43 protein-coding genes and 1 pseudogene (2 of these 44 cut by a window edge) are annotated in these 57,671 nt (G+C 46.7%); 29 read left to right on the top strand and 15 right to left on the bottom strand.

What is annotated here, in order from left to right:
• The 5 genes and pseudogenes from E8M12_RS01345 to E8M12_RS01360 form a co-directional block, all read right to left on the bottom strand.
• On the bottom strand, positions 1-1,148 hold the 5' portion of the coding sequence (locus E8M12_RS01345; RefSeq protein ID WP_136734273.1) for a tryptophan halogenase family protein. Its footprint begins 412 nt before the window's first position; 1,148 of the gene's 1,560 nt are visible here — the first part of the coding sequence; its start codon is at positions 1,146-1,148; the stop codon falls past the left edge of the window.
• 92 nt (positions 1,149-1,240) lie between these two features.
• A complete protein-coding gene (locus E8M12_RS01350; RefSeq protein WP_246033977.1) occupies positions 1,241-2,476 on the bottom strand; it encodes an exo-beta-N-acetylmuramidase NamZ family protein in 1,236 nt (411 codons plus the stop codon).
• A gap of 1 nt (position 2,477) precedes the next feature.
• A complete protein-coding gene (gene murQ / locus E8M12_RS16425; RefSeq protein ID WP_438363447.1) occupies positions 2,478-3,452 on the bottom strand; it encodes an N-acetylmuramic acid 6-phosphate etherase in 975 nt (324 codons plus the stop codon).
• A gap of 144 nt (positions 3,453-3,596) precedes the next feature.
• Positions 3,597-4,343: pseudogene (locus tag E8M12_RS16430) on the bottom strand (glucosamine kinase nucleotide-binding domain-containing protein); the annotation flags it as partial.
• Positions 4,344-5,936 (bottom strand): sodium:solute symporter, encoded by a 1,593-nt coding sequence (locus E8M12_RS01360; RefSeq protein ID WP_136734274.1) that lies wholly within the window; start codon positions 5,934-5,936, stop codon positions 4,344-4,346.
• A gap of 138 nt (positions 5,937-6,074) precedes the next feature.
• On the opposite strand from E8M12_RS01360, the gene E8M12_RS01365 reads away from it, so the two are divergent.
• The 18 genes from E8M12_RS01365 (at position 6,075) to E8M12_RS01450 (ending at position 29,491) form a co-directional block, all read left to right on the top strand.
• Positions 6,075-8,030 carry a glycoside hydrolase family 3 protein gene (locus tag E8M12_RS01365; protein ID WP_306416205.1) on the top strand — a complete coding sequence of 652 codons (1,956 nt, stop codon included), beginning with the start codon at positions 6,075-6,077 and terminating at the stop codon, positions 8,028-8,030.
• The gene (locus tag E8M12_RS01370; RefSeq protein ID WP_246033978.1) at positions 8,023-9,225 is read left to right on the top strand and encodes an acyltransferase family protein; all 1,203 of its coding nucleotides are present in this window, start codon (positions 8,023-8,025) and stop codon (positions 9,223-9,225) included. Before E8M12_RS01365 ends, E8M12_RS01370 begins: the two co-directional genes overlap by 8 nt.
• 189 nt (positions 9,226-9,414) lie before the next feature.
• Entirely contained in the window at positions 9,415-10,800 is a 1,386-nt protein-coding gene (locus E8M12_RS01375; RefSeq protein ID WP_169303001.1) for a DUF4397 domain-containing protein, read from the top strand.
• A gap of 251 nt (positions 10,801-11,051) precedes the next feature.
• Complete coding sequence (locus E8M12_RS01380) at positions 11,052-11,612, top strand: LON peptidase substrate-binding domain-containing protein (protein WP_169303002.1); 561 nt, start codon at positions 11,052-11,054, stop codon at positions 11,610-11,612.
• Positions 11,613-11,693: 81 nt separating this feature from the next.
• Positions 11,694-12,338: a sigma-70 family RNA polymerase sigma factor gene (locus E8M12_RS01385; protein WP_136734277.1), complete on the top strand. Its 645-nt coding sequence runs from the start codon at positions 11,694-11,696 to the stop codon at positions 12,336-12,338.
• Entirely contained in the window at positions 12,331-12,999 is a 669-nt protein-coding gene (locus E8M12_RS01390; RefSeq protein WP_136734278.1) for a ChrR family anti-sigma-E factor, read from the top strand. Before E8M12_RS01385 ends, E8M12_RS01390 begins: the two co-directional genes overlap by 8 nt.
• 58 nt (positions 13,000-13,057) lie before the next feature.
• A complete protein-coding gene (locus E8M12_RS01395) occupies positions 13,058-14,017 on the top strand; it encodes a YbgA family protein (protein WP_136734279.1) in 960 nt (319 codons plus the stop codon).
• Positions 14,017-15,438, top strand: a complete 1,422-nt coding sequence (gene phrB, locus E8M12_RS01400) for a deoxyribodipyrimidine photo-lyase (protein ID WP_136734280.1) — start codon at positions 14,017-14,019, stop codon at positions 15,436-15,438. The genes E8M12_RS01395 and phrB overlap by 1 nt, the downstream gene beginning before the upstream one ends.
• Before the next feature lie 19 nt (positions 15,439-15,457).
• Positions 15,458-15,973, top strand: a complete 516-nt coding sequence (locus tag E8M12_RS01405; RefSeq protein ID WP_136734281.1) for a nuclear transport factor 2 family protein — start codon at positions 15,458-15,460, stop codon at positions 15,971-15,973.
• Positions 15,970-16,692: an SDR family NAD(P)-dependent oxidoreductase gene (locus E8M12_RS01410; RefSeq protein WP_136734282.1), complete on the top strand. Its 723-nt coding sequence runs from the start codon at positions 15,970-15,972 to the stop codon at positions 16,690-16,692. Before E8M12_RS01405 ends, E8M12_RS01410 begins: the two co-directional genes overlap by 4 nt.
• Positions 16,693-17,949: an NAD(P)/FAD-dependent oxidoreductase gene (locus E8M12_RS01415; protein ID WP_136734283.1), complete on the top strand. Its 1,257-nt coding sequence runs from the start codon at positions 16,693-16,695 to the stop codon at positions 17,947-17,949.
• On the top strand, positions 17,946-18,722 hold the full coding sequence (locus E8M12_RS01420) for a DUF1365 domain-containing protein (RefSeq protein WP_246033979.1): 777 nt from the start codon (positions 17,946-17,948) through the stop codon (positions 18,720-18,722). The genes E8M12_RS01415 and E8M12_RS01420 overlap by 4 nt, the downstream gene beginning before the upstream one ends.
• Positions 18,723-18,805: 83 nt before the next feature.
• Complete coding sequence (locus E8M12_RS01425; protein WP_211244964.1) at positions 18,806-20,026, top strand: SAM-dependent methyltransferase; 1,221 nt, start codon at positions 18,806-18,808, stop codon at positions 20,024-20,026.
• Between the two features lie 347 nt (positions 20,027-20,373).
• Positions 20,374-21,462 (top strand): glycine cleavage system aminomethyltransferase GcvT, encoded by a 1,089-nt coding sequence (gene gcvT / locus E8M12_RS01430; RefSeq protein WP_136734284.1) that lies wholly within the window; start codon positions 20,374-20,376, stop codon positions 21,460-21,462.
• A 111-nt stretch (positions 21,463-21,573) separates the two neighbouring features.
• Complete coding sequence (gcvH, locus tag E8M12_RS01435; RefSeq protein WP_136734285.1) at positions 21,574-21,963, top strand: glycine cleavage system protein GcvH; 390 nt, start codon at positions 21,574-21,576, stop codon at positions 21,961-21,963.
• A gap of 127 nt (positions 21,964-22,090) precedes the next feature.
• On the top strand, positions 22,091-24,985 hold the full coding sequence (gene gcvP / locus E8M12_RS01440; RefSeq protein WP_136734286.1) for an aminomethyl-transferring glycine dehydrogenase: 2,895 nt from the start codon (positions 22,091-22,093) through the stop codon (positions 24,983-24,985).
• 731 nt (positions 24,986-25,716) lie between these two features.
• On the top strand, positions 25,717-27,408 hold the full coding sequence (gene ggt, locus E8M12_RS01445) for a gamma-glutamyltransferase (protein WP_211244965.1): 1,692 nt from the start codon (positions 25,717-25,719) through the stop codon (positions 27,406-27,408).
• Between the two features lie 166 nt (positions 27,409-27,574).
• Complete coding sequence (locus E8M12_RS01450) at positions 27,575-29,491, top strand: alpha/beta hydrolase family protein (RefSeq protein ID WP_136734287.1); 1,917 nt, start codon at positions 27,575-27,577, stop codon at positions 29,489-29,491.
• 144 nt (positions 29,492-29,635) lie between these two features.
• On the opposite strand, the gene E8M12_RS01455 is transcribed toward E8M12_RS01450, so the two are convergent.
• Positions 29,636-31,987 (bottom strand): fatty acid cis/trans isomerase, encoded by a 2,352-nt coding sequence (locus tag E8M12_RS01455; RefSeq protein WP_136734288.1) that lies wholly within the window; start codon positions 31,985-31,987, stop codon positions 29,636-29,638.
• 195 nt (positions 31,988-32,182) lie between these two features.
• Complete coding sequence (locus E8M12_RS01460; RefSeq protein ID WP_169303003.1) at positions 32,183-33,751, bottom strand: leucyl aminopeptidase; 1,569 nt, start codon at positions 33,749-33,751, stop codon at positions 32,183-32,185.
• Positions 33,752-34,168: 417 nt separating this feature from the next.
• On the opposite strand from E8M12_RS01460, the gene E8M12_RS01465 reads away from it, so the two are divergent.
• Positions 34,169-34,624: a hypothetical protein gene (locus E8M12_RS01465; protein ID WP_136734290.1), complete on the top strand. Its 456-nt coding sequence runs from the start codon at positions 34,169-34,171 to the stop codon at positions 34,622-34,624.
• Between the two features lie 73 nt (positions 34,625-34,697).
• Here E8M12_RS01465 and E8M12_RS01470 read toward each other — a convergent pair whose 3' ends face one another.
• From E8M12_RS01470 to maoP, 3 genes are all read right to left on the bottom strand, one after another.
• Positions 34,698-36,689 (bottom strand): flavohemoglobin expression-modulating QEGLA motif protein, encoded by a 1,992-nt coding sequence (locus E8M12_RS01470; RefSeq protein WP_136734291.1) that lies wholly within the window; start codon positions 36,687-36,689, stop codon positions 34,698-34,700.
• Positions 36,673-37,719, bottom strand: a complete 1,047-nt coding sequence (gene gshB, locus E8M12_RS01475; RefSeq protein WP_136734292.1) for a glutathione synthase — start codon at positions 37,717-37,719, stop codon at positions 36,673-36,675. The genes E8M12_RS01470 and gshB overlap by 17 nt, the downstream gene beginning before the upstream one ends.
• A gap of 252 nt (positions 37,720-37,971) precedes the next feature.
• Entirely contained in the window at positions 37,972-38,316 is a 345-nt protein-coding gene (gene maoP / locus E8M12_RS01480) for a DUF413 domain-containing protein (RefSeq protein WP_169303004.1), read from the bottom strand.
• 202 nt (positions 38,317-38,518) lie between these two features.
• On the opposite strand from maoP, the gene E8M12_RS01485 reads away from it, so the two are divergent.
• The 3 genes from E8M12_RS01485 (at position 38,519) to E8M12_RS01495 (ending at position 41,998) form a co-directional block, all read left to right on the top strand.
• Positions 38,519-39,349 carry a LysR family transcriptional regulator gene (locus tag E8M12_RS01485; protein WP_136734294.1) on the top strand — a complete coding sequence of 277 codons (831 nt, stop codon included), beginning with the start codon at positions 38,519-38,521 and terminating at the stop codon, positions 39,347-39,349.
• A 242-nt stretch (positions 39,350-39,591) separates the two neighbouring features.
• Positions 39,592-40,425, top strand: coding sequence for a mechanosensitive ion channel family protein (locus E8M12_RS01490; protein WP_136734295.1), 834 nt, complete (start codon positions 39,592-39,594; stop codon positions 40,423-40,425).
• Between the two features lie 229 nt (positions 40,426-40,654).
• Entirely contained in the window at positions 40,655-41,998 is a 1,344-nt protein-coding gene (locus tag E8M12_RS01495) for a magnesium transporter (RefSeq protein WP_136734296.1), read from the top strand.
• Positions 41,999-42,028: 30 nt separating this feature from the next.
• Here E8M12_RS01495 and E8M12_RS01500 read toward each other — a convergent pair whose 3' ends face one another.
• Positions 42,029-42,526, bottom strand: a complete 498-nt coding sequence (locus E8M12_RS01500; protein WP_169303005.1) for a DUF2165 family protein — start codon at positions 42,524-42,526, stop codon at positions 42,029-42,031.
• A gap of 240 nt (positions 42,527-42,766) precedes the next feature.
• On the opposite strand from E8M12_RS01500, the gene E8M12_RS01505 reads away from it, so the two are divergent.
• Genes E8M12_RS01505 through E8M12_RS01515 form a run of 3 tightly spaced genes read left to right on the top strand, consistent with a single transcriptional unit; the run spans position 42,767 to position 45,920 of the window.
• Positions 42,767-44,188 carry a DASH family cryptochrome gene (locus tag E8M12_RS01505; RefSeq protein ID WP_136734298.1) on the top strand — a complete coding sequence of 474 codons (1,422 nt, stop codon included), beginning with the start codon at positions 42,767-42,769 and terminating at the stop codon, positions 44,186-44,188.
• Entirely contained in the window at positions 44,175-44,348 is a 174-nt protein-coding gene (locus E8M12_RS01510; protein WP_136734299.1) for a DUF2256 domain-containing protein, read from the top strand. The genes E8M12_RS01505 and E8M12_RS01510 overlap by 14 nt, the downstream gene beginning before the upstream one ends.
• Positions 44,349-45,920 carry a cryptochrome/photolyase family protein gene (locus E8M12_RS01515; protein WP_136734300.1) on the top strand — a complete coding sequence of 524 codons (1,572 nt, stop codon included), beginning with the start codon at positions 44,349-44,351 and terminating at the stop codon, positions 45,918-45,920.
• 20 nt (positions 45,921-45,940) lie between these two features.
• On the opposite strand, the gene iadA is transcribed toward E8M12_RS01515, so the two are convergent.
• From iadA to E8M12_RS01530, 3 genes are all read right to left on the bottom strand, one after another.
• The gene (gene iadA, locus E8M12_RS01520) at positions 45,941-47,080 is read right to left on the bottom strand and encodes a beta-aspartyl-peptidase (RefSeq protein WP_136734301.1); all 1,140 of its coding nucleotides are present in this window, start codon (positions 47,078-47,080) and stop codon (positions 45,941-45,943) included.
• Between the two features lie 53 nt (positions 47,081-47,133).
• Positions 47,134-48,606, bottom strand: a complete 1,473-nt coding sequence (yfcC, locus tag E8M12_RS01525; RefSeq protein ID WP_136734302.1) for a putative basic amino acid antiporter YfcC — start codon at positions 48,604-48,606, stop codon at positions 47,134-47,136.
• A 96-nt stretch (positions 48,607-48,702) separates the two neighbouring features.
• A complete protein-coding gene (locus E8M12_RS01530; protein WP_136734303.1) occupies positions 48,703-51,681 on the bottom strand; it encodes a TonB-dependent receptor domain-containing protein in 2,979 nt (992 codons plus the stop codon).
• 420 nt (positions 51,682-52,101) lie between these two features.
• On the opposite strand from E8M12_RS01530, the gene E8M12_RS01535 reads away from it, so the two are divergent.
• The 4 genes from E8M12_RS01535 to E8M12_RS01550 all read left to right on the top strand — a co-directional run bounded on the left by E8M12_RS01535 (position 52,102) and on the right by E8M12_RS01550 (position 57,482).
• Complete coding sequence (locus tag E8M12_RS01535; protein WP_136734304.1) at positions 52,102-53,916, top strand: cyanophycinase; 1,815 nt, start codon at positions 52,102-52,104, stop codon at positions 53,914-53,916.
• Positions 53,917-54,377: 461 nt separating this feature from the next.
• Entirely contained in the window at positions 54,378-55,733 is a 1,356-nt protein-coding gene (locus E8M12_RS01540) for a leucyl aminopeptidase family protein (RefSeq protein ID WP_136734305.1), read from the top strand.
• 289 nt (positions 55,734-56,022) lie between these two features.
• Positions 56,023-56,829, top strand: a complete 807-nt coding sequence (locus E8M12_RS01545; RefSeq protein ID WP_136734306.1) for an SDR family NAD(P)-dependent oxidoreductase — start codon at positions 56,023-56,025, stop codon at positions 56,827-56,829.
• Between the two features lie 116 nt (positions 56,830-56,945).
• The gene (locus tag E8M12_RS01550) at positions 56,946-57,482 is read left to right on the top strand and encodes a DUF6942 family protein (RefSeq protein WP_136734307.1); all 537 of its coding nucleotides are present in this window, start codon (positions 56,946-56,948) and stop codon (positions 57,480-57,482) included.
• Between the two features lie 148 nt (positions 57,483-57,630).
• On the opposite strand, the gene E8M12_RS01555 is transcribed toward E8M12_RS01550, so the two are convergent.
• Positions 57,631-57,671: the end of a hypothetical protein gene (locus E8M12_RS01555; RefSeq protein WP_136734308.1), read on the bottom strand. The gene runs 568 nt beyond the window's last position; 41 of the gene's 609 nt are visible here — the last part of the coding sequence; its start codon lies off the right edge, out of view; the stop codon is at positions 57,631-57,633.

The following is a 57,671-nucleotide window of genomic DNA, read 5'->3' on the forward strand; positions in this document are numbered from 1 at the left end:
TTGCGAACATAATCCATGCCACGCTGATTTTTGGGGAATTGTTCGGCCAACATAAAACAGGCCGCTTCGATCAGGAAAATTGCGCTGGCTTCGAGGGGTTCCATAAAGGCTGCAGATAAGCCGATGCCGATACAGTTTTTTTCCCAGAACGTTTGCCGATGACCAACCCGCATCTGCAGGTGCCGAGCCTCAAGCTCTGCTTCGCTATCATTAAGGTAGTCTCTTAATAACTGCTCAGCCTGCTCCGCCGATGAATACTTGCTGGAATATACATAACCAGTGCCGCGTCGGCTCTGTAAGCCTATATCCCAGATCCAACCGGCTTCCTGGGCAGTGCTGATAGTTTGCGAGGCGATAGGGCATTCAGGAGTCTTGTACGGTGCCTGAATGGTAACAGCACGATCGACAAACAACACATCATTAAGATCGATAAAGGGCACCTTAAGAGCTTCTCCGAGCAATAAAGATTTAAACCCGGAGCAATCAATAAACAGGTCAGCACCGAGATCGTCAGTCCTGTCCGTACTTAATGACCGGATGCTACCGTCATTATCTAAGTGGACGTCGGTAACGTTGGCACTAATGTAATTAACGCCCAGCTCTGTGGTGGCCACCGTTTTCAGAAGCTGGCTAAACTTACCGGCATCGAGGTGGTAGGCGTAGTTAAAGACGCCCTGGTATTGAGGCGTTACCATCATCTTCGGGGCTAAATGGTGCTGACATACCTGTTCCTGTAATGAGATAGCATTGGCATAGCTGGAAAAGCCGAGCGAGCCGTCGAGCCAATAGGGAACCGGGTTAAACTCCCAGGAAAAGCCAGGGCCATCAAACAGGTGATAGTAAAAGTTATCGGTGTTGCCTTGCGCAGGACGATGCCAGTTAACGAACTTTGACGCCTGTTTAAAGCTAACATCGCATTCGCGGATAAAACGAGATTCATCAACACCAATGCGTTGCAGGGTAGTTCGCATCGTTGGCCAGGTACCCTCTCCAACACCGATGATCGGGACGTCAGGAGATTCCACCAGGGTAATTGTAATGGTATCCGCGGCTTCTTGATTTAGTTGTCTGGCAAGGTAGCAGGCGGTCAACCAACCGGCGGTACCACCACCAACAATGGTAACTGAGTTTATGGCGTCTGAATTCATATTTGATTGTTATTATGATTGTTATTCAACGTTGATGAACCATGACATAAGCCCGGGTAAACATCAATCTGCAACCACTTCCAGGACAAACGCTAAGGATACAACAGGTACTTGGCACGCATCTGTTTGTAGGCGGTTAGCGATTCTTCCCAGCTAGCCCTTATCTGCTGTTCCGACTTTCCGGCGGCAATGGCCATTCGTAACTGATTGGTACCAGCGAGTTTGTCAAAAAACTCAGGCCGTTGGAAAAACTCGATGCCTTTGCCTTTAAAGGTGCTATGCCATTCAAGCAGGTAGCTGAGCTGTAGTCCATGAACATCGGATTGGCGCAAATCCTGACCCTGTAATTTCGTATCCTGAAGTTTCGGATACAGGGCTGCCCCTGGAGTCGACTTCGGGGTAAATGTAAATTTGCCGATATGAGCACCGCTGTCTTTTTCAAAGCCAATCACCTGAAATGGAAACGGCGTACCGCGGCCAATGCTAATCGGTGTAGCCTCGAAAAAACACAGCGATGGATAAAGTGCAACCGAACGACTGTTGGGAAGATTTGGACTGGGTTTGACCGGCAATGCATAGGGCATTTGATGATGGTAGCCTTGCATTTCTACCAGTTTCAGATCTAGTCGCTTATCGGTTTTCAGCCAGCCCTCGCCAACAATCATCTGCGCCAGTTCAGCGACCGTAAGTCCGTGCAATACCGGGATCGGGTGCAGGCCAACAAAGGAAGTAAACTCAGGTTCTAAAATAGGGCCGTCAATCCAGGCACCATTCGGGTTGGGACGATCAAATACCCAGAATTGCAGTTGGTTGTCGGCGGCCGCCTCCATCATGTAATGCATTGAGCTGATGTATGTGTAAAAACGCAGGCCGACGTCCTGGATGTCGAAAATCAACACATCCAGTTGTTGCAGAATGGCATCATCTGGACGTTTTTGACTGCCATAGATGGATACAATGTCGATACCAGTCTTGCTATCAACCGACGAGTCAACTTTGGCTCCGGCGTCATAATCGCCGCGAAAACCATGCTCTGGCGCAAAAATAAAGCGGATATCTATGTCATTGTCCAGTAAAAAGTCGACCAGGTGTTGGTTGTTCACTCGTGAGGTTTGGTTAACAATAACCCCAACGCGCTTATCGGCAAGCGCTGGCAGGTATTGGCCGATGCGCTCGGCTCCCAGCGTCAGAGGTTTGTTGGAAGAGGGTTCAGGTATCAAGCCTTCCCTGGCCTGAATACCTGATGTCGTCAACTGTAAGCAAATTGCCAGTAGCAAAATGCCATATATTCTTTTGGCCGTTGGTGCCATCAACGATACATTGCTCATATCAAAGTGGATCTTTGCCTGTCATCTGTTCATGCTGCTGAGCATGATATGCTTCCACTGCCCGGCGCAGAAATCCGTGCTGTTCTTTAAGAAGTTGCTTACCCTGCTCGGTATCCACTCCGGTCAATAAATGCAATATCGCCAATTTGGCTTTATAGCCGGATTTATTCAATGCCTCTAACGCGGTATCGCGATCACAATTGGTCGCCTGCATCACAATTCGGATGGCTCGTGCATACAGTTTTTCATTGCTGGCATTCACATCGACCATCAGGTTTTCATAACTCTTACCCGATCTGATCATACTCGCCGTCGTTAACATGTTAAGCACCAGTTTTTGGGCGGTGCCGGATTTTAGCCGGGTCGAGCCGGTCAATACTTCAGGGCCAACCACCGGACAAATGTTCACTTTTGCATGTCGTGATACTTCTGAACCTGGATTACAGGTCAGAGAAATCGTATTTGCGCCTATTGAGTTCGCATAATCCAGGCCACCAATAACATAGGGAGTGCGCCCACTGGCGGCAATACCAACCAGGACATCATCGGCGCAAAAATTAATTTCTTTCAGGTCATTAACCGCGCCCTGCGGGTTATCCTCGGCACCTTCAACCGCTTTATAAACAGCCTGGTTGCCACCGGCAATTAAACCAACGACCTGGTTGTGAGACACGCTAAAGGTGGGTGGACATTCAACCGCGTCAAGAATCCCGAGACGACCGCTGGTGCCAGCGCCTAAATAGATTAAACGACCGCCCCTGGCAAACGCGCGCACGATCAATTCCACCGCGTCACTGATAGGGCCGATACATCGTTGTACCGCAACTGGTACGTAAGCGTCCTCTTCGTTCAATCGTTCGAGGATTTCTCTCGATGTCATTAAATCAACTTGCATCGTATTCGGGTTGCGTTCTTCCGACACCATGCTATTCAATTGCGCCAGCAGCTGGCCTTGCTCATCACTGTCTTCTTCAATGCGCGTGGTATGAACGAGCGTGTTCTTCTGCGCTAGTTGGCGAGCGAGTAGACAGGCTCCATCAACAGAGCTTCCTTGTGCCAACTGACATTTTTGTTGATAGCGAACCTCAAGGTGGCTCAGCGTTGGCACCGACAATCCCCCCATTAATACCACTGGAACCGATTCATTTTTTAAGGTGAGATCCATTAATTGCTCAACATCGCGGGCATGGCGGCTGGCCAGCAATTTTGCTTTGTCACAGCTATCGGCTAGTTCAAATACGGTTGGCGCAAATGCTGCGTAATCTGCTGGTTTGGCGTTACGTAACCAATTTAAAATGTCATCCTGATTTCTACCAATCTGGCTTTGAATATAGGTAGCTAACGCGCTTTTCTGTTGACGCTGCTCATCGATTTCCTGAAGCAGTACCTTTACGGCGTGAAACCCCATTTTCGCGCCACTACCTTCATCGCCAATAGGAAAGCCCCAGCCACCGGCATAGGCTTCCTGGTTTTCTCCTTTTAACAAGGCACCGACAGAGCCTGTTCCCAGCGCGATTACTGCCACAGGCTTGCCTAAGTTAGCGCCGTATAACGAGGTTCTGGCGTCATTAAAAATCTCAAGGGCTGCAAACGGATAAGAAAGTCGATTGCGCAGTCTTTGTACCTGGGTGCGGTTGCCGGCTCCTGCCAGACCCATAACCACAGCAATGTCTTGTGGCTCAACATTTGCCCGTTGCAAAAGTCGGTCAATGAGTCCTAACAGGGCGATGCAGGCGCCTTCAAAATCGTTGGTCAATGAGCTCGAACCAGCACTGTCCTCAAAACACAGTCCGGTTTCCATTTGTTGCAAACGACCTATGGTTTTCGTACCACCACCGTCAATACCGAGAATGTATTTAACCGTCATTTACGGTTGAACCTCCATTTGTTTGACCTTCAGCGGGTCATGATTATTGTTGCCTGCGAAACACACCAAAAAGGATAGAAGGGCACCGATGCAAAGTTGCCAGGTGAATCCAAGGTTAAACTGCCATTGGTCAGGCAAAATATTGTCTATAACATAAGGTTGAAACACTAAGCTGACCAAAAAGCCGGTTATCAACGCCATCGGCACCGTGGTTGCGCTGCCACGATTGGTAAACACCGCGGTAAAATAAACGCCGAGCAGGCCGCTATATGAAAACACCATCACGCTCAGGGCAAAGGCCAGTAACGGCATATCTGAATATTGCTGCCAGTAATAACACAGTACCGCCATCGAACTTAACGCCATGGCTACCAGAGCCATGCCGACCTGACCGGCTTTAACAAAATGTTGGGCGGGTTTGTTTATCTGTCGTTTTTCAAGATAAGGACGATACATATCCTGCACCAACACAGATGCCATTGAATTTAAGCCTGAATTAAGTGTAGATAATGCAGCGGCAATCACACCTATGGTTACCAGGCCTTTAACGCCTGCAGGGATCTCATTGAGCACATAATACATGAATATCGTAATCTTCTCGCCGGAAAAGGTCTGATTGATGGTTTGTGCGGTTTCCCCCATTGCTAAGTCCGGACGTTGGTACAAGAGGTAAAGCAAAAGGCCGATGGCAATAAACAGGAACATCACCGGGATTACCATAATTACCGAATAAATCATTGCCAGGCTACCTTGTCTGGCGTCTTTACAGGTAAGCACACGTTGCGTCATGTCCTGATCCAGGCCAAATGCGGCGATATTCAATAGCACAAAACCGGTAAGTGCAGACCAGACGGTAAAAACACCGGATGAGGTAAAGTCAAGATTGAAATTAAACACCGTCAGTTTTGATTGCTCTCTGTCAGGTGGGTTTTGCAAGGCATCAAGGATCTGCGAAAAATCCGCCGGGATCGCCTGTAACAGGAAGTACAGAACTAATATTGCGGCGCTCACGTACACGCAACACTGAATGGCATCGGAATAGATTACCGTGCGGATGCCGCCAATGATTGAATACAACAGGCCAACAGTGGTTAACACCAACGTCGAGATGATGACATTTTCAGCACTGATATTGCCAAATAGGATCATTGAGACGGCGATCGCCGCCATATACAAACGCGCCCCGCTAGCAAATACCCGTCCAAACAGGTACATCATGCCTGCCTGCTTCTGCGCCCGTTTACCAAACCGCTGGGACAGAAGCTCGTATACGGTGGTGACTTTATGCTGGTAGAATTTCGGGATCAGGAAGAATGCCACAAAAAATGCGGCGATAAAGGCACCCATATTTGTGGCCAGATAGGATAAGTCATTGCGGTAGCCCTGGTCAGGCCCACCCAGAAATGTCGCTGCCGATTGTGAGGTTGCCAGTACGGAAACGGCTACCAGGAACACCGGCATTTTATGACCGCCAAGGAAATATTCGTCGGTATTGGCGGATTTTTGTCGATTGAAGTACCAACCTGTTGATATCATCACCAACACGTATACGGTAAATACCAGCCAATCGGCAGTGGCGAACTGTGTCGTCATCGTTATACCCGTTACAAAAATCTCTGGAAGAGAATATATAATTCCTGATAAATTAAAAAAATAATAATAAATTATTTTTTAAGAGTCTATCGCTAAGTGTTAAAAATTAAAAAAAATTGCATAGAGGGGAAGCATTTCATGAATAAGCCGGTTTATTCCTGGATAAAAATAGTCGCTGGCAGCCTGATATTTTTGCTATCACTGACGGCATGCGAAAGTGCGAAAAATGATACCTATAGTAAATTAACTGGCAACCTCCGGGTGGCACTAGCGCAAAAGATTATGCTGGATTTACGTTATTACTGCCAGAGCGAGCAGTTGATTAACGTTAACGGAAAACAGGTTTGTCGCACCCCGCTTACTCAGTTACCGCCGGAATTGGCGGCTATGATTCAGGATTCGAACATTGGTGGCATAATCCTGTTTGCGGAAAACCTGGAGTCGATCGAGCAGGTAGTAACCCTGAATTACGATATGCAACAGGCGGCCAGAGCTTCCTATTCAGGGCTGGATTTATTCATTTCTATCGACCAGGAAGGCGGTCGGGTAGCGCGTTTACCACGCGAGCAGGTAACGTCGTTTAGTGGCAATATGGCGATCGGTGCCACCCAGGCGAAGTCCGGCAATTATTTTGCCGAACAAACCGGCAGAATTATAGGAGTCGAACTCGCGGCATTAGGCTTTAATCTGAATCATGCACCCAATGTCGATGTCAATGTCAATGCAGATAACCCGGTGATTAATGTCCGATCATTTGGCGAACAGGCAGAGCAGGTGGCAGAACTTGGAAGTGCACAACTTAATGCCATGCAACAGCAGGGCGTGATCGGCACGTTAAAACATTTTCCTGGTCATGGTGACACCAATGTCGACTCTCATACCGGACTTCCCCGGGTTGACCACCATCTAGAACAAATCGTTAATGTCGATCTGCTGCCTTTTCAGCGGGCCATCGATCAGGGGCTGGCAAAAATGATCATGACCGCTCATATCCAATATCCGCAGCTGGACGATTCCACCTTCAATGCCAGTGACGGCAGCACGATGATAAAACCCGCGACCATGTCGAAGCGAATTTTGACTGATTTGCTGCGCACGCAAATGGGGTTTAATGGGGTAGTGATCACTGATGCCCTTGATATGGCAGGGATTAGTCACTTCTTTAATCCTGTCGATGCGATTATAGAAACCTTTAATGCGGGTTCTGATATCGCCCTGATGCCATTTCGCATTCGCAAAGCAGAAGATATTGCAACACTATCCCAGGTGCTTGACCAGCTTGAACAGGCAGTGGCAGATGGCCGCTTATCGGAGCAGCAAGTGTATGACTCAGTGCAGCGAATCTTTACTTTAAAACAACAAATTCCTTCCCGCTTTAACAACAACACCCTGGCCGCTAATATTGCCTATGCAGACGGTGTGGTCGGCACCAATGCGCATCGTGACATTGAACGGCAACTGGCTGAGCAGTCTCTGGTGATGGTCAAAAATGAACAGGCAATACCGATTGCTGATAACAGTAAGGTGCACCTGTTAATGCCGGATTTGGGCAAATGCCGGGCATTGCAACAAGCCATCGACGCGACTAATCCACAGCTTAATATCAGTTGCAGTGATCTGCATCAGCTTGATTTTGCCAAAGCGCATCATCAGGTAATGCAGGCTGACGTAGTTGTCGCTGCCAGTATCACGCCGAACCAAAGCGCTGCAGAAATGGGGGGAGTCGAGGATCTGGAATTGATATTCGAAAAGCGCGAAAAACTGAGTAAAAAAGAACAGCAACAGCAGCTTATCCAGTTGCTGAGCCTGGCAAAAGCAAACAATAAAACCACCATCTTTGTCAGTCTGCGAGCGCCTTATGAAATGACGCGTTATCACCATGATAGTGATGCCCTGGTTGCGACGTTCTCATACAACGTTCACAGTGTCACCCAGTCCGACACAGATACGACCGTTACCGGCCCAGCTTACGTAGCGTTAGCTAAACTACTGACGGGAAAAATAACCGCGTCCGGACAATTACCGGTAACTATTGATGTTAATGATAGGGACCTGACTGAGAATAATAACGATAGCGATACGAGTAATGATTAAACTGTTTTCGGGTTACGCTCGCAATATTATCGAGCAACTACCTCCGGGCCGGTTATTGGCCCTTGATGTATTTCGTGGCATCACCATAGCGGCAATGATACTGGTCAATAACCCAGGAAGCTGGTCCTACGTATATGGGCCGATGGCGCACGCTCAATGGCACGGTTGGACGATTACCGATCTGATCTTTCCTTTTTTTATTTTTATTGCCGGTGTGTCGGTCGCCATTGTAATGAATCGGGAGCTGGCTAAGGGTACTGATAAGAAATATTTACTGAAACATGCGTTGATTCGAGCCAGCAAATTATTTGCGCTAGGCTTGTTTCTGGCGTTGTTTTATTACAATTTCACCGATCCTGAATTCAGCTGGTTGGATGCCAGGTTATTCTCTATCCGGGTAATGGGCGTTTTACAGCGTATTGGTCTGGTGTACTTTGCTACGGTAGTTATCGTCCTTTACTGGGGCAATATCGGGCGTGCTGTCTGGGCAGTTGCATTGCTATTAGGTTACTGGGCATTGCTGATGTTGGTCCCGTATAGCGATGCATCGGGCATTCAATACGTTGGCCTGCTTGAATTTGGTAACTCACTGCCGGCCTATGTGGATAATCTACTACTGACCGGTAAGCATTTGTATTATGCCAGTGCCGAACCTTTTGCTTTCGATCCAGAAGGAATAATTAGTACCGTACCAGCTATCAGCGGTTGTCTTGCGGGCGTATTCACCGGTAACCTGCTAACCAATAAGGATACCAGTTTAACCGCGAAAACTAAGAAAATGCTGGTCATTGGATTGGTCTGTGCCATCGCCGGCGAGCTGTGGGGGCTTGTGTTTCCGGTAAATAAGGCACTCTGGACCTCGAGTTTTGTGTTAATGACCACTGGTTGGGCTCTGATAATACTTGCAGCGCTTACCTGGCTTATCGATATTCGTGGCAAAAAATACTGGAGTGCGCCTTTTGTGGTGTGTGGTGCCAACGCCATTTTCTTCTTCATGTTCTCTGGCGTTGTTGCTCGTATCCTGTTAATGATTCCAGTCGCCGATACAACATTAAAAGGCTGGCTTTTTAGCCAGGTTTTTCAACCTGCCTTTGGTAACTTTAATGGCTCACTGATGTTTGCGATAAGTTTTATGTTTGCCTGTTATTGGGTTCTGGACTACCTGTATCGCCGCAAAATATTTTTCAAGGTGTAAGCAAATCTCGGCTCAGGTATGAATAAAAAATGATCTAAGCGATGTCAGTATTGATGAGGGCAGGCTGGTAGTGTAGGTAGAAAATGAACATTAAATCTGCTTGAAAATCATACAGAAATAAAAATGATCCTGATCATTTTGTCCGCCGTAAGGTTGAATGCGACTTCAAACTTTACAAGAGGAACAACAATGAAAAGGATCACTAAGATCATTTTACCAATAATCTTCGCTGGCGTCATTTCTGGTTGTAATGACGATGATGATGACGTCACCATTACCCCGATTGAACCACCTGCTCCACAATCAATGGTTCGGGTAATTCACGGCTCTCCGGATGCCCCTGCGGTTAACGTGCTCGCCGGCGGCACTGTTGTTGACGAATTGGCTGGAATCGATTTTGCCGTGGGTTCAGGCTTCCTGTCGCTTGATGCAGGCACCTATCCTATCGCCGTCGAGGCAATTCTTGCAGATGACAGCACGACCCAGGTACTCGATTTGGGCGATGTCGAATTGATGGCTGATACTGAATACACCGTGTTTGCACACGGCACAGTAACCAACATGGATTTAGCACCAGCAGTGATTTCCAATCCAGTTTCTGCAGTCGGCGATGGTAATATCCGTGTGCAGGTATTACACGGCTCTTCGATTGCACCTATGGTCGATTTACATATAACAGGGGCAGAAGATGATCTTGGCGAACCACTTGCGACACTTGCTTACGGTGATGTTACCGGTCAGGTTGAAGTGCCGGCAGGTGTTTACCGAGTGCGCCTTGTTGTTGCCGAAGGTGAGAGCATGGGTGCCGTTGCTTTTGATGCGGTGTTGCCTGAACTGTCAGCTGGTGCAGATTTGTTTGTGGCCGCTACGACCAATACTGGAGTACCAACCTCTCCGGTATTCCTGTTGGCAAATGACGGAACCGATACTCTGAAAATCATTGACGATCGCACTCAGGCCTGGGTTCGGGTTGTCCATGCAGCGGCAGATGTGCCAAATGTCGATATTTTAGTCGATGGCAACAAAATAAATGCACTAAGCAACGCACCATTTACCGGCGTGACCGGAAATGTTGCGGTCGATGCTGGTTCCTACATGGTGGATACCGTATTAACGTCGGACAATAGTGTCGTCGGAATTAGCGATCAACTGATGCTCGAAGCAGACATGAAATATACCGTCAATGCCGTTGGCACTCTCGATGCTAACGATGATGCTGCCCTGGAATACTATGTTCAGGTCGATGATGGACGCATGGTTGCGACCGAAGCTCAGGTACGATTAACCCATGCGCATCCTTCAGTGGGGAATGTTGACATATACGTAACCGCCGATGGTGATATCAGCAATGCGGAACCGGTTTGGATGGATGTACCTTATCAAGCCGACACCGGATTTGTATCACTACCTCCTGGTGATTATGTTGTCCAGGTAACCTTGACGGGTACCGATACCATTGCCATTGATACCGGCGTGATCACCCTGATGGGCGGTAAAGTCTACTCGGCTGCCGCTGTCGATAATCCTGCAGGCATGCCGGCGAATCTTATTTTGATGGATGCGTTTACGGAATAAACGGCGTTAGCTTTGTATTCAAGCCCCCAAAATGCTTGTTGTTTTGGGGGCTTTCTCTTGACTAAAGGTGTCGAAGGGTGACTAAAGGTGTCTAAGGGTGACGACTTTAGTCACTCTACCATAACCGTCCGGTGTTTTTCCGGACTGTCCTGTCCTGTGTTTATCCGGACCGTCACCATTTTAATTTTTTGTTGATCGCCTTCCCCCTGGGAAGCGTATAAATCACCATCAAAACAACAATGGATGTATTCATGAACTTAGCCATATTTCCATTACCAGTTTATTTACTCCCCGGTGGCATTACCAGGCTGCGCATCTTTGAACAACGATATCTGAAAATGGTCAAGGAAGCCGCGAGCGGCGACGGATTCGTGATCAGCCTGCATCGAGAAGGTAATGAATTCAATATCTCCGATTGGGGGAGTTGGGTGCACATTATTGATTTCCAGCACGGCGATGACGGCTTGTTATATATTGACGTCCAATGCCAGGATCTTGTTCGTATCGGTACGGTTGAGAGGGATCAGGATAAGCTGTTGCACGGTGATGTTCAGGTGTGTGAACACTGGCCTGTTCAGCAAGCTAATGATGACACGCAATTGCTTGGTGAGGAACTGAACAAGTTTTTCGACGCGAATCCAACGTATGCAAGTCTGTATCCGGATCCTGACTTTGGCTCGCCAGTCTGGGTATGTGGCCGTTGGCTTGAGTTAATCCCGATTAACTATGAGAAAAAGCGTTGTTTTATACATCCAGACAGTTTCAGCAAGGCGATTAATTTCCTGTCGACGGTGATCATAGAGAAGACTTGATAATTTATCTTGCGAATAATTGATCTTCGCGAACCATACGTCCGTAAGAACATGCATCCGGGTTAGAGCTTCGAGATACTCATGACGCAAGCAGGTACAATTTTATTGCAAAATCAAAAGTCTGGCTTACATAATAAGGTCATGACTAATGACAATAATCATCAGCAACTTGCCGCTTGGTTAGCCGATGTGGCCAACAATAGGGACAAAGCAGCCTTCACTGGGCTGTTTAGGTTTTTCGCGCCGAAAATTCAGCGGATTGCCCACCAGCAGTTCAGCAACGAATCGCAAGCTAGTGAAGTGGTGCAGGAAACCATGTCCAACGTATGGCGCAAAGCGCATTTGTACTCGCCTGAGAAAGGCGCTCCTACCACTTGGGTTTATACCATCATGCGAAACGTAAGTTTCGACATGTTGCGGAAAATGAAATCTAGGAAAGAGGATAACTTCAGTGAAGACATCTGGCCGTTAGTTGAGGCCGACAATGTTGAAACCGAAGTGTATCCGGATCATCTTCAGCAAAATCAAATCCTGGCGTATCTGGACAAGCTTCCGGAAAACCAGAAACAGGTTGTGAAAGGTTTTTACTTTCTGGAGATGTCTCAGGAACAACTTGCCAGGCACCTCAATTTGCCGTTAGGAACGGTGAAATCGAGACTACGTCTGGCATTGGGCAAATTAAAGCAGCAACTTACAGAACAAGACATGGGAGAGCGTGATGATTAAGCACCACCCCGAAACCAAACTTTTACAATCATTCTCTGCCGGTGAGCTTCCAGTCTCGTTATCTGCGGCAATCAGCATCCACGTGGAAATGTGTCCCGTTTGCCAACAACGCTGTGAAGAATTTACGGAACAAAAAGCAGAGCAATACTTTGAATCGGCACATGTTGACGACCTGGCTGAGCCTATTCAAATCGACAGCAATTTGCTGGCGATGATAGATAACATCACCGATGATCCGACTCAAGCGCATGTGGTCGAGCCTACACTCAATAGTGTTGCGGTTAAGGGAGATGAGTATCAGCTTCCAAGAGCTCTACGTTCAATGAGCGTTGGTCGCTTTGCCGGCATAGGCAAAGTCAGTCGGGCACGGATTGACCTCGATGAAGGGGAAATTCACACCAGTCTGTTGCAGATCCAACCCGGCGGTATGATCCCTGAGCATACGCACAAAGGTTTCGAACTTACCTTGTTGCTTGATGGTGAATTCAGTGATGATATGGGTACCTATTATCCTGGAGATTTCATCTGGCTTGATGGCCGCCACCAGCACAACCCCAAGACCGAGCAGGGCTGCCTGTGTCTGACGGTGGTTAGTGACGCGCTACATTTCACCCAGGGATTTGGCAAGTTACTGAACCCATTTGGATCGCTTCTATATTAATCGCTTGTGCCGGTTCGTTTTCGGGCCGGCTCACTTCTTCTGAAGCCTGGAGGATTGCATGAGTCATCAAGTCTTTGATACTGATATCAACATTGGCATCAGTGCCTGCCTGGTTGGGCAAAAGGTACGTTTCGATGCCAGCCACAAACGCTCCGCGTTTTGTGTTAACGAGTTCGGCAGGCACGTGAAGTTTGTTCCCTACTGCCCGGAAGTAGCAATAGGTCTACCGGTACCGCGTCCTACGGTCAGGCAAATTGATGTCGATGGCGTGATTCATGTTAGTCGCCCGGATGGAAGCATGGACGTCACCCAACAGTTGCGTGATTACGGGAGAAAGTTAGCCCCTAAGCTGCAAGCTATTAGTGGCTATATTTTCTGCGCCAAAAGCCCTAGCTGTGGCATGGAACGGGTCAAGGTTTACTCGCAAGATGGCAAAGGCTCGACGTCAGATGGCGTGGGCGTGTTCGCCCGAGAAATTATGGAGCGACATCCGCATCTTCCCTGTGAAGAGAATGGTCGCTTAAATGATGCCAAGCTACGGGAAAATTTCGTTGCCCGTGTTTTTGCTTACAAGCACTGGCAGACGCTTCAGGCGAAAGGGTTTTCTAAACACAACCTGATGACGTTTCATAGCCAGTATAAGTACTTGCTTATGTCCCACGATTTGATTCGCTATAAAGAAGCAGGGCGATTACTCGCCAATATGAATGGCGATATTGACCAGGTTGCTGAGCAATACCTGGCCCTATTGATGGCAGCGATGAAAAAAATGGCGACCCGAAAAGGACACGCCAACACCTTGCAGCATATTCAGGGCTATTTTTCTGAGCAATTGAACGCTGATGAAAAGCGTGAATTATGTCAGCACATCGAAGACTACCGAATTGGTTTGGTACCGCTGATGGTGCCGTTGACGATGATTAAGCATTATTTGATGGAGTTTCCGAAAGATTACCTGGCGCAGCAAGTGTATTTGCAGCCACACCCTGCATCACTGAAGTTGAGATATGGGTACTAATGCTGTACTGGGTTCGCAATGATTTACGGGTTCACGATAACCCCGCGTTAACCATGGCGTATCGACAGGGATGTCGGGACGCAATATTTCTGGGATGTAAAAAACAATGGAACCAGCACCACCTCAGCCCCATAAAGCAAGATTTCATCTACCGACATCTCATTGTGCTCGCAACCAAACTAGCGGACCTCGGGGTCCGCTTTCATTTTGTCGAAGTAGAGGATTTCTCTGGACAGCAGCATTGGTTAATGAACTGGCAGGATGAACGCCGACAACAGCAGCAAAGCGCAGAAGTTTTTGCCAACAACGAAGTAGAGCTTAATGAACAGCAAAGAGATCAGCATCTGATCGCCAGGGGCCTGACATTGTCGCTATTTGAAGCCGACGTGATTGTCCCGAAAGGCCAGGTAGTAACTGCTGCCGGTGAGATGTATCGGGTATTTACCCCGTTTAAACGCGCCTGGATTAAGGCGGTAATGCATCATAGCTTTGAGTGCCTGGCAAACCCTGAAGCTGATCAGGCGACGCAGAACAAGGTTGATAATCAGCAGGCCATTGAACAGTTACAGGCTTGCCGAAACAATTTAGATAAATCTTCCAGTGACTGGCCGGATGCTAAAATGGTGATGTCTGAGCAGCTCGGTGACTGGCTCGAAGATAACGTTCTTGACTATGGCAAACAGCGGGATTTTCCCGCCAAAGCGGCAACTTCAAAATTGTCTCCGTGCCTTAGCATCGGCGCCATCAGTCCGCGACTGTTAATGCGCTTGCTATTACAACGCCACCCTATGGTGATGGAGCAGCCAGAATCGTCGGCATTTTGCTGGCTCAATGAGTTGATTTGGCGAGAATTCTACCGGCACTTGCTGCACGCTTACCCGAACCTTATTAAAGGTGAGAATTTCAATCGTCAGTATGATGCCATTGCCTGGCGCAACGATCCGGAAGAGTTTTCCAGATGGTGCCAGGGAAAAACCGGATATCCCCTGGTTGACGCGGCGATGCGGCAACTCAACCAGACGGGGTGGATGCACAACCGACTGCGCATGGTGGTTGCCAGTTTCCTAACAAAGGATTTACTGATTGACTGGCGATGGGGGGAGCAATATTTTATGGAGCAGCTCATTGACGGAGATTTTGCTGCCAATAATGGCGGCTGGCAGTGGGCGGCGTCAACTGGTTGTGATGCGCAACCCTACTTCCGAATTTTTAATCCGATAACCCAGAGCCAGAAATTTGATCCCAATGGTGAATTTATCCGTAAATATGTTCCGGAACTGGCAGATATACCCGAACGGCATATTCATTTTCCGCATCAGTATCTTATTGATAAATCTTGTGAAAATTTATACGAATCGGCTATGGTAGATCATAAGCACGCCAGAGAAAGGACATTAGCCGCTTACAAAGCGTGCCGTTAACAATGATAGGCGAGGGCGTATGGAATCAACAGTGAATAAAGGTGAAGGACAGGTATTGTCATTGCCGGAACCTGATTCGGCTGCTGGCAAGTCTACGGGTGACGACCAGTATCCCTTGTGGCTGGCGACCTTTTTAGATGTTTATCAACGCCTGTCAACAGACAACCTCAACCTCCTGACTCAAGTCTATAGTGACGATGTTCGCTTTCAGGATCCCCTGCATGTCATTGAGGGGCAAAAGCAACTCATTGCCTATTTCGATTTACTTTATACAAACCTGAGCGAGTGTCGCTTTACTATCAGCGAGGTTTTCAGTGATGGGGCTCAAGCTGCCATTTATTGGCAGATGATATTTGTACATCCGAAACTGAATGGTGGCAAGGCAGTTCAGGTTGAAGGGCATTCCCGCTTGAAAGCTAAGGGTGATAGAGTGGGTTATCATCGCGATTACCTCGATGTCGGGGCGATGTTGTATGAACACATTCCGGTGCTCGGGCGCCTGGTTAAATTGATTAAAAGCCGAGCCGGACAATGAAACAGGTATTAATTACCGGAGCCACATCAGGGATTGGAGAGGCACTTGCTCTGCATTATGCAAACCAGGATTATGCCGTTATCGCCTGTGGCCGCAATCAAGCCCGATTAGAGGAACTTAGCCAGCGGCAGACACATATACAAACCCTGGCTTTCGATATTACCCTAGCAGAGCAGGTGGCTGAGGCGGCAGCTCAGGTGGATGCATTGGACATTGTTATTCTCAACGCCGGGGATTGTGAGTATATCGATGACGCTGGTAGTTTTGACGGTGCCCTATTCAAACGGGTGATAACCGTAAACCTGCTGGCGATGGGCGACCTGCTAGAACATTTTATCAAGAAACTGCGAACTGGCGGCCAGTTGGTGATAGTGAGTTCAAGTGTTACTTATTTGCCATTACCCCGGGCCGAGGCTTATGGCGCATCAAAAGCCGGTGTCGATTACCTTGCCAAAACGCTGGCCTTTGATTTAGCGCCCGAACAAATCGACGTTACCCTGGTGCAACCTGGGTTTATAAAAACACCACTTACTGACAAGAACGACTTTTCCATGCCGTTTTTACTCACCGCCGAGCAAGCGGCAGAGCGAATTTTTAAAGGCGTGCAAAAACGCCGAAAAATACTCGATTTTCCCAAACGTTTTACCTACCTGTTACGGCTTTTATCCTGGCTGCCGTTTAGCTGGTGGTGTTGGTTGTTAACAAGGAAGAAATCATAAATGAAAAAGAACATTGCCATTATCGGATCGGGCATTTCTGGATTAACCTGTGGTTATTTACTAAGTCAGAAACACCAGGTTACGGTGTTTGAAAAAAATGACTACATTGGCGGCCATACGGCAACCAAAGATGTCAATGTTGATGGCGAAGATTATATTGTCGATACCGGTTTTATCGTCTTTAACAACAAAACCTATCCGAATTTTTTAAAACTACTGTCGCAACTTGGCGTAAATAAACGAGAGACAGAAATGAGTTTCTCGGTCCATAACCGCCATACGCAAATGGAATATAATGGCCATAACCTGGATACCCTGTTTGCCCAGCGCCGCAATCTGTTAAAACCCAGCTTCTGGCGCTTGATTAAGGAAATCCTGCGGTTTAATAAACAATGCAAGAAGCTTTATGCGGATGGCGATATTCCCGTTGAGCAAACCCTGGGTGGTTTCTTAACGGAGCAGGGTTTTTCCGAGCATTTTTCCCAGCACTATATTCTGCCCATGGGGGCGGCGATTTGGTCCAGTTCCATCGAGCAGATGATGGACTTTCAACTGGACTTCTTTATACGCTTCTTCCATAACCATGGTTTATTGAATATTGCCGACCGGCCGCAGTGGTACGTTATTGAAAACGGTTCGCGTTCTTATATCGACCCGCTGATTGCTGATTTTAGGGAGAGTATTCACTTAAATACCGATATTACCGGGGTTTACCGCGAACACGAGCAGGTACGCATTACGTTCGCAGATGGCACTGAGCAGTACTTTGATGAAGTGGTGCTCGCTTGTCACTCGGACCAGGCCCTGGCCCTGCTTAAAGATGCCAGTGACGATGAATATCAGGTCCTCGGCGCCTTGCCATACAGCCAGAACCAGGTGGTGATGCATACCGATATATCTGTATTGCCGAAGCGCCGCAAAGCCTGGGCCAGCTGGAATTATATGCTCGATAATGACCGACAGCGCCCGGCCAGTGTCAGCTATAACATGAATATTCTTCAGCATATTAAAAGCGACCACACCTTTTGTGTCACCCTGAATCAAAGCGATGCGATTGATAACGCTAAATTGCTGGAACAATACGTCTATGAACACCCGATTTTTTCAACCTCGGGCATGCAGGCACAACAGCAACGACAGCTAATCTGTGGCCAGAATCGCACTCATTTTGCCGGCGCTTATTGGTACAACGGATTTCATGAAGATGGCGTTCGATCTGCCGTAGATGTGGGCGAGCGATTTGGTTGTCAGCTATGAACCAGGGGCAATTGCCAACCATGCCGGTAAATAGCGGTATATATGCCGGCGATGTCCGTCATCGACGCTTTGCGCCGGTGCGCCACAGTTTTAATTATCGGCTCTACATGTTGGTGATAGACCTTGATGAATGGCAAATGGGAATGTTGGAAAGTGCCTGGCTGGGTGAGGGTTGGTTTAAGCCGATTCGCATAAAACAACGAGATTATGTTAATGGTGAACCACAAGACCTAAAACAACGTATTCGAAACAAAGTGCAGGCGTTAGGGGGAACCTGGCCTGACGGCAAGGTGATAATGACTATCCAGGGGCGCTGTTTCGGATTGTATTTTAGTCCGGTCAATTTTTATTTTTGCTATGACCAGAACGACAGTGCCAGATACATGCTCGCAGAAGTTAGTAATACTCCCTGGAATGAACGCCATTATTATCTGGTGGATCTGGATGCGATTACGCCAACGCCTAAAGCATTCCATGTGTCACCCTTTATGGATTTGGATATGACCTATCACTGGAAAGTAAAAGCGCCAAAACTTGGCGCCAGTGATAGAGGCACCGATTCGCAGTTAATGGTTCACATTGAGAATCATCGCAGCGAAAAGTTGTTCGATGCCACTATGGCGTTGACCCGGCAACCATTGACGGCCAGTGCAATTTTTGCGGTGTGGCGTAGTTTGCCGATGATGACCATGAAAATATGTGCAGGGATTTACTGGCAGGCGTTGAAGCTCTGGCTAAAGAAAGTCCCGTTCGTTGCCCACCCGAATTCCTGATGGATTATTGAACGAAATCGTAATATTTTTAATTATAAGAGTAAGTTATTGTGAATTCCCTGGAACAAAATCTGGAGCAAAATGTGGAGCAGATTGCCGCCATTCAAAACCCGGAACAGTTATCTTTTTTTCAGCGCCGCTGTCGTCAATTAGTGCATGCGGTGTTGGGTAAAATCAACACGGGACATCTCGAATTGATAGAGGGCGCTACAACGTTCCGGTTTGGCTCGCCTGATAGTGATATTAAAGCTCAAATCATTGTCCATGATGTCAGCGTGTACACCAGCTTTGTAAAGGGCGGTAGCATCGGTGCCGCGGAAGCTTATATTGATAAGCGCTGGACATGCGATGACTTAACGGCATTAATTCGAATCTTTGCCCGGGCCCAGAATGTGACCGATGCAATGGAATCGAAAATGGCCTGGTTCGCCAAGGTCAAAAACGCTCTGTTCCATCGCCGCAACCGCAATACGGTATCTGGTTCCAAGCGCAATATTCTCGCTCACTACGATTTAGGTAACGAGCTCTATACCCGCTTTCTTGACCCTTCAATGATGTATTCGGCGGCCATTTATCCTCACGAGAATGCAACGCTGGCAGAAGCGCAACAACATAAGTTAGCGCGGATTTGTGATCAGCTTGAGTTAAATGAAAACGATCATGTCCTCGAAATTGGTACCGGCTGGGGCGGCCTGGCGATATTTGCTGCGCAACATTACGGCTGTCGGGTGACCACTACGACAATTTCGGACGAGCAATATAAATATGCGCAGCAGCGCGTTACTCAATTAGGCCTTGACGATAGAATTACCTTGTTGAAGAAAGACTATCGAGAACTGGATGGTGAATACGATAAGCTGGTTTCTGTTGAAATGATCGAAGCTGTTGGACACGAGTACTTTGAATCTTTCTTCAAACAATGCAATGCCAGATTGAAAACCGGCGGTAAAATGCTGATTCAGGCGATTACCATTGCTGATCAACGTTTTGAGTCATACAAAAACAATGTCGATTTTATTCAGCGCTATATCTTCCCGGGAGGGTGCCTGCCCTCAATAAATATTATGAGCGAGCAAATCGCCAGGAATACACATATGGTGATCGAATCGATTTCCGATATTGGGCTCGACTATGCGAAAACCCTGGCTCACTGGCGTGATGCGTTTTTCAAATCCTGGCCGGAGTTAAGCCAACTGGGTTATGACGAAACCTTTAAGCGCCTGTGGACCTATTACCTTTGTTATTGTGAAGGCGCATTTTTGGAACGATCCACTAGCACCGTGCATTTACTGGCGAGAAAATAACGGGACAGGCATTGCTTGATCGCGATGCCTTTATTTTTATCCTCGAAACAACAGCGACGTTCAAGATAGTATTCCATCAGACTTTTTAGGCAATCATTAAAGCCGGATCCTGCAAAGCTGTTGGTTTCATCCTCCCGACGTTAATATTACTCCTCTCATTCCGTATATAGTTTCGTTAATTTACCTTTATTCGAATAAAAATCGGTGTTATCTGTTAAGGTGGCTTTTAATTCAAATAGTGCGTATCTAGCAATTGATCCTTATACTTTGTGGGCGTATAATTTTTGCCAATTTTTTTAGTGGGCAAAATGTCCCTTCAGAGTTGATAAAACTAAAGCGGTCCCCTCATGACAAATAAAACGGTACTACACGCCAAACATCTTGAAGCTGGCGCGAAAATGGTTGATTTCCACGGTTGGGAAATGCCAATCAATTACGGTTCACAAATTGAAGAGCACCATGCGGTTCGCACCGATGCGGGTATGTTCGATGTATCTCATATGACTATCGTTGATATCCAGGGTGAAGATGCCAAGCCGTTTTTACGTCGTTTAGTGATTAACGATGTCGCTAAATTACAAGACGCTGGTAAAGCCCTTTATACAGGTATGTGTAACGAGCAAGGTGGTGTTATCGATGACCTTATCGTTTATTTCTATACAGATACTGAGTACCGCTTAGTGGTTAACTCCGCGACCCGTGAAAAAGATCTTGCCTGGATCAACAAGCAGGCAGCAGATTTTCAGGTAACGGTAACTGAACGTCCAGAGTTTGCGATGATAGCGGTCCAGGGGCCTCAGGCAAAAGCCAAAGTTGCCACCTTACTGGATGCCGAGCAAACCGCAGCGGTTGATGGCATGAAGCCGTTTTTCAGTGTCCAGGCTGGCGATTTATTTATTGCTACTACAGGTTATACCGGTGAAAACGGTTATGAAATTGCCTTGCCAGAAGCAAAGGCGGCCGATTTTTGGCAACAATTGTTAGATGCGGGTGTAAAACCGGCTGGCCTTGGTGCTCGTGATACCCTGCGTTTAGAAGCGGGTATGAATTTGTATGGCCTGGATATGGACGAAAGTGTATCGCCATTGGCCGCTAACATGGCCTGGACCATCAGCTGGGAGCCAGAAGATCGTAATTTCATCGGTCGTGAAGTTTTAGCTGAGCAACGCGCTGCGGGCGACCAGCCTAAACTTGTTGGCCTGGTATTAACCGAAAAAGGCGTACTGCGCTCAGGCCTGAAAGTCGTCACAGAGCATGGCGAAGGTACGATTACCTCAGGAACCTTCTCACCGACATTAGGTCACAGTATTGCCATGGCTCGCGTGCCTCGTGCGGTACAACCAGGTGACACCGTTCAGGTAGAGATGCGCAAGAAACTGGTCGATGTTGAAGTGATCAAGCCAAGTTTTGTGCGCAATGGTAAAAAAGTTTTCTAAACTAAACCTAACCGTATTAAACTTGAGCTGCGCAGTTGAGCATTAGCTGAGCACTGACGCAGGTCTTATAAGAAAACAGATTTAAATTCATATATTTTTAGGAACAAAAAAATGAGCAACATTCCTTCAGAATTAAAATATGCATCGTCCCACGAGTGGGTACGCAACGAAGGTGACGGTACTGTAACTGTTGGTATTACTGAGCACGCTCAAGAGCTTTTAGGCGACATGGTATTTGTTGAGTTGCCGGAAGTTGGCGACCAGGTTAGCACCGGTGACGACGTAGCTGTTGCCGAATCTGTTAAAGCCGCTTCAGATATCTACGCACCAGTAAGTGGTGAAATTGTCGAGGTAAATGAAGACCTTGAAGATAGCCCTGAGCTGGTTAACTCTGACGCATTTGGTGATGGCTGGATGTTCCGCATTAAGCTGGACGACGCCGGCGAGCTGGACGCGCTATTGGATGCGGAAGGCTATCAAAACGTTGTTGATGAAGAATAGTCAACCATATTAATAAGTTAAAGCCCTGAACGGTTAGTTCGGGGCTTGTTGTTTTTAGCGGCACCAGCTTTTCACTGATGGTTGATGCCGTAAGTATTTTTACACCTTTTTTCGGGACCTGTTGTTTATGTCTACCCTAACGTTGACACAATTAGAACAAACTCAAGATTTTATTCGCCGCCATATTGGCTCCGATGCTGAGCAAACCAAAGCCATGCTAAGCGATATCGGTGCAGAATCCGTAGATGCACTGATCGATGAAATCGTACCATCCAGCATCCGTCTGTCTGATTTACCCAATATCAACGAGAGTAAGACAGAAGTAAAAGCCCTTAGCGACTTAAAAGCACTGGCGAGTGAAAATAAGGTAAATACCTCGTACATTGGTTTGGGGTATTTCCCAACTCTTACGCCAAACGTTATTCTGCGTAATGTTCTGGAAAATCCAGGTTGGTATACCGCTTACACGCCGTATCAGCCGGAAATCGCCCAGGGTCGTCTGGAATCATTGCTTAACTATCAGCAAATGTGTATCGACTTAACCGGCCTGGAACTCGCCAGCGCGTCATTGCTCGACGAAGGTACGGCTGCGGCCGAAGCTATGGCTCTTGCTAAGCGTGTATCTAAGAATAAGAAATCAAACCTGTTCTTTATTGCCGATAACGTATATCCACAAACCATTGACGTTGTGCGCCAGCGTGCCGAGATGTTTGGTTTTGATATTGTAACTGGTGCAGCTGAAACGGCGGCGGATCACGACGTGTTTGGTGCACTATTACAATACCCTGGTGCGGAAGGTGAAATCACCGATATCAGCGCCATCATCGCTGATGTTCAGGCGAAAAAAGGTATCGTAGCTGTTGCTGCTGACATTATGAGCCTGGTTATGCTAAAAGCACCAGGTGAGTTAGGTGCCGATGCGGTGATCGGTTCATCGCAGCGTTTTGGTGTACCGATGGGTTACGGTGGTCCTCACGCCGCATTCTTTACCACTAAGGACAAATACAAACGTTCACTACCAGGTCGTATCATTGGCGTTTCCAAAGATACCCGTGGCAACAGCGCATTGCGTATGGCGATGCAGACTCGTGAACAGCACATCCGTCGTGAGAAAGCGAACTCGAATATCTGTACTGCTCAGGTATTACTGGCCAACATGGCGGCTTTCTATGCGGTTTATCACGGTCCTAAGGGCCTGAAAACCATTGCCAACCGTATCCACCGCTTTACCGATATCTTATGTTTAGGTACAGCAACAAAAGGCCTGACGGCAATTCACCAGAATTACTTCGATACCTTAACGTTTGCCACTGACAACAAAGACGAAATCGTGACTCGCGCCCTTGCTGCCGACGTTAACCTTCGTGTTGACCAGGACGGTAAAGTCGGTGTGTCATTGGATGAAACCACCACTCGCGCTGATATCCAGCAATTATTCGATATCTTACTGGGCGAAGGTCATGGCCTTGATGTGGCTGAGCTTGATGCGAAAATCGTTGCAAGTGGTCACTCGTCAATTCCAGCGGAATTAGTTCGTGAATCGGAAATTTTAACCCATCCGGTATTTAACTCGTATCACAGTGAAACTGAGATGCTACGTTATATCAAGAAACTGGAAAACAAAGACCTGGCATTGAACCATTCAATGATCTCTCTGGGTTCTTGTACGATGAAGCTGAATGCGACGGCACAGATGATCCCGGTTTCCTGGCCAGAATTTGCCAATATGCACCCATTTGCACCGCTTGATCAGGCCACAGGTTACACCAAGATGATCAACGAGCTGGGTGACTGGTTGGTTGAACTGACCGGGTACGACAATATCTCGATGCAACCAAACTCAGGTGCCCAGGGTGAATACGCAGGTCTAATCGCGATTCAGAAATATCATGAGAGTCGTGGTGATGCACACCGTAACGTGTGTCTTATCCCATCTTCTGCTCACGGTACCAACCCGGCTTCTGCGCAAATGGTTGGTATGAAAGTTGTGGTTGTCGATTGTGACAAGCAAGGTAACGTTGATTTGGTTGATTTGAAAACCAAAGCCGAAGAAATGGCCGACAGCTTATCCTGTATCATGATCACATACCCGTCTACGCACGGTGTATACGAAGAAACTATCAAAGAAATCTGTGATATCGTTCATGCGAACGGCGGTCAGGTATACCTTGACGGCGCGAACATGAACGCTCAGGTAGGTATTACCTCTCCAGGTTTCATCGGTGCTGACGTATCGCACCTTAACCTGCACAAAACCTTCGCCATTCCACACGGTGGTGGTGGCCCGGGTATGGGCCCAATCGGTGTGAAATCTCACTTAGCGCCGTTCTTACCAGGTCATGCGTTAGTTGATTTTGACAACGAACTGAAAGGTAATGGTGCGGTTTCTGCAGCGCCATTTGGTAGTGCTGGTATCCTGTGTATTTCTTACATGTACGTTGCATTACTGGGTAAGCAGGGCGTTACTGATTCTACTAAGTATGCCATCACTAATGCCAACTACCTGGCCCACAAACTGAGCCAGCATTACCCAATCCTTTATACCGGCAATAATGGCCGTGTGGCACACGAATGTATCGTTGACTTGCGTCCGTTAAAAGAAGCGTCTGGAATCACTGAAATGGATGTGGCTAAGCGTCTGATGGACTACGGTTTCCACGCTCCGACCATGTCATTCCCGGTAGCCGGTACGCTGATGATCGAACCGACAGAGTCTGAGTCTAAGGTTGAATTGGACAGATTTATCGAAGCCATGACCTGTATTCGCGATGAAATCCGTAAAGTAGAGCAGGGCGAGTGGACGCTGGAAGATAACCCGCTTCACAATGCGCCGCATACCTTAGCCGATATCACAGATGCCGGTTGGGATCGTGCATACACTATCGCGGAAGCGGTATTCCCGGTAGCAGCTGCGGCAGCCAACAAATTCTGGCCAACGGTAAACCGTATCGATGACGTATACGGCGACCGTAACCTGATTTGTTCATGTCCTGCTGTTGAGACGTATATTGACAGCGAATAATAATATTGTTATTCGCTAGCTGCAGGCTACAAGCTGTAAGCTGCAAGTCGTTTGAAACGAGCCATTGCTAACGCATGGCTCGTTTTTTTTTGCACATGGATGTGCTTATCCTCTCGCACCATGGATGGTAGCAAGAGAGGGTTTGCACATGGATGTATTTCGTCGGTAAATTGCCATCCCTGATTTACCGACATTCCATAAATCCCTTTATATTTCCTCTCGTACCATGGATGGTAGCAAGAGAGGGTTGCCTACACGGATGTAGGTACCCTGCATCACAAGGACGGAATGATGCATGGGTGCACAGGGATGTGCTTCGTCTGTAAATTACCATCCTTGATTTACCGACATTCCATAAATCCATTTATATCGCCGTGATATAACCATCCCTGATATCACGACATACCATAAATCCCTTTATTTATCCTCCCGAACCATGAATGAAAGACTCCTCGCGCACAGACTTCATAAATTTTACTAAGCTTGCCAGCTAACTGCTTCTATAAATTAGTAAAAATTCATGGTACAAGAGGTTAATAACCTCGGCGTTTTGCGAACTGAAATGTTCAATCAAAAATGATAACGCCGTTTCAAAGAAATTCCGGACTATCATGAGATCAACCATGAAAAAAAATCTTCTGCTTTTAATGAGCACCTTAATGATGTCAACGATTGCCAATAGTGCCGACAAAGATACGATTATTGATGATGTAACCGGCGAGCCGGTGCAAATGCGCGAAGACGGTCGTGGCGATAGGGTGGTCGGTGCGCCCTGGGCTACCCGTTCACCGGTTCTTGCGGTTAATGGCATGGCGGCAACGTCGCACCCATTAGCCTCGCAGGTCGCCATCGATATTCTTCAACAAGGTGGCACGGCGATGGATGCTGCGATTGCTGCCAATGCGGCGATTGGTTTGATGGAGCCAACAGGTAATGGTATTGGCGGCGATTTATTTGCCATTGTCTGGGAGCCGAAAACTAAAAAGCTGCATGGCTTAAATGGCTCAGGTCGTTCTGCTAAAGGCCAGACACTGGCGCAGTTAAAAGCAAAAATTGGGGATGTCTCGCAAATTCCTAACTGGGGTACACCGCCGGTTACCGTTCCGGGTACTGTTGATGCCTGGTTTGCCTTGCACGAAAAATTCGGCAAGCTGGAAATGGCCGATAATCTTGCGCCAGCGATTCAATATGCAAGAGACGGTTTCCCTGTCACCGAAGTTATCGCCTACTACATGGATATCTACCAAACGCGCTACGAAAAACTATTCAAACAAGGTGAAATTGAAGAGATAGCTAATTACCAGGCAACTTTCCTGATTGATGGTAAAGCACCAATGGAAGGGCAGGTATTTAGAAACCCGGATTTGGCGAATACCCTGGAAAAAATTGCTAAAGGTGGTCGCGATGCATTCTACAAAGGCGATATTGCCAAAACCATAGATAGCTATTTTAAACGCATCGGCGGGCCGCTTCGCTATGACGATTTTGCCAGTCATTCCAGCACCTGGATTGACCCGGTATCGGTAAATTATCGTGGCTATGAGGTCTGGGAACTACCACCGAATGGCCAGGGTATCGCCGCGTTACAAATGCTAACGGTATTGGAAAACTATGATCTAAAAAGCATGGGTCATAACAGTGCCGATTACTTACATGTGATGACCGAGGCGAAAAAGCTGGCGTTTGAAGATCGTGCCCGTTTTTATGTGGATCCGGATTATCAAAAGATTAATCTCGACTATTTATTGTCAGAAAAGTACGGTAAAGAGCGGGCAAAACTGATTGATATGAAACGTGCTGCCAAAGAAGTGGAACACGGCGATCCAAAGTTAATCGAAGGCGACACTATTTACCTTACCGTCGCCGATAAAGACGGCATGATGGTCAGCCTTATCCAGAGTAACTATCGTGGTATGGGGACAGGCTTGGTAGCCGATGGCCTTGGCTTTATTTTCCAAAACCGTGGCGCCCAGTATTCACTAACCGAAGGGCATCCGAATGTCTATGCCCCGGGTAAGCGACCTTTCCATACCATTATTCCAGCGTTTATCACCAAAGATAACCTACCATACATGAGCTTTGGTCTGATGGGGGGAGCAATGCAGCCACAGGGTCACGTGCAGATGGTGACTAATATTGTCGATTTTGCCATGAACGTGCAACAAGCCGGTGATGCGGCTCGTTTTCATCACAGAGGTTCAACTTCACCGACCTGGGAAGGGCGAATGAAAGACGGCGGGGTGTTAGAGCTGGAAAGTGGCGTTAAAGCAAACGTGGTTAAAGAACTACAACAACGCGGCCACAAAGTGCATATCACCAGTGGTCCATTTGGCGGCTACCAGGCAATTTTAAAAGACCCGAAATCCGGTGTATATCACGGCGCCAGTGAAATGCGTAAAGATGGCCAGGCGCAAGGATATTAGTCTGAACGGGTCATTTCTGTACCTATATAGATACGAGGATTGATACTGCAAAACGAGTCATTGCCCTGTGCGTTGACTCGTTTTTTGATTTTCATTAGCCTTTTCATTATCAATAGGTTTGGTTAATCTTTGAATAAGTTCAATTGTTTGTATTTAAAGGATTAATATGAAAAGTTTTTGGCTTGCTTTTGGAATGGCTTTATTGCTTTTCCCTACAATGGTTGAACCTTCCCCTCTAACCTACGAAGACTTTGCTCAACTCCCAGAGAAAAGTATGGTCGTAATATCTCCATCGGCTACAAAGGCAGCCTATCGGCATAATGATGGTCAACAGGACATGGTCGTCATTCTAAATATTGTAAAAGGTGAAGTCGTTGGCACTGTAGATATAACTGAATTGAATCCCTCCCAGATCATGTTTGTTGACGAAGAACGGTTAATTTTAATTGCTTCGGAAAATACAAGAATTCGAGGATTTCGAGGTCGCTATAATATGAGTCTGGCTTTTTCGTTAAACCTACAAAACGGCGACATTCATCAGTTGCTGAAACCCGGATTCGGTATTATTCGTGGAAATACCAATTTAGGTAATATTGTCGGAATCAGTCCGGATCGGCAGCACGTATATATGCCAGCCTGGGAGAGCAGCACTCGTTATAGTCTTTATAAGGTTTCTCTTACTAAATCCATTAAGCCTAAGCGTGTAAAGAGGGGGACTAAGGATATTTATGATTATTTTGTTAACGAAAAAGGGGAATTGATTGCTCGCGAGCGATTTGATAATCAGCGCAATTTACATCTACTTGAGTCGAAACAAAATGACGGTTGGAAAACGATATATAGGGAGCAAACGGAAATCCCAACCATAGGTTTTACGGGATTGACTCCTGATCAGCAGCACATAATGATGAATAAACATGATGAAGCGTCTGAGCGAAGAGCATATTTTAAAATATCTCTGGATGACGGAGCTGTCTCAGAGCCTTTATTTAGTAATGAAAGTAAAGATGTTGAGAGAGTCCTAACTGACATTAATCGTATCGCTTATGGCGTCCAGTATTCGGGTTTTCAGCCAAGCTATGAGTTCTTTGATGAACATCTAAATAGGCGATTTCGTGGTATAGCCAAAGTTTTACCTAATACTTCTGTTTACATTTCTGATCATACTCCGGATTGGTCAACCATAATCTTACAAACCAGTGGCGAGAATAATTCAGGTCAATATTTACGATATCAACGAGGTAAACTCGGATTATTGGCGACTGAACGCCCTAAAATTAGTTCAGATTTAGTAAATCCAATTAGAGAATTTGAGTTCAAGGCTCGTGATGGGTTAACGATTCCTACCTTACTCACATATCCCAGGGGAATGGAACCTCAAAAATTAGCTGCAATTATGTTACCTCACGGTGGACCGGAATCTTATGACAGGATTGGCTTCGATTGGATGGCGCAATATTTTGCAAGTCAGGGATATCTGGTCATTCAGCCACAATTCAGAGGCTCAACCGGTTTTGGCCTCCAGCACCGATTGAAAGGACGTGGTGAATGGGGGGGCAAAATGAATGAAGATTTAAGCGATGCGATTACGGAACTATCGAAACAGAAAATATTAGATCCAGACCGGGTGTGCATAGTCGGTGCGAGTTATGGTGGTTATGCTGCGATTGCTGCAGTGACGTTCACGCCTGATGTTTATAAATGCGCCGTTGCAATCAATGGAGTATTCGATTTAGAACGTATGCTAAATAAAGAAAAAAGGAAATACGGAGACGAACACTGGATTTCCGCCTATTGGGATAGGGTTATTACTAACGGAAAGTTAGAAGATGACTTTTTATACAATAAGTCACCGATTAACTTTGTTGATAAGGTCACAGCGCCGATCTTACTCTTACATGGTGAGCACGATACGGTGGTACCTCGGAACCAATCGGAATCGTTATACGACACGTTGGATGACGCCGGAAAACGGGTAAGCTTTTTTGAACTTGAGGAAGGAGATCATTATCTGACTAAGCTGAAAAACCGAACTATAGCGCTTGAGAAAATTGACCAATTTATCAAACAGAATCTCCAGTAAAGGGAAACATTCTCTGTCAGCATAAACTTGTATTGGTCTACAGTTCTAATTGACAGTAATTGGTCATCATCTCCTTTGAGCGTTAAAGAGTGTAACGAATAGCCTATCCAGCGAGGCAATCCTGATGATACTTTCGCTACGATCCTAGCGATTCTCCAGGCGGTTGTAATCAAAATAGCCAAATTTGATTGCCGCCCGTTGTTGATAGGTGTTATGCAGCTCATCACTAAACGACCAGAAATCGTCACTGGTGCGGCGTATCCCGAACTTATCCAATAGCTTTGCATAATCCGCTTCGTTGTTAAGCTGGCGTATTGAGGCGGTGAACTCAGAAATTTCATTGTGAGCTACCCGAAACAACGCATTGGGGTGTGAAGTCATCACCCCATGGGCCAGGATCATGGTATCTTCTTCAGGGCGGCGGCGACTTTTTTCCGCAAATATATGAGAGATATTGCTATAAGCATTATGGGACAACAAGCTGTAAATATAGGACTTATTATCGTTGCCCTGAATAAGGACCAGCGAGGCTTGCGGTAATATTGAAGCGGCAATGCCCGTGGTTTGATTCAATGCCTTTATCTCGGCTTCCGCTTGCTTAGCAAGTCCCGGATATACTAGGTGCGTCTCGCTTTGTGCCTTGTTAACATGGTCTTTGACCATGGCTAACAGCTCCGTCAGCGGGTCAGCGGTCTTATATTTAATATCAGTTTGTGGTGCAAAATTACTGCCTTTTTGGATGTATTTTTCCACCGGGCTAACTGAACCCCTATACCATTGCTCACGCACCTCGTTGCGACTGTTTTTGGGCAGCAACGACAGGAAGCTGGTTTCTCCTTCCATGCGCAAAAAGTCCATATACATACGACTATTCAATTGGTGACCAACATTGCCGTAAACGTCATAGCCGGCAACAAGCAGGTAATGGATGCGCTCAAATAATGGATAGGTGATGACCCAGGCGGTTTGTGGTTTTTCACCAACCAGCCCCTTAACGACACTGGCGGCATCAAAGTGACGAAAAATGGTCAGTGCCACATTGTCATTGTTATCATCACCATCCCAGAGTAAATCGAGGGTAACTGGCACCTGATCTTTAAAATGCTTCTTAATGTATTCAGCTTTGGCATCGAGATATTTTCGTTCTGCGCGGGCATAGGCCACCCAGTTCGTCGGCAAGGCATTGCTGTTTGCTTCCGCCGGCAGGGTGATCGTCGACCGGGCTTTTTCCATGAATACTTCATCATATTCTGGCAAGTCCAGGTCCGGATTGGCAAACACCACCCAAAAGTGATCATTGATTACATTCAACGCTATTTGTCCCCGGCATACGGCACCTTTGATGAACTGCATAATGCTGTACTGGGCTTCATCAATCATAAATCGGTAGCGAGCCTTGGTAGGCAAGGCAGCAAAGGTAATAAATGGATTCGATGCGTTTTCGGCTTCATATCCGGGAAGTTCATCCACCGGATAATCGGGCTGATAAAACCAGGTATGCCATTTTTGCTTTCGGGCTTTGGTCAGGGCAAATGGCATATGCAATTTATCAACCAACGTTTCCTGCAATGGCACCAGACGATAATAAACCCGGGAAACCTCCGGGTCATCAAAAGGGCGTCGGGTGGCGATGATCTTTATCGGTTCTCCCGGCGGTGTCGCCGAGCGATAGATGCGAAAAAACTGAGGTTGGGTATTGTTATTTTCCACTTCTGGAAAATAGAGATGGGCAAGAAACAGATGTTCATAAAGGTAACGATTTACTAACTGCGATTTATTAGAATCCTGATTAAAGTAGCGTTCCCATTGATTGATTTGTTGCTGAAGTGGTTTTGAAAGTGCAGGTTTTTGTTTAACTGGACTGCCGGCTGCCACCCAGTCAATAATCCGTTGCTGCTCAGATTGACTAATTGCTGGTAAGGCGTAAGGCATTCCCCACAGGGGATTCTTTTTCTGGTACTTTTCATGTTCATCGGCCGTTGGACATACCAGACTGCGATTCAGGCTCAGCTTGAAGCTGTCTGGCAATTGTTTGCTATCAGGCAATGGATGAGCGCGTTTTTGCTCAAGCATCTTTACCAGTAAACTATTTATTGAGTCCCTGTCGGGCTCTTGGCTGTTTTCATTTAACACCGGGTGGAAATCCATCTCCCGCCATTGTTTTACGGTCTGGGCATCTTCAAATAAACGGGTTGGCTCGGCGGCAAGGACGCGGGCGCCATCGTATACTGGAGCCTTATTAGCCCCCCTGGTAATGCCCTCATAACTGCCCAGCTTTAACTGGCACGGCGCGTCATAACAGCCATGACATACCACACAGCGTTTATCAAACACCGGTTGTATTTGCTTGTGAAAATTCACCACAGAAGCGCTTGATTCTGATGTTTCGTTGGCCATTGATTCTGTCACTTCGGTTGATTCTGGTCTTGATTGTGATTTCGCGGCGGGGGCGATAATCACCAGCGACAAAACCACAGCAGCCAATAAGCGCATCATTGTGTTATTCCTGTTATTAATAAAATTTTAAAATCATTACAGCACCACCTTAAGTGTAGACAAGCTTATTCAGGGAGAGGCAGCCAAGTTGGCGGGAATATGTCGCCTGCCGCCCATGTATCGGAACAAGCGTTAACGAAGAAGCAAAAACCGGCAGGGCTGAACGGTACTAGTTCAGCCCTGAAGTGACATAAGCTATTTTTCAAAGTGCTTTTTGATATAGCCATTCATCAGTTGCACCCCAAAGGAGGTTGAACCGGGTGAGGCTTTCATCGGTGTCGCTTTGCTATTCCAGCCAACACCGGCAATATCCAGGTGTACCCAGGGCGTGGACTCGCGCACAAAGGCGCCAATAAACGCAGCTCCGGCACTGGCGCCGGGTGCCGTCGGTCCGGAATTCATCACATCGGCCACTTCGTTTTCAATGGCTTTAAAGTGATTGTCGTTAAGTGGTAACGGCCAGACCTGATCACCGGTTTTCTTGCCCATCTCGACAAAGTCGTTGGTAAGCTCCTCATGCCTGGTAAATAAGGCGCCATAGTCTTTACCCAGTGCCCGGGCGGCAGACCCGGTTAGGGTTGCTAAATCGACGAGTAATGCCGGGTTATAGGTAACATCACCGTAATAAACAGCATCCGCTAACACAAGCCGACCTTCCGCATCGGTAGAACGGATCTGAATGGTTTTGCCGGACATCGAAGTCACCACATCGCCAGGACGCTGGGCATTGCCGCCCGGCATATTTTCCGCCAACGCCGCAATACCGATAGCATTCACCTTCGCGCCGCGCCCCGCCAATGCATAAATGCTGCCGATGGTACTCGCCGCGCCAGACATATCGAACTTCATGTTCCACATATTATCGGAACCTTTAATGCTGATGCCGCCGGTATCGAAGGTAATGCCTTTGCCAACCAGCATGACCGGCGCCTCACCTTTGTCACCTCCACGATATTCGACAATCATCATCCTTGGTGGGCGTTTACTACCCTGGCCAACCCCATAAATGGCACCCATGCCTTTTTTCAGCATATCTTTCTCATCGAATACGGTGATCTTGATATTGTCCATATCGTCAAATAGCTCTTGCCAGTAAGCGACAAAACTTTGCGGGTAAATGATATTCGCCGGTTCGTTGGATACATCACGGGTATACCAGACAGCATTGGCAACCGGGTCGAGTTCCGCCTGATAAAAATCTGAGGCGGCTTTAGCATCCGCAGTGACTATGGTTATTGACGGCTGATGCTTATGGCGTTTTGCATCGGTGTAATATTTATCAAAGTAATAACTGCCAAGTTTGGCACCATAGGCAATGTTGGCCGTGATATCTTTTGGGGTATCGAAGGCCATTGTTGGTGCGCTTTTAAACGCTTTAATTGCTGCCTGCACCGCATTGCCACCGATGTTTTGCCAGTCCAGTGTGGTGTTGCTGTTATCATTTTTACCCAAACCAACCAGCAGTATCTGATCATAGCCGGAACCTTTTGGCGCGGTAATAACCTGAGTGGTCATTTTTTTACCTTTAAATTTTGCAGCTTTAATCGCATAACTCAGACCAGTGTCACTGTTGTCGTTAATGACATCAGCAAAGCGACCACTTGTACTATTTTCATAAACGCCGAGTACCAGGTTTCCAGACGTTGGCAATTCGTCGGTAAAACTTATTTTTGTTGGTGGTTTTGATTTGTGCTCTGTCGCTTGAGCCACTGCTCCGCCGGTCGTGAGAGCCAATGCGAATATTAGGGACAACCAATACTTCATATCTGTTTCCTGCGTCATTCATTTGTGTCTGCTGTTGTTAGGTAAAGGTTATCAGATAGATTAAGACCTTGCGAAAAACTGGCTGACATACCTCATGCTCAGCCTGCTCGTGTCCGTAGAAATTTTCGGTTATGGATAAGGCTGGGACGCTGTGTATTTGGCCATCCAGGGGATAACTGCGGTGGTTTTCGTTCAGCCATCCAGGCCGCTTTGCTAGCTACCGGTTTGCCTTGTCAGTGGTTAATGGGGTTAAGCGCAACATCAGCTGTCGGTGAGCAAGGCTGAACTTTTCTTTTAGGTATGGAACCTGCTGGTTTTTATCGGTTTTTTAAAGGTTTTTCGGTTAGACAAATCGCCAATTTAAACTACGCTTTCTACTCGGGTAGCCAGTGTGGTTGCCTGATTTAGGAGATAGATATGAATACCAAATTACTTAGAAGTATGTTGTTCTGCGTGTTGAGTTTGTTTGCGTTTCAACAAGCACATGCCGCCGACGATGAGTGGCCGTTTAAGGAAGGTAATTACTGGGAAGTTACCGGCATTAAAGTTGCCGATGGGGCTGGCCTTAAATATGCCAATTGGCTGGCAAGCGAATGGCGAAAAAACCTGGAGTTTGCCTTATCCGAGGGGTGGCTTGAAAGCTATTATGTGATCAGTAATGTTCACGCCCGGGCGGACGAACCCGATCTTTATCTGGTGCGCATTTTTAAAAATATGGCGACCGCAGAAGAGAACGAGAAACGTCAGGAAAAATACATGGCCTGGGTCAAAAAAAGCATTGAAAAAATGCAGAGTGAAAGTGGTGACAGAGCGGAATATCGTACTATCATGAGCACGTCACTGTTGCAGGAACTGCACTTTAGGGATAAATAAGCGCCAGGAAACTTCGACTTAAGGAATGGGATAAAACAAGAAACGAACCAACTGGTTCGTTTCTTTTTATCAGTTACTTCAGCGAGTCAACGATAAAATCAAGCACCGGGTCACCACTAGGCTGATAACTTAAATCAAACAGTGGTTTGGGACGATTGATCATGCCGCGTTCCACCAACTCATTGATAACGTCAAAATCCATTAAACCGGTTTTACCTACCAACAGGTTGTCGATAGGGCCCTGTTTGGCCAGTGCCAGCACATCACGAAACCCCCGCAGATACAGGAAGTCTTTGGTAAATCCACCGCCACGATAGACCCTGGTTGTGAGGGTAAAGGCAAAGGACTTTTCCAGTTCGAACTCATTAAGCAGGGTATGATAGGTTTTCACAAAATCATCATGCTGGAGCATGTAATTGACCGCAATAACCCGCAGGGCGATGGTCTGTAAGCGTTTAATGGTCAGGCTGCCAGAGCAATACTCACTGAATAATGCAATACCCTCCTGGGTGTAGGTATTGCCGGCCAGGCCCAGGCCAAACACTTTTAAATCGTGCTGCTTGGCATTGATTGTGGTCAGCATATGAATACCTAATTCATGGTAGGCAAAAGCGTGTAATTCTTTTTTAGTGAAACGCGCATTTTTGTTGACCAATAGCAAGGCTTTTTCGTTATTTACCATAGCCTTGGCGACAATTTTTGCCGACTTCTCAACGCGACAATTTAATTGCCAGTCATTGGCCTGGTTACGAAAGTAATCAATGGCGGCATCCGCGTCGAACAACGATTCTTCGGCAGATACCGGCTCTGGATTGAGGTGCAGTAAAAACCGGGCATTGGCGATATCGGCCTGGCTTGGCTCGCCATAATATTTCAACGAGTTGTAGACAAACTCATCCGTGCCAATGGTCGTTAGTAAATCGATTTTACTGGCCAGGTTATCAATCACATGACGATAAAGCTGGGCGATACTGGCATCCAGGATGTCATCCACCGGCAGCTTATAAAGCTGTTCCCGAAACGTATAGGGGTTAATGTTCAGCTGTTTGTAGGTAAACGCAGGAGCATTGTAACTGCTGCGTTTTAAAAACTTGCTTCGCTCCGCCGCTAGGTTGACCGGGTTAATAAAGTTCAGGGTTTCGATATGCCGGCTCAGGGTAAACAACTGTTTATCCAGGCTAAGCACTTCAGGACTGATATTCGATGACAAGACATCAGCTCGGCGAACTCGCTTTTTCTTACCGTAACGGCGCATAAAAAATGTTGCGGTTTCGGTAATGGCGTCTTTAAAGCCGGCTTTAAGCTCTTCGAGCACCAACGGGTAGGGTTCACCACTGGTCTCATCCATGAATACTTTCTTCACTTCTGTTGGTAATACCAGGGTGTTATCGAAATGAGAATTGACATGGGTGATCAGGTATCCGCGTCCCTGAAACACCTCATCGGTTGCCGCACGTACATCGAGGTTCGGCAGTTCGATACGATTTAATTGTCGCTCAAAGTGATTAACGACCTTGCCCCAACGCTCAACATCGATTTGCCCCGAGCCGATGTTAAAGGTCGGCGTGTCCTTTTCAATACGTCGGTAATTGTAGGAGTGGATATCGAACACGATGGCATTATTGAACTCACTCTCTACCGCTGAAATCACTGCTTCGAGCACATTATAAAATGACTGATGCTTACTATGACTAATACTGCGTTGTTTTTGGCTTAATGGTTTTTGCCAGACCTGCTTGTTCCATGCAGTCTTGAAGTAGGTGGATAAGGTCTTCGCCCGGTTTAAATCGTATTCAAAGCGCGAGTCATTGCCAATTAACTGAATTGGAAACGAGGATATCAGCTCATCGGTAAACGGGTCTTCTTCGTAAAAACGTTCCTGTTTGCTGAGTAAAAAGCTTTTCTGTAACTCATCTCTGAGTCGATGCCCATTGTGTATCGCCGCACAGATGATCGGGGTGTACTCGTCAATCTTAACGATAAACGCACCGTCAGCTACGAGGGCGTGGAAACACTCTTTTTTATTAATGCGGGCTATGCATTCCTGCTCAGACAGCGTTAGCATCTTCGATCACCTGTCTGAATTCGTTTTTGCGACTCATAACCATATCCTTGGCGTGAACGACGCTTTCAACAAAATCGATAACTTCGGCCTGTAATTTGACCCGGTTGAGCTTGTTAATGCGAACAATACCACCCGGGCTTAACACATTGACCTCGATCAACTTACCACCAATAACATCAATACCAGTAAAATACAGGCCATCACGAACTAGCTTCGGACCGATGTATTTACACAGCTTTTTCTCCTGGGCGGTTAATTTGTGTTTCACCACCGTACCGCCCGCATGAACGTTGGCGCGCACATCATCGGATGCGGGAATGCGCTTCATCGCGCCAATAGGCTCGCCATTGAGCATCAGGATACGTACGTCACCTTCATGCGCACCTGCAACATAATCCTGAAGGATGACATAGTTACTGCCTTTGCCATGTTCATCACCGCCAATATAAAAGTCCAGCAGTGAGCGAAAGCTTTGCTGGGCGCTTTTTTCTAACACGATAACGCCGCGGCCACCATAACCATCAAGCGGTTTGAGAATCATTCGATCGGAATCGGATTCTTTAAATACCCGTTCCAGGTAATCACGGTTTTTGGAAACGTGGGTGGCTGGAATAAATTCGCTTGCGGTGTCCTGGAATGAAGCGGTGTAAACCTTGTTGTTGGCAATGCGAAGGCCATCAAGGTCATTCATAATAAAGGTGTCGCCACGCACTGAGTCGAGGAAATTCAAAGCCAGGGTATCTAATGGTGGGTTGGCTCGCATGATAATGGCATCAAAACCTGCTAATGGCAGTTGTACGCGCCTGAATTTAGCATTTTTATAGAAACTTGGGATCAGATCCGGGCATTTGGTTTTCTTCAGGAAGACATCGCAAAATGCGACGGCGACGCTGTCGCGAATCGTTAAGTTATTAACCGTTGACAAGGCGACGGTGTGGCCACGTTTAACGCATTCGTGAATTAATCGAAGGGTGGAATCGGACTCGGGATCGACTCGCTCCCAAGGGTACATGATAAAGCAAATTTTCATCGTTTTGGCCTAAAGTTAAAGCAGTATTGACGTCCCTTAAGTGTAGAGCCTGTTTTATCAGTCAGAGCGGCTTTTTCAACAGCGAAACTGAAAACCCAAACCGGATTTAGCGGTGAACAGGTTTAACAAAATTGTGGGACAAAAAATTTCGCAGGAGCATAATCAAAACAGATAATTTATGCTCCAAAAAAATTTTATCGTAACGACAAAAATTACAACTTTCCAGTGGCTTATCAGAACCTAACCGGAATATTAATCACTGAAGGCATCGGCATAATCCATAAAGTTTGACGATCGGCCGTTGGCTTTTGAGAATCCGTAACGAATTTTACTTTTTTCAACCGCCGCCAGATATTTCTTCCAGAGCCTGGCAGGATACAAGGTACCCTCATCAGCTTGTTGCATTTCGGCAACGAAAAGGGCTTCTTCCTCGTTCTCTGGCATTAATACACCCTGAGATAAACTCAATAGAGTGTGGCCGTATTCGAGTAACTCCTGTGACTCGCGACGATTGAAATAACCACTTCTGGATAGACCATGGGAAAATGCCTGATCGCCATAAAACGGGGCGCTTCCCTTGCGAATATTGGTAAGCATATTAATTTCCTCTAATTCTGGACAGTTGTTTACGAGCATGAATACAAACTCGCAGTGCACGTAACGGCACGCCCGTTTTGCCGATTATCGTGACTGACTGAAAATTTAGGAAATTATTTTCTAAATGAAAATCAAAAAATATTTGTCGTCAGGATAATATTTCTTTACCTTTGGAGCAGTTACCTAAGATTTGGTTTAAACCATGGATATTCGAGTATTTAAAACCTTTTTAGCGGTCGCCGAATATAAGCACTTTGGCCGTGCGGCGGAAACGCTCTATATTACTCAGGCCGCAGTCAGCGCCCGTATTAAACAGCTGGAAGAATACTACGGCACACAATTATTAATTCGTGATAAAAATAATTTGCGCCTGACCCCGGCCGGTGAGGCCCTGCTGTCGCACGCACATTTGTTGGTAAGCCAGGTAGAACAGTCAAAACTGAATGTCTCGATTGCCGATCAGCAAAAACTGGCATTCAACCTGGCCACTACACCAAACGTCTGGGACGCGTTTTTTCATTATCGCATTCATGATGCACTGGCTTTATTTAATCACCTGGTATTGGCAACCGAGATATCCGTACGTGAAGCGATTCAGCGCAAACTGGATGAGCGAACCCTTGACGTTGGCTTGTTAACCGATCCGATCAAAGATGATGATTTTACCAATGAGCTAATCGATCATTTTGACTTGGCGCTGGTGGGGAGTCGCAAGGAATTTAATAAGGACATTAACGATTACATTCTGGTGGATTGGGGAATTACATTTAATAAAGAACATGCGTTACATCATAAAGTGACACCAAGCTTTAAAACTTCGACCGCAGTCATTGCCCTGGAAGTGATTTTAACGCATGGTGGTTTCGCTTACCTGCCAACCTCCCTGGTCGCCAGCCTGCTTGAGGATGAAACCTTATATCTGATCGACTCGCCCGTGCAAATTAAGCGTCCGGTATACCTGGTTTATCGGAAAAACAATACCCAGCAGGCATTAATCAATGAATTTCGAAAATTATTCGCTAAGCTGCAGTAGAATGCGAGAGCATTGGCTCTCGGTTCCGCTATCCGGGTTACAGCGGGTGCTGAAAAATTTTTGTACTGGCCGTTAAAATTTTTAATTGGTCAGGTAAATCACAAAAGAGTATTCTTGGCGTAGGCGAGATAATCGCCGGAACTGGCTGATTAAATTCAGCTAATCACTGACTGCAGAGTTAGCTGAATTAACCGTTATACCAATACCATTATTCGTACAAATCCAACATTACGGAACCAATCATGTATCTGAAACTCATGATTACCGCTTTGGTGATCATCCTTTCCTTTTTACTGAAGCAGGTCATTATTCGCCTGTTAAAGTCAAAAGCCAGTAAAACTGGTGTCGATCATCGCCACACCCTGAACACCGTCAGAAACATCGTGAATTTGCTGGTAGTGATTGCGGTTTTTATTGTCTGGAGTGCGGAACTACAGAAGTTTGCTATTTCCATTGCTGCCTTTGTTGTCGCTATCGTGCTAGTAACCAAGGAAATCATCCAGTGTTTTATCGGTTTTATCTATATGCAGAGCACGGCCCCCTTCCGTATCGGTGACTGGATAAAAATTGGCGACTTTACCGGCGAGGTGTCAGAAACCGACTGGGCGAAAGTGATTTTGCTGGAGGTGGACATTAACACCTATGAATATACGGGAAAAAGCGTATTTATTCCCAATAACCAGTTTATGACGTTGCCGTTGAAAAACCTGAATTTTATGCGCCGTTATGTGAACCATACCTTTAGCATCGTGCGCGAGGCAAACCATATCAACCCATTTGTCCTTAAACAGCCTTTGCTGGATAAAGCGCTAAGCTATTGTCACCCTTTTAATGATGTCGCAGAAAGGTACAATGCGTTGATTGAAAACCGTCTCGAAGTAAAGATTTCGGGCCCCGCGCCGAGTGTGACGATAACCACTACCGAGCTTGGGAAAGTCAAAGTTACGTTTAGTGTATTTTGTCCGACTCATGAAGCCTTTGTTATTGAACAAAAGCTGACTAACGATATGCTCCAACTTTGGCACGATGTCTCACATGCCAACGACACCAATACAGTGGCAGGAAAAAGCGCCTAATTTCCTGAATGCTACGGTGAATCGAAGAAAATATAGATAAATCTGGCGGGAATTTTTTCTTTTTGCTTCGGATATTGTACGGTAAAGGAGACAATTCCCAGGATTATCGTCAGATTAAAGCCAAATTGGCGTCAAGCATAGAGTCGACGTATGTTTAGCTCCGGCGCCGGAGCGTTACGTGGTAACAGACACCAGGTCAACGCTCGTTATCAGCAAAGCGAATAAAAATATGAATGAAAACTCACTGGTAAATGTAAACATCAATCAGTTAATTGAAACCCTTGCGCAACCGGACTTTGCCTTACCGGACGAATATGGTTCGTTAAATGCATTGCAATGGGCAACCATTTTTGAAAGTCTGTTAAACAGCCAACGCCTGGCGTTGTGGCCACATATTCCATCGGAACTGAGCAGTTCGATACTCAGTGAGATGCGCGAAGATGCGCGTGGCCACTTCTTATCAGAACTACCGCAAGCCAATATTGAAGAGGCGGTATTTTCCGGAACCAATGCTGAAGTGGTGGAAATTCTTGATGCATTGCCACAAAAAACCGTAGTCCGGCTAGTTAATAAGCTTGCGCCAGGTACCCAGAGCCAGATCGAAACCTCGTTAAGCTACAGTGACGAACAGGTTGGGCGGTACGCCGATCAGGAGGTCTATACCATCGCGTCGACGGCATTGGTCAGGGACGTTCTCAGAGAGGTTAAGTCGGCGGAACATCTCCATGAAGGTAATTCTTATGTGGTCACTGACGCCTCAGCCAAATATCTGGGCGAAGTGAATATCAATGATCTGTTAAATGCATCGGCGAAGCAAAGCATTGCGGAACTCGTGCATCTGCCGGAGACGCAAATCGACGCCGAGCAATCCTTGCTTGATGCTTCCAACCTGGTGCGCGGCAGTCAGAAAGCGGCGCTACCCGTGGTCGATGGTCATGGACGCTTCATCGGTCAGTTTTCGATTCAGGATGCGTTGAGCGTATTCCAGGAATATTATGAAAGCCAGATGGCTCACCTTGGTCAGGTCAGTGATGAAGATTTATTTGCGCCGGTTGTATTGAGTGCCAAAAGGCGGGCAATCTGGTTAGGGATAAACCTGTTAACCGCATTTTTAGCGTCGTTTGTGATAGGCATCTTTGATGCGGTGTTAGTCGAGGTGGTCGCATTAGCGGTATTGATGCCAATCGTCGCCAGTATGGGCGGCATCACTGGCAGCCAGACCCTGACATTATCCATTCGTGGCCTGGCGACCGGACAACTGAATAGTGTTAACTATCAATATTTGCGGCGTAAGGAATTTCTGGTAGCAGCGCTCAATGGCGCGTTCTGGGCGGTGATGGTTGGGATACTTGCCTATTTTTGGTTTAGTGATGTTTTTGTTTCTGTGATTCTCGCCTCAGCGCTGCTCATCAACATGTTAGTCGCATCCCTGTCGGGAATGGCAGTGCCGAAAGTATTAGATAAACTCGGCGTCGATCCGGCGATAGCTGGTTCGGTAATACTGACCACAATTACCGATGTGGTTGGTTTTTTCGTATTCCTGGGCTCGGCGACCATTATTTTTTTACGCTGAGTGAAAAACCGTTTGCTAGCAAATGCATTATTAATCGGCTGTAGGGTCTGGCTGGCTGATCCAGAATAAGGTTATGGCGCAGGAAACGAAAAATTGAAAGGCACCATTCATGGAATTGGTGCCGATTTCGGTTTGCCACATTTGAAAGAATGCGGAGCCAATGACGCCAAACAGACCAAACCAGACTAACACTCCCAGGCCGGCACCGATCTGTGCCCACTTTTTCGCTTGATTAAAAGTATTTCCACCCCTGGCGACAAACATATCCCAGCTACCTTTTAGCAGTAAAATTGCGGTGGCAAATTCAAGAGTGAAAATAATCCCTACTGCGAGCCAGGCGAACAACGGGTCAGCAGTTTTGAAAAACAGGGTATTCGGGTACGCCTGGTGATCCGCACCGCTTAACACATAAATGAGTGCCTGGTGGGCGGCATCCAGGTTGGCGATATTTTGCAATACATAGAAAAGCGCCATAAACCCGCAAATCAGTGCAAACATGATTTTAAGCAATCGAATATGAGATTGCATAGGCAATCCTCCAACTTGCATTGCGATAACAACCGCATTTTTATCTTTTCATCTAACAAGCAAGCATCGAGCCAGAAAATATATGTCGATTTTTCATAAGCTTGTGGTGGGTTTTTGCTGCTTTGTTGATGTGCTGTCAGAAAATCTGACACCGTTAAAAACAGATATCTGCCCTGGTAATAAACTGTCGGCGTTAGCGATGCGTATAATCGCTGTGTTTTCTCGGTTATAAGACGAAATATGACAACGACGCTGTATTGGTTCACCCATGACTTGCGACTGGCTGACAATCGCTTGCTTCAGCAAAGCCTGGCAAAGAGCCAGAAAATTGCGTTTGTGTACATTGTCGACCCGACCTGGTTTAAGCCCAGCAATTACCATCACATGTCGATGGGGCCGAAGCGTTGGCAGTTTATTGCCGATTCGTTACAGGATTTAAACCGGCAACTGAGAGCCCTGGGGCATCGATTAACGATCATTAAAGGCAGGCCTGGAAGTGTAATAGATTCGCTGTTTTCGGCCCTGGAATTTGATTGGTTAGCAGTGGCCCAGCAGGTTGGCGTGTATGAGCAGCAGCAATTGAAAAGCATTCAACAGTTGGTCCCAAAAATCCAGCTGTTAAGTGACTGGTTACATACATTGTATAGCCCTTATCAGCTCGAATCACTGAACGCCCGGGATGTTAACACGCTGCAAAGTTTCAGTCGTTTTCGTCGAAAAGTCGAAAAATTGCCGTTATCACCAATCGAGGTTTGCAACGCACCTTTAACGTCGGTCGATGATATGGATATTTGCAACGCAGATATTGATGGTATCGTGATAGAGCCGGACTCCGACCTGAGCGAGCGCTGGTATTCGGGTGAGCCGCAGGAGCGACAAAACAGGGCTGCAGCTACGTTAAAAACTCAGGTTACTGTAATGAAAGGCGGAGAAAACGCTGCCATCAAGCATCTTCACGATTACTTTAAAAGTGGATCTGCATCGACTTACAAAGAAACCCGAAATGCCCTTGATGGTGAATATAACACAACAGGGTTTAGTCCTTACCTGGCCTCGGGTAACGTTTCTCCGCGCCAGGTTTATCAGCACCTCAAAAGCTACGAAAACCAGTTTGGCGAGAATGAATCTACCTACTGGATTTATTTCGAACTGCTGTGGCGCGAATACTTTCAGTGGCTAGCACTAAGTATTGGTCCAAGGTTGTTTTCTTTTCGCGGGTTAGCTAAGCAGGCGCCACTAACCACTTTTTTTCCAGAGCGGTTCAGTAAGTGGTGTCGGGGGAATACTCCGTTTCCTATCGTCAACGCCTGCATGCGTCAGCTCAATGCCACGGGTTTAATGTCCAATCGAGGTCGGCAACTGGTCGCCAGTTGCCTGGTGAATGAGCTGGGTCTCGACTGGCGCTACGGTGCCGCGTATTTTCAGCAGCAACTAATCGATTACGATGTTGCCAGTAACTGGGGCAACTGGCAGTACATCGCTGGTGTTGGTGTCGATCCAAGGGGCGGTCGGCACTTTAATTTACTAAAACAAACGCAACTGTTTGACCCAAATTCTGAATTTATCGAAAAATGGCAGGGGCAGGGTGATGATGTCCCGCTTGATTCCGCAGATATTAGCGACTGGCCCGTTAACCCGGAGACTGAAGATGCAAAGAACTGACAGGCCATCCAAACTTTGTCTGGTGTGTCAGCGACCTTTCACCTGGCGTAAAAAATGGCAGCGCGACTGGACGCAGGTTAAATACTGCTCAAAACGATGTGCCGGAATGCGAAACCTGCGCGCCGTTAATGCGCAATTATCGAAAGATGAAAATACCTAGATGAAATCGGACTACAAAAGATTGCGACTGATATTGGGAGACCAGTTAAATGCAGGTCATTCCTGGTATCAGCAAAAAGACAGCGACACCCTGTATATCATCGCCGAGTTGCATCAGGAAACCACTTATGTATGTCACCATGTGCAGAAGGTTTGTGCGTTTTTTGCCGCAATGCAACAATTTTCCTCGGCGTTAACAGAATCTGGCTTCGATGTCATTCATCTGACCCTGGATGATACCGAAGGTTTTAACGACTTGCCGGAACTCCTCAGGCACTATATCGATAAATATCAAGTCCAGGAGTTTCACTATCAACTCGCTGATGAATATCGCCTTCGTCGGCAATTAACCGACTTTGCAAACACCCTGTCGATTGTCACTAAGGCGTACACCAGTGAACACTTCTTTATCGATGACGCGCAATTGTCGCAGCACTTTGAATCGGGTAAACGTCACCAAATGGAAGCCTTTTATCGGCGGATGCGGCAGCGTTTTGACATTCTTATGGATGGCGATGAACCTGAAGGGGGCGAATGGAATTATGATAAGTACAATCGCAATAAGCTCAAAGCAGATGATTTAAGCAAAGTTCCGGAACCCTGCATGTTTGCCAACGATGTTAGTGATATTCTCAAGCGATTAGAACGCCACAAGGTAAGGACGATCGGCGACGCATCGCCTGAGCTGCTCTGGCCGATAAACCGGCAACAGTCATTAGAGTTGCTAGAGCATTTCTGCCGTTCCTGCCTGCCATATTTCGGTACATTCCAGGATGCGATGACCGATAAACTCGACCCGTTTGGCGAGGACAGGCAATGGAGTTTGTTTCACTCTCGCCTGTCGTTTTCCCTGAATAGCAAAATGCTGTCGCCAGATACAGTAATACGCAGGGTCATTGAATATTACCGCCAACATTCACAACGGATAAGCCTGGCGCAGGTAGAAGGTTTTGTGCGCCAGATCCTTGGCTGGCGTGAGTTTATTCGCGGTGTTTACTGGGCTAACATGCCGGAATATCGAACCCTCAACGCCCTGCAGGCAAATCGTTCACTACCCGAATGGTTCTGGAGCGGCGATACCAAAATGCGATGCCTGCATCATGCCATTAGCCAGTCGTTGCAATTTGCTTATGCGCACCATATTCAGCGGTTAATGATCACCGGTAATTTTTGTTTAATTGCCGGCATTGATCATGAACAGGTTGATGAATGGTATTTAGGGATTTATGTCGATGCTATCGAATGGGTGGAGTTACCGAATACCCGGGGAATGAGCCAGTTTGCCGATGGCGGCATTGTTGGCTCGAAGGCTTATGCGGCCAGTGGCAATTATGTCAATAAAATGAGCGATTACTGTGGCGATTGTCATTATCAGGTAAAAGAAACTGAGACTGACAATGCCTGTCCTCTGAATGCTCTTTACTGGTATTTTATGGATTCCCATATTGATAAGTTCAACAACAATCCCCGCACCCGCATGGTTTATGCAAACTGGCAGAAAAAATCGCCGGAGCAGCAACAGGCGATCATTGCCCGGGCGCAACAACTGCTGTGCAAAATCGACGATTTATAGCTTTATTGTAAGATAGGCTTTCAGAGATTGCGTTTTAACCACCGGCCTTTGCTGATAACACCTTGAACGTCCAGGCTTTCTTTGTCGAGCAGGTTGATATCCGCATCAAAGCTGACTTCGACCCGGCCCTTATTGGCTAGTTTCAAAATGGTTGCCGGCGAAGAGGTTATGCTGGCCAGAGCGTTTTCTATTGATACCTGATGGTTTTGCACCGCAGATACAAAGGCCCGGTGCAGGCTAGTAACCCGACCCATTTGCAATTCCACCAGGTTTCCTATGTCATCAAATAGTGGCAATGACGCATTACCGTCACTGCTCATGGTGATCTGGCTGATATCAATACCAGATTCCAGTGCCAGCGCCAGTGCTTCCGGCGCATCAATTTCACCTGACGCCAAAATCTGTTCATTGGTGCTGGTAGTGAAATCAATATAGCCACCGGCCTGAGCAAACTTTATTCCCGCTACCAATAATGATTGACTACGGTTGATATGGGTTGGATAGAACTGCTGAATGGGGATGTTGGTTTGTTCACTTACCTGATGTAATAGGGTCAGTTTATCTTCACCATCACCAACATGAATACTGACGATGCCAGCTTTACCGGACAGCATACCACCAACCCGGGCTTCGGATGCGAGACGAGCCATCTCTTCGATATTTGGCTGTGAACCGCGATGATCGGCAATGGCCACTTCGCCAACACCAATAATCTCTTCTACCATCATGATGTCTTTATCAACGCTACCGGTCAGGGTTTTTGCCGGAAAATGGTAGGAACCGGTGTAACAATAAGCATTGATGCCGCGCTGGTTTAGCTCTTTAGTTTTGCCAACCAGGGCTTCTAAAGTTTGGGTGATCGAATCCGTACCCAATGCACCAACTAAAGTGGTGACGCCGCCTTCAATGGCGTCATTAACATCCAGCTCGCAGGTACGGGTTGTATATCCCCCTTCGCCGCCACCACCGGTGACATGCACAAGGCTATCAACAAATCCCGGTGCCAATATGTGGCCCTGACCATCAATAATCTCTACGCCGGGTAGCTGAAAATGCTCGAGATTTTCGGCGATTTTTAAAATTTTATCACCGCCAATCAGGACGTCGCACCGTCCCATATGCTGTGGTGTATAAACATCCGCCTGTTTAATTAGTATCATTACTATTCCTTTAATCAATGCAGCCTTTATTGATGCATCGATTGGCAATTCATCTATGAGAAATTAATTTGTACGGCAATGACGATAAAGGCCATCGCAATTGCCATTAATAGTAGTAAAAATCGGTAAATAAATTTCGCCCAAACCAACCATTCGACTCTGGCGACTCCCAAGCAGCCGATCAATGATGCCGAAGTCGGGATGATCAGGTTGGTCAGGCCATCACCAAGTTGAAAAGCCAGCACTGCTATCTGACGACTTACGCCCACTAAATCACTTAATGGTGCCATTAGCGGCATAGTCAGTGCCGCTTGCCCGGAGCCCGAGGCGATAAAGAAATTAAATATCGATTGAAACACGAACATCAACAAGGCCGAGAAGGTTTCCGATAACTGGCCGATACCCTGTGAGGCATAATATAAAATCGTATTTAACACCGATGGCTGGTCTGCCTGATCACCACCGAGAACAATCACGATACCCTTGGCCATGCCGACAATCATTGCAGCTGGCAGGAGATCTTTTGCACCTTGTTGAAAGGCATCGGCAACATCATTCATTGCTAGCCGTTTACCGAGAATGGCAATAATACCGATGATGACGCCTAAGGTAAAAAACTGACTGGCCAGCTCTGGGATATAGTAACCTCTGGCGATCACGCCATAAATAACCCAGATTATACCGGCGCAGAATGCGCTCAGAATAAAACCATCGACTTTATTAAACTGGCTGCTCGATGCTACTTCGTCAGGAGAGGCGTGATATGACTTGTCTATTGCATAGTTAGCCCCTTGCTCGGGCGCGGCTTTAATTTTTTTTGCGTAGCGAACCGTAAACCAGGTTCCTGCAAGGGTAAACACTACCCACATCAGCATGCGATATTCCATACCGGATAATAACGGCACTTCGGCGATACCCTGGGCGATGGCAACACTGAATGGATTCATCCAGGAAGCTGCAAAACCAATTTGGGTGGCGATATAAGTGACCAGGACAGTAGTGATCGAGTCATATCCGAGGGCAAACATTAACGGCAGCAACACGATACAAAAGGCGATAGCTTCTTCCCCCATGCCAAATACCGCGCCACCCAGGGAAAACAACACAAACAATATTGGTAGAAATGCCTGCTCAAAATTTTTGGTTTTAGCGACCAGGGAAATCACTCCGTTGTTAATCGCCCCGGTTTGCATGACGATACCAAAGGCACCGCCAGTAAGGATGATAAACATCATGACGCCAATGGCTGAACCCCATTTAGAGCCAGACACCATGCCTTCAAAGGCAAAATTGAGAAAGCCAACGTTTCCGCCTTCGGCGAATAGCGGTACTCCAGTATACTCGTTGACTACCCGGTAACTGTCGGCGACTAATTGAGTCTTGCCGGTAACATCATTTACTTGTGTGGAAAATTGTCCTGCGGGGATCAGGTGGGTTGCAATGGCTGCCAGCAACACCACAAAAAATAAAATAATAAAAGCGTCGGGCATACGACTTTTCGCCGCGACGGTATTAGTTACAACCATGCTGGTTACTCTTAAAATAAGCTGGATATCGGTGGGTAGTAAATTCCACCCACCGAAATGAATCTGGATAGTATGCACTATCCATCAGGTTAAGTGTTATTCAAAAAAATACGTGAATGACACCCGATAGGTTGCTCCAAGAGCATTGTGGTTGATGGAGTCAAAACCACGGCGTGAGCCATAAGCCACAGGTGGCTCCTTATCAAATAGATTGTTAATGCTCAGGTTCAGGTTCATATTGTCAAAATCATAACCGATATTGGCTCGAACGGTTGTCCAGGAATCGACATTACGTTGACCGTCAGCATCTACCTTGCCAAGCTCTTCCAATTCGTCGATATTACGACCGCGCAGGCCATCAATATCATCTGAGTAACTGCCGGTATAGTTTACAGTTAGGCTACCGTAAAAATTATCCATTCCCAAGTATACCTGCGCTGATGCGATATCTTCAGGATAGCGCCATGTGCCTGATAGTTCTTCAATTTCATCAGAGCCCGGCTTGTTGCGGTCAAACTCAAGATAATGCGTCCAATCCACACTTAAGCCCAGGGTAACGTTGTCGAAATCAAACTTGTGGTCAAACGCGAAATCAACACCTTTAATCGTCTGAGTACCGGTATTTTCCAACTGGATAATGTGATCTCGATAAAGAGTTAACTCTTTAAAACGTAGTTCATCTAAACGGCCCTCTGCTGCTAACTCATCATAATCTGGATTCAGAAATCTCTTCCATTCTTCCAGTATTTCAGTCAGGTTGGCGCCGGCTTCATCGATTCTCAGTCCTGATTCATCGGTTACTAAACATAAATCCGGGTCATAAGAAATGCCCATTTGGTCTTCTGGAACCAAACCACAGTGACGAAGTGATGCATCGCTAATTGCCGCATCCAATACTGCGGTCATATCAGTATCAATCAGATCATCATGGTCGAACTGCCAGTAATCAAGCATTACGGTGGTTGACGTCGTAGGGCTGAAGGCAATACCGAAGCTAACGGACTCTGATTCTTCAGCTCGAAGCGCAGCGTTACCTAGCTCAAGTACGTTTTCAGTACGCTCATCGCCAAACCCTTCACAGTATAAATCGGCAACCGCCTGGTTGGCGCCACAGTCAAAGGTTGCGGTGGTTGTACGTAACTTAACACCCGCCTGTGTTAATGATGGAGCACGGAAAGACGTTGACCAGGAACCGCGGAAGATTAGCTCATCAATCGGGCTATAGCTAAACGCTACTTTTGGGTTAAAGGTGCTACCAAAATCATTGTAATCGTCGTAACGACCGGCAAGTTGTATTTCAAAGTCATCGGTTACCGGGATATAAAATTCAGCAAAGGCACCCCACTGAGTTCTATCCGCTGCTGATAAGCTGGAACCAAAACCGAAAACATCTACCAGATAGCCATTTTCAAGACGTGCGCGAGAATTAAGAGATGGTGTATCGGTTATCTCTTCACGACGAATTTCCGCGCCAAAGGCGGCGCTAATCACATTGTTGTTAAACTCAAAAAGCTCACCACTAATACGACCATCCCAGGAATAAACGGTACTTTCACCGTCACGGGTTGGCACTTCCTGAGCCATGGCAAGTAATGCGTCATTGTTGGCATCACCTTCAAGGAATGGGTTGTACATGCCTTGAAGACTGCTTCCGCCGCAATTTAAGGTATCCGTATCAAAGTTATAATCGGCGATATTGCCATCGGCACATAGTTCACCCGCTAACAACGCATGGTATTTGTAGCGATTGTAAATACCTGCCACAGCTTCTTGCTCTGATTCAGATTTCGACAGGGTTACTGCGGTTTCCCATTCCCAGTCGCCCCAGTCGCCCTGAAGACCGGTTACTAAACGAATGGCGTCGGTTTCAATTTCAACGGTTCTTGGAGTTGAAAAACGCGCATCAAACCTAAAGCCATATAACTCACGTCCGGCAATGGTATCAAAAGGATCTATCCAAAGCTGTGACAATAGATCATCAGCAACATCAGTTGGAAATGCATCTAAAGCCGTCTCATCAACCCAAGGGCCTTCTCTATCGTCTACCTGATTGATTGGCGCGGGACTGGAAACTGCTACGGATTTTGTTCGGGAGTAAAAGAACTCCGTGTTCCAGTCCACATCGCCGAATGGTTTATTAAAGGTAAATCCTGCGGAAGCTGACTCTAACTCACTTTGCAGTTGATCATCTTCGTTATGGTAATAGGCACAAATTTCTTCGCCAAATTCAGTTGTGACAAATTCTGTTTTACAATTCGGGTTACCGATTTCATCGCCTGAACGTGCTGACCAATAGTAAATATTTGGCGTGTCTTTCGGCAGGTAAGAATAGTTGCTGATCAGTACCGGATCACGAGTGTCATCGCGATCAACAGCATTAAAGGCATTACGATCAAAGTAGTCGGCAAAAACAGTCAGGTTAGCGTTGCCAATATCGGTACCATACACGAAATTAACGTTATATCGTCCTTCGTCACTCGCAGCAAAACTATTACCGTAATTCAGATTTAATTCCGCACCCTGGTAATCTTTTTTGAGTATGTAATTTATGACACCAGCCACAGCATCGGCACCGTATATGGCAGAGGCTCCGCTGGCCAGAACTTCCACGCGCTCAATAGCAGCTAAAGGAATGGAATTGATATCAACAAAGTTTTCGGTGCCCGCGGCAAACGAGCTGGCAGCAACGCGGCGGCCATTGATTAAGGTGAGCGTAGAACTCGGGCCCAGGCCTCGCAACGACGCAGCTGCCTGCCCGGCTGGGGTTGAGGTTGATAATGCACCGCTTTCTGACGTAGTAAAGGTACCTGTACCACCTCGGGTCTGGTTCACCTGTAGCATCAAATCTGACAGTGAGGACGCACCTGAGCGTTCAATATCTTCGGAAGAAATGACCGTAATCGGTTGCATACCTTCCATATCCACACCGCGAATCTGTGAACCGGTAACGCTGATGCGTTCGATTTCTTGTTCCGCTTGTTGTTCCGGTTGAACCTGTTCCTGCGCCAGGCCATAAGAGGAAAACGTCATGCCCGCGATTAGGATCGCCAGGGGCGTTTTACTAAACTTAGTCATAGTAGATCACCTTGTAATCCCCGGATTTACAGCGCCAGGTGCAGATAGGCACAAAACGCAGACTCAGGGCGTATTTATTGTTTTTGTTAAAAAATTACGGGGTGAGGAGCAACGACTGCAAGCGCAGGGCTACGCCCTCAAAACAGATTGGAGAGTAAGAATTTACTCGTCAAACCACTCCGAGAGGTAGTAGTTCTGATAAGAATATGTTGTAAGCGAGAAAGCTTTTTTGTACATATTAAAAAGAATTGAGCTTAAGCTCTGTCCTGATTATTGTTGTTGGTGCTTATGGCAGTAAGCACGTTTTTTAAAATCACTATTTACAGAAATACCTCGACTGAAAATTTTTGTCAACACCTGTTGGTTGGAAATTGTACAAGGGTTTTCAGTAACCTATAGCTAATTAAAAAGGGTTGGATAATGTTTTTAAAATTCGTGAAAATACCGCTATGTTGCGTGACTTTGTTGTTATTGTCTGGTTTTTCCTATGCATCCGAGCAGCGCCTGTATCTGGTCGGTGGGGGGATAAAAACCTGCTCTTCTATGTCCCCCGGGCAATGTCTTAATGAGGACGAAATTAATTCATCTGTAAACGCCACAGCGATCCCGGCCAAGACCGAATCCCTCTACCAGTTAACGCCGCAAAATATTCAGACCTTTGCAAGTCATTGGCCAGCAGATGAACTCCCGGAATTTAGGAAACTGACACTAAAGTTGCTAAATAAAGCGGTTCAACGTAAAGCGAAATTATTAAACAAGAAACAATTGCTTGAGTTGGTGGGTAAAAAAGATAAAAAAAGCGTTATCAGACAGTTGCCGGACAGGCAATATTTTATGATGCTTGATGCCCTGGAGGTACCACGTTTTAAAAACGGTAAACGTTTAAAAGAATCCGTCTACCTTGAGCAGACTAAGAGTCCGTTTTCTAAAGAGATCTATCAGACCTTTGTGAAATCTGCCGAACTTAAACGAGCCGCTAAATCTGCCAGCACAGCGCTGGATTTTCAACACGAGAACGGGCAGCAGACTCCTGCATCCAGACCTAAAGTCCTTATTGTTACCGCTTCTGCTCGTGACACCTTTGAAGCGGTTGATTTCTATCTACAGGTGTTTTCGCAGGCGGGAGCCGATTCTGAGTGGCTACCCATCGATGCGGCGGTAAACAGCGCCTGGCAAACCGACGCAGAGCTTAGCAAAGCCTGTGAAAATCTCGAGAAACATCGGGCCGAAATTCATGGTGCCATCAAACGCAGAATCATATATCCAGACTTAGTGAAGCAGCAACGCCTCAGCTGTGAATATCCGGAGCGGTTAGTGGCGAAAATTCAGCAGGCAGATGGTATTTTCTTTAACGGTGGTGATCAGTCCTTTACTGTCGCCAGTTTTAAGCAAAAAGACAATAGTGACAATCCTGTACTAGCGGCCATTCGTCAACAACTCGAGGCAAATCAATTAATTGTTGGCGGCACCAGTGCTGGTACGGCGGTTATGGCGGGTAATGCAGCTGCGCCTCATCAGATACCCATGATCACCAATGGCAGAAGTGAAGTATCGATGTTTCGCAACGCTCAGGCGGATGTATTACCGGATGCGGGTTGCCAGAAAGCGAGCGCCTGCGATGACGTATTAAATGATGATCTCACCTACCGAAGCCGAGGAGGCTTAGGGCTATTTCCCTATGGGATCACCGATACGCACTTTTCTGAACGTGGCCGAGAAGGGCGATTGGTTAATTTAGTTCGGCAAACGGATGCAGCACTGGGGGTTGGTGTTGATGAAGCTACAGCCCTGGTGGTTGCCTGGCAACAGGCAGACCATCCGCAATTCTCCATTGTCGGTCAGGGCGGTGTGTATGTCGTAGAAGAGAACGGAGACAAAATATCAACCCATTATTTGACTCGCGACGATGAATTTATCCTGAAAAAGGAACGATTGGCCGTAAATCTGGCTGACTGGAAACGGACGGTTGCAAAACAACAAGGCGATACGAGCTTATCCATTCCAGCAGGGAATATATTCAACCATGATCAGTTTCAGCAGACCTTAAACCGATTCTGTGAATCGGGGGGAACAGTATTACGGGTTCAAGCGGCCTGGCAGGATAATACGCGAGATATCCAGTTAACGACATCGACAACCAGTCAGTTTGCCGCCGGAACTACAAACCTTAACGCCGTCAAAAAAGACTATTGTTCATACACGAATCTATTCTGGCAGGATGGTGAAGAAAATTAACTCATACCAATCACATTAAGTTTGTGCACAACTCAGAGTTAGGGCAGGGGTCCATTTGCAACATAGATTTCATTGATATAGTCATTCTATATTACTGAAATCTAGGGCCGGAAATGGACCTCTGATAAACTCCCTACGGGTGAGTTTTAAAGGCATTTATCTTGCGTTACTGATTTTGACAATGGAGTAACCATTCTCTGCAATCAAAGCCTTGCCTAAATGCCTTTAAATTCTCACTGAGTGAGCAATAATTTAATGCGATTGGTATAACATAAATCCAGGAGCTTGCTGAACCGTTCCTGGATGCTTTTAATCGAACGATGCAAGAGATCTCAATATTAGTGTTTAAAACCGTCATATTAGCTAACTTGCAACGCTCTTTCTGGTTGTGTCATTGCTTTTCCGTAGGCTTTTGAGCTGCTAAGATGATGCACATTCAAATCTGATAAAGAGAATCCTTTATGTCATTAATCAATGCCGAACACCAGGGCATCCCGTTACACGTTATCAATCATCAAAATTACCCGGTTTGGTTAGAGGCACAGCCGGAAAATGTAGGGCAATGGCTCAAGGTAACGTCTTTTGAAGGCAAAGGGTTGAGCACGATTCCAGCTGCCGATGGCGGCTTGGCTGGCGCCATTTATGTGGTGGAGGATAGCAGTGAGTTTTTTGCCTGTGGCGCTTTAGCTAACCTATTACCGGCCGGACAGTATTTTTTACATGCCGAAGACAAGGATAAGGTCGCAATCGCATTCGCTTTCTTAGCCGGAGCTTATCGATTTGAGCGCTATAAATCCTCGCCTGAATCCTTACCGGTTTTAGCGGTTGGTGATCAGGGGGTCGTGGATACGGCGACTAAGCTTGCCAGTGCCACAGCATTGGTGAGAGATCTGATTAATACCCCTGCAGGTGACATGATGCCCGAGCACTTGTCGGAAGTCAGTGCGCAACTTGCCCGGGAATTTGGCGGTGAATTTAGTGAAATTGTCGGTGATGAATTATTAACCCATAATTTTCCGACCATTCATGCGGTTGGTCGTGCCAGTCAACATGCGCCACGATTGCTGGACATACGCTGGGGCGATAACAATGCACCTAAGCTTACCCTTGTTGGTAAAGGGGTTTGTTTTGACAGTGGTGGCCTGGATGTAAAACCAGCGTCCGGTATGCGCCTGATGAAAAAAGACATGGGCGGAGCCGCGCACGTGTTAGGACTGGCACGGATGATAATGGCGTTTAACCTAAACGTGAATTTACGGGTGTTAATCCCGGCGGTTGAAAACGCCATTGCTGGTAACGCCTTCCGCCCGGGGGATGTTATCACCACACGCAAAGGTCTGACTGTCGAGATAGACAATACCGATGCAGAAGGGCGACTGGTATTGTGTGATGCATTGGATCTGGCGCTTGATGATGACCCGGAACTGATTATCGATTTTGCCACCTTAACCGGTGCGATGCGGGTTGCTCTTGGTACTGAGTTACCAGGATTTTTTGCCACCAAAGATGACACCGCCCAGGGCATTACCGACGCAGGTGTGAACAATCAGGATCCGGTGTGGCGAATGCCATTGCATCAGCCATATATGGACATGCTCAATAGTGATATTGCCGATCTCAGCAACTGTGCTTCCGGTCCGTTTGGCGGTGCCATTACAGCCGCTCTGTACTTACAGAAGTTTTTGCCTGCCGATGTCGACTGGTGTCATTTTGATGTCATGGCATACAACATTCGCGCCTTACCAGGACGCCCCAAAGGCGGTGAAGCGTTTGGTATTCGGGCAGTGTTTGATTACTTACAAACCCGATTTAGCTAAATCGGGTTTTAAAAGGTGTCAGTGCAGGACATAAAGCCCTGCACGGTGACAATACAGAATTTGATATTCTGTACGGTGTCTAAGGGTGTCGAAAGGAGTCAACGAACAGCCTTAACCGTCAGTTTGCAGCGATGTCGTACTTCGCCGCATGTCATCCTGACAGAATTTGTCTTCTAAATTTTGGCTGTCACCCGGGATGAAATTGACTAGCTTGATTTTATCCCTAAGTTTTTCTATTTCGCCTGCTATTCTCTGATAAGGTTTCGACATTCTTTACTAGAGGTTAGTAATGCCTAAAACCATATTATTGACCGGAGCTACCGATGGAATCGGCCTGCTGACGGCGAAAAAGCTGGCTTTCAAAGGACATCGTTTGCTTTTACACGGTCGCAACGAGGCTAAGCTTGCACAGGTTATTCATGACCTTAAAGGCGATAACCCCGGTATTGATGTTGAAGCTTATGTGGCTGACTTATCCAGTTTCCGGGATATTGCCGAACTGGCTGATAATGTTGCCGAACATCATTCACATATCGATGTGCTGATAAATAACGCCGGTGTATTCAAAACCACCAATAATTTAACTCAGGACAACCTCGATGTGCGCTTTGTGGTAAATACACTGGCGCCCTATATATTAAGTAAACAATTATTGAAACGCATGGATGGCAGTGGCCGGGTCGTTAATCTGTCGTCAGCGGCTCAGGCTAGCGTCGACCTGGATGCCCTGCAGGGGGTAAAGGCGTTAGATGATTATGCGGCTTATGCTCAGAGTAAACTCGCCCTGACGATGTGGTCGAAACATCTTGCCGACGAGTTGCGAGAATCTGGGCCTGCGATCATTGCGGTAAATCCTGCCTCATTTTTAGGCAGTAAAATGGTGCAGGAGGCCTATGGCGTTGCCGGAAGCGACTTGTCCATTGGTGCAGATATTCTCTGCCGTGCCGCACTCTCGGATGAATTTAATGATGCCTCCGGGAAATATTTTGATAACGACAGCGGTCAGTTTGCTCAGCCCCATAGTGATGCACTGAACCCGAAAAAAAATGCTCAATTGGTTTCGATATTGGATAACATGCTATCGAAATATATCTGACCAGCCGGTTTTTAGTGACACATTCTCCCCTGAAAAAGGCTGACATCAGAAAAGTAGAACCGGGGCTATCGATCAGGGTAAACTATGCTCCCCGGATAATAAGACGATTTGTGGTAATGTCAACAGAATATGGATTAGGTCACCCAAATGCGAGATTCCAGGTATACATCGCAAATCGACCCGAATATCAGGATATCCCCGAATATAAAAGTGTGCATCCGCTTAACGATGGTGATATTGCCGCGATCGGTAAGGCCTGTGGCAACGGCTGGCGTAAAGTGTTTAATGTTTACGCCAAGCTAGTTTACGCTTTAGCTGGTAGCAGCGATTCATCTTTTTATTTAGCTAATGTCACCACCAATTATCAAAACTGGCAGGCTTATCGGGATCAGCAACTATTACAAGCAAATAGCCAAACGTCATTACTATTTTCAAAGCCGAGATTTGATAATCCGCGGGCTTCGACGATACGTATCGTGATGGGGCGAACCTACGCAAAAACATTGGCAATACCAAATCTTGTATGGCTGAACGAAGAGTTCGCAATTAGTGAGAGTCAAAACCTCATCGTTTGTCCTTATTTCGACTATCGACAACTTTCAAATATCAAAATCATCTATCTTTGCGATTTAATTAATACTCTTATTCAATAGTTGAGTTTAAGGCGCATCGGCCATTCAATTTGTAAGCATGAGGCCCTGGCAATTATTGATGTGCCAGGCGCGCAGCACACCGGCATCTTGTTGCGAGAAGATACCGGGATGTCCGGTATCTATAGAGTTAGTACTTCTGTATATGTAGCTAGTCAATCGTGGCTGCAATTTCTACTAACGCCGCTTCAT

Source organism: Thalassotalea mangrovi, from assembly GCF_005116735.1.
Classification (GTDB): Bacteria; Pseudomonadota; Gammaproteobacteria; order Enterobacterales; family Alteromonadaceae; genus Thalassotalea_A; species Thalassotalea_A mangrovi.

Excerpts from the sequence above, each read along its gene's own strand:
- E8M12_RS01455 (WP_136734288.1), bottom strand. The coding sequence starts at position 31,987 with ATGATGCGCTTATTGGCTGCTGTGGTTTTGTCGCTGGTGATTATCGCC.
- E8M12_RS01515 (WP_136734300.1), top strand. The coding sequence starts at position 44,349 with ATGAAATCGGACTACAAAAGATTGCGACTGATATTGGGAGACCAGTTA.
- gcvP (WP_136734286.1), top strand. The coding sequence starts at position 22,091 with ATGTCTACCCTAACGTTGACACAATTAGAACAAACTCAAGATTTTATT.
- ggt (WP_211244965.1), top strand. The coding sequence starts at position 25,717 with ATGCGCGAAGACGGTCGTGGCGATAGGGTGGTCGGTGCGCCCTGGGCT.
- gcvT (WP_136734284.1), top strand. The coding sequence starts at position 20,374 with ATGACAAATAAAACGGTACTACACGCCAAACATCTTGAAGCTGGCGCG.
- E8M12_RS01380 (WP_169303002.1), top strand. The coding sequence starts at position 11,052 with ATGAACTTAGCCATATTTCCATTACCAGTTTATTTACTCCCCGGTGGC.
- E8M12_RS01535 (WP_136734304.1), top strand. The coding sequence starts at position 52,102 with ATGTTTTTAAAATTCGTGAAAATACCGCTATGTTGCGTGACTTTGTTG.
- phrB (WP_136734280.1), top strand. The coding sequence starts at position 14,017 with ATGCTGTACTGGGTTCGCAATGATTTACGGGTTCACGATAACCCCGCG.
- E8M12_RS01465 (WP_136734290.1), top strand. The coding sequence starts at position 34,169 with ATGAATACCAAATTACTTAGAAGTATGTTGTTCTGCGTGTTGAGTTTG.
- E8M12_RS01505 (WP_136734298.1), top strand. The coding sequence starts at position 42,767 with ATGACAACGACGCTGTATTGGTTCACCCATGACTTGCGACTGGCTGAC.
- E8M12_RS01390 (WP_136734278.1), top strand. The coding sequence starts at position 12,331 with ATGATTAAGCACCACCCCGAAACCAAACTTTTACAATCATTCTCTGCC.
- yfcC (WP_136734302.1), bottom strand. The coding sequence starts at position 48,606 with ATGGTTGTAACTAATACCGTCGCGGCGAAAAGTCGTATGCCCGACGCT.
- E8M12_RS01545 (WP_136734306.1), top strand. The coding sequence starts at position 56,023 with ATGCCTAAAACCATATTATTGACCGGAGCTACCGATGGAATCGGCCTG.
- E8M12_RS01530 (WP_136734303.1), bottom strand. The coding sequence starts at position 51,681 with ATGACTAAGTTTAGTAAAACGCCCCTGGCGATCCTAATCGCGGGCATG.
- iadA (WP_136734301.1), bottom strand. The coding sequence starts at position 47,080 with ATGATACTAATTAAACAGGCGGATGTTTATACACCACAGCATATGGGA.
- E8M12_RS01360 (WP_136734274.1), bottom strand. The coding sequence starts at position 5,936 with ATGACGACACAGTTCGCCACTGCCGATTGGCTGGTATTTACCGTATAC.
- E8M12_RS01510 (WP_136734299.1), top strand. The coding sequence starts at position 44,175 with ATGCAAAGAACTGACAGGCCATCCAAACTTTGTCTGGTGTGTCAGCGA.
- gshB (WP_136734292.1), bottom strand. The coding sequence starts at position 37,719 with ATGAAAATTTGCTTTATCATGTACCCTTGGGAGCGAGTCGATCCCGAG.
- E8M12_RS01350 (WP_246033977.1), bottom strand. The coding sequence starts at position 2,476 with ATGAGCAATGTATCGTTGATGGCACCAACGGCCAAAAGAATATATGGC.
- E8M12_RS01460 (WP_169303003.1), bottom strand. The coding sequence starts at position 33,751 with ATGAAGTATTGGTTGTCCCTAATATTCGCATTGGCTCTCACGACCGGC.
- E8M12_RS01470 (WP_136734291.1), bottom strand. The coding sequence starts at position 36,689 with ATGCTAACGCTGTCTGAGCAGGAATGCATAGCCCGCATTAATAAAAAA.
- E8M12_RS01385 (WP_136734277.1), top strand. The coding sequence starts at position 11,694 with ATGACGCAAGCAGGTACAATTTTATTGCAAAATCAAAAGTCTGGCTTA.
- E8M12_RS01395 (WP_136734279.1), top strand. The coding sequence starts at position 13,058 with ATGAGTCATCAAGTCTTTGATACTGATATCAACATTGGCATCAGTGCC.
- E8M12_RS01410 (WP_136734282.1), top strand. The coding sequence starts at position 15,970 with ATGAAACAGGTATTAATTACCGGAGCCACATCAGGGATTGGAGAGGCA.
- E8M12_RS01415 (WP_136734283.1), top strand. The coding sequence starts at position 16,693 with ATGAAAAAGAACATTGCCATTATCGGATCGGGCATTTCTGGATTAACC.
- E8M12_RS01550 (WP_136734307.1), top strand. The coding sequence starts at position 56,946 with ATGTCAACAGAATATGGATTAGGTCACCCAAATGCGAGATTCCAGGTA.
- E8M12_RS01450 (WP_136734287.1), top strand. The coding sequence starts at position 27,575 with ATGAAAAGTTTTTGGCTTGCTTTTGGAATGGCTTTATTGCTTTTCCCT.
- E8M12_RS01500 (WP_169303005.1), bottom strand. The coding sequence starts at position 42,526 with ATGCAATCTCATATTCGATTGCTTAAAATCATGTTTGCACTGATTTGC.
- gcvH (WP_136734285.1), top strand. The coding sequence starts at position 21,574 with ATGAGCAACATTCCTTCAGAATTAAAATATGCATCGTCCCACGAGTGG.
- E8M12_RS01365 (WP_306416205.1), top strand. The coding sequence starts at position 6,075 with ATGAATAAGCCGGTTTATTCCTGGATAAAAATAGTCGCTGGCAGCCTG.
- E8M12_RS01370 (WP_246033978.1), top strand. The coding sequence starts at position 8,023 with ATGATTAAACTGTTTTCGGGTTACGCTCGCAATATTATCGAGCAACTA.
- E8M12_RS01485 (WP_136734294.1), top strand. The coding sequence starts at position 38,519 with ATGGATATTCGAGTATTTAAAACCTTTTTAGCGGTCGCCGAATATAAG.
- E8M12_RS01540 (WP_136734305.1), top strand. The coding sequence starts at position 54,378 with ATGTCATTAATCAATGCCGAACACCAGGGCATCCCGTTACACGTTATC.
- E8M12_RS01490 (WP_136734295.1), top strand. The coding sequence starts at position 39,592 with ATGTATCTGAAACTCATGATTACCGCTTTGGTGATCATCCTTTCCTTT.
- maoP (WP_169303004.1), bottom strand. The coding sequence starts at position 38,316 with ATGCTTACCAATATTCGCAAGGGAAGCGCCCCGTTTTATGGCGATCAG.
- E8M12_RS01420 (WP_246033979.1), top strand. The coding sequence starts at position 17,946 with ATGAACCAGGGGCAATTGCCAACCATGCCGGTAAATAGCGGTATATAT.
- E8M12_RS01405 (WP_136734281.1), top strand. The coding sequence starts at position 15,458 with ATGGAATCAACAGTGAATAAAGGTGAAGGACAGGTATTGTCATTGCCG.
- E8M12_RS01375 (WP_169303001.1), top strand. The coding sequence starts at position 9,415 with ATGAAAAGGATCACTAAGATCATTTTACCAATAATCTTCGCTGGCGTC.
- E8M12_RS01495 (WP_136734296.1), top strand. The coding sequence starts at position 40,655 with ATGAATGAAAACTCACTGGTAAATGTAAACATCAATCAGTTAATTGAA.